The 56,280-nt window shown below is 72.4% G+C and carries 50 protein-coding genes and 2 tRNA genes (2 of these 52 only partly in view); 11 read left to right on the plus strand and 41 right to left on the minus strand.

All coding sequences use genetic code 11. The annotated features are described in order from the left end of the window. Positions 1 to 80, plus strand: partial view of an FAD-dependent oxidoreductase gene (locus ACZ7HT_RS01615; RefSeq protein WP_471158608.1) — the 3' end only. 1,294 nt of this gene lie to the left of the window's left edge; 80 of the gene's 1,374 nt are visible here — the last part of the coding sequence; its start codon lies off the left edge, out of view; it ends in the stop codon at positions 78 to 80. A 183-nt stretch (positions 81 to 263) separates the two neighbouring features. Here the strand turns inward: ACZ7HT_RS01615 and ACZ7HT_RS01620 are convergent, their stop codons facing one another. The 3 genes from ACZ7HT_RS01620 to ACZ7HT_RS01630 form a co-directional block, all read right to left on the minus strand. Next, a complete protein-coding gene (locus ACZ7HT_RS01620) occupies positions 264 to 920 on the minus strand; it encodes a response regulator (protein ID WP_471158610.1) in 657 nt (218 codons plus the stop codon). Next, the gene (locus tag ACZ7HT_RS01625; protein WP_471158612.1) at positions 917 to 2,059 is read right to left on the minus strand and encodes a sensor histidine kinase; all 1,143 of its coding nucleotides are present in this window, start codon (positions 2,057 to 2,059) and stop codon (positions 917 to 919) included. The genes ACZ7HT_RS01620 and ACZ7HT_RS01625 overlap by 4 nt, the downstream gene beginning before the upstream one ends. 89 nt (positions 2,060 to 2,148) lie before the next feature. Next, positions 2,149 to 4,200 carry an MMPL family transporter gene (locus ACZ7HT_RS01630; protein ID WP_471158614.1) on the minus strand — a complete coding sequence of 684 codons (2,052 nt, stop codon included), beginning with the start codon at positions 4,198 to 4,200 and terminating at the stop codon, positions 2,149 to 2,151. A gap of 331 nt (positions 4,201 to 4,531) precedes the next feature. On the opposite strand from ACZ7HT_RS01630, the gene ACZ7HT_RS01635 reads away from it, so the two are divergent. Beyond that, a complete protein-coding gene (locus tag ACZ7HT_RS01635) occupies positions 4,532 to 6,037 on the plus strand; it encodes a LuxR family transcriptional regulator (protein ID WP_471158616.1) in 1,506 nt (501 codons plus the stop codon). A gap of 145 nt (positions 6,038 to 6,182) precedes the next feature. Here ACZ7HT_RS01635 and ACZ7HT_RS01640 read toward each other — a convergent pair whose 3' ends face one another. The 3 genes from ACZ7HT_RS01640 to leuA form a co-directional block, all read right to left on the minus strand. Continuing rightward, positions 6,183 to 6,875 (minus strand): TerB family tellurite resistance protein, encoded by a 693-nt coding sequence (locus tag ACZ7HT_RS01640; protein ID WP_471158618.1) that lies wholly within the window; start codon positions 6,873 to 6,875, stop codon positions 6,183 to 6,185. Positions 6,876 to 7,007: 132 nt separating this feature from the next. Next, a complete protein-coding gene (locus tag ACZ7HT_RS01645) occupies positions 7,008 to 8,321 on the minus strand; it encodes a choice-of-anchor A family protein (protein WP_471158620.1) in 1,314 nt (437 codons plus the stop codon). Between the two features lie 233 nt (positions 8,322 to 8,554). Further along, complete coding sequence (leuA, locus tag ACZ7HT_RS01650; protein ID WP_471158622.1) at positions 8,555 to 10,318, minus strand: 2-isopropylmalate synthase; 1,764 nt, start codon at positions 10,316 to 10,318, stop codon at positions 8,555 to 8,557. A 293-nt stretch (positions 10,319 to 10,611) separates the two neighbouring features. On the opposite strand from leuA, the gene ACZ7HT_RS01655 reads away from it, so the two are divergent. Then, complete coding sequence (locus tag ACZ7HT_RS01655) at positions 10,612 to 11,658, plus strand: M4 family metallopeptidase (protein ID WP_471158624.1); 1,047 nt, start codon at positions 10,612 to 10,614, stop codon at positions 11,656 to 11,658. Between the two features lie 20 nt (positions 11,659 to 11,678). Continuing rightward, complete coding sequence (locus tag ACZ7HT_RS01660; RefSeq protein WP_471158626.1) at positions 11,679 to 11,930, plus strand: protealysin inhibitor emfourin; 252 nt, start codon at positions 11,679 to 11,681, stop codon at positions 11,928 to 11,930. Between the two features lie 3 nt (positions 11,931 to 11,933). On the opposite strand, the gene ACZ7HT_RS01665 is transcribed toward ACZ7HT_RS01660, so the two are convergent. The 7 genes from ACZ7HT_RS01665 to ACZ7HT_RS01695 all read right to left on the minus strand — a co-directional run bounded on the left by ACZ7HT_RS01665 (position 11,934) and on the right by ACZ7HT_RS01695 (position 18,921). Continuing rightward, a complete protein-coding gene (locus tag ACZ7HT_RS01665) occupies positions 11,934 to 13,265 on the minus strand; it encodes a TerD family protein (protein WP_471158628.1) in 1,332 nt (443 codons plus the stop codon). Positions 13,266 to 13,326: 61 nt separating this feature from the next. After that, a complete protein-coding gene (gene era, locus ACZ7HT_RS01670) occupies positions 13,327 to 14,277 on the minus strand; it encodes a GTPase Era (protein ID WP_123452163.1) in 951 nt (316 codons plus the stop codon). Between the two features lie 21 nt (positions 14,278 to 14,298). Next, on the minus strand, positions 14,299 to 15,246 hold the full coding sequence (locus ACZ7HT_RS01675; RefSeq protein ID WP_471158631.1) for a DUF916 domain-containing protein: 948 nt from the start codon (positions 15,244 to 15,246) through the stop codon (positions 14,299 to 14,301). 136 nt (positions 15,247 to 15,382) lie between these two features. After that, complete coding sequence (locus ACZ7HT_RS01680) at positions 15,383 to 16,717, minus strand: beta-xylosidase (RefSeq protein ID WP_471158632.1); 1,335 nt, start codon at positions 16,715 to 16,717, stop codon at positions 15,383 to 15,385. A 189-nt stretch (positions 16,718 to 16,906) separates the two neighbouring features. Further along, on the minus strand, positions 16,907 to 17,386 hold the full coding sequence (locus ACZ7HT_RS01685; protein ID WP_471158634.1) for a hypothetical protein: 480 nt from the start codon (positions 17,384 to 17,386) through the stop codon (positions 16,907 to 16,909). Positions 17,387 to 17,592: 206 nt separating this feature from the next. After that, positions 17,593 to 17,955 (minus strand): cytidine/deoxycytidylate deaminase family protein, encoded by a 363-nt coding sequence (locus tag ACZ7HT_RS01690; protein ID WP_116161070.1) that lies wholly within the window; start codon positions 17,953 to 17,955, stop codon positions 17,593 to 17,595. A 144-nt stretch (positions 17,956 to 18,099) separates the two neighbouring features. Next, positions 18,100 to 18,921 (minus strand): helix-turn-helix transcriptional regulator, encoded by an 822-nt coding sequence (locus ACZ7HT_RS01695; protein ID WP_471159030.1) that lies wholly within the window; start codon positions 18,919 to 18,921, stop codon positions 18,100 to 18,102. A gap of 177 nt (positions 18,922 to 19,098) precedes the next feature. Here ACZ7HT_RS01695 and ACZ7HT_RS01700 point away from each other — a divergent pair, with 177 nt between their 5' ends. Next, positions 19,099 to 20,529 carry an MFS transporter gene (locus tag ACZ7HT_RS01700; protein ID WP_471158637.1) on the plus strand — a complete coding sequence of 477 codons (1,431 nt, stop codon included), beginning with the start codon at positions 19,099 to 19,101 and terminating at the stop codon, positions 20,527 to 20,529. Positions 20,530 to 20,555: 26 nt separating this feature from the next. On the opposite strand, the gene ACZ7HT_RS01705 is transcribed toward ACZ7HT_RS01700, so the two are convergent. From ACZ7HT_RS01705 to ACZ7HT_RS01750, 10 genes are all read right to left on the minus strand, one after another. Further along, positions 20,556 to 20,909: an MmcQ/YjbR family DNA-binding protein gene (locus ACZ7HT_RS01705; RefSeq protein WP_471158639.1), complete on the minus strand. Its 354-nt coding sequence runs from the start codon at positions 20,907 to 20,909 to the stop codon at positions 20,556 to 20,558. After that, positions 20,906 to 22,213 (minus strand): hemolysin family protein, encoded by a 1,308-nt coding sequence (locus ACZ7HT_RS01710; protein WP_471158640.1) that lies wholly within the window; start codon positions 22,211 to 22,213, stop codon positions 20,906 to 20,908. Before ACZ7HT_RS01710 ends, ACZ7HT_RS01705 begins: the two co-directional genes overlap by 4 nt. 5 nt (positions 22,214 to 22,218) lie before the next feature. Further along, positions 22,219 to 22,716, minus strand: coding sequence for an rRNA maturation RNase YbeY (gene ybeY, locus ACZ7HT_RS01715; protein WP_041129173.1), 498 nt, complete (start codon positions 22,714 to 22,716; stop codon positions 22,219 to 22,221). Positions 22,717 to 22,738: 22 nt separating this feature from the next. After that, positions 22,739 to 23,764 (minus strand): PhoH family protein, encoded by a 1,026-nt coding sequence (locus tag ACZ7HT_RS01720; protein WP_471158643.1) that lies wholly within the window; start codon positions 23,762 to 23,764, stop codon positions 22,739 to 22,741. Positions 23,765 to 23,870: 106 nt separating this feature from the next. Beyond that, a complete protein-coding gene (locus tag ACZ7HT_RS01725) occupies positions 23,871 to 24,989 on the minus strand; it encodes a carbohydrate kinase family protein (protein ID WP_471158645.1) in 1,119 nt (372 codons plus the stop codon). A gap of 127 nt (positions 24,990 to 25,116) precedes the next feature. Then, on the minus strand, positions 25,117 to 26,124 hold the full coding sequence (locus ACZ7HT_RS01730; protein WP_471159032.1) for an adenosine deaminase: 1,008 nt from the start codon (positions 26,122 to 26,124) through the stop codon (positions 25,117 to 25,119). Positions 26,125 to 26,126: 2 nt separating this feature from the next. Continuing rightward, positions 26,127 to 27,032 carry a ribonuclease Z gene (locus ACZ7HT_RS01735; protein WP_471158646.1) on the minus strand — a complete coding sequence of 302 codons (906 nt, stop codon included), beginning with the start codon at positions 27,030 to 27,032 and terminating at the stop codon, positions 26,127 to 26,129. A 3-nt stretch (positions 27,033 to 27,035) separates the two neighbouring features. Continuing rightward, the gene (locus tag ACZ7HT_RS01740; RefSeq protein ID WP_471158648.1) at positions 27,036 to 27,395 is read right to left on the minus strand and encodes a histidine triad nucleotide-binding protein; all 360 of its coding nucleotides are present in this window, start codon (positions 27,393 to 27,395) and stop codon (positions 27,036 to 27,038) included. A gap of 109 nt (positions 27,396 to 27,504) precedes the next feature. Next, on the minus strand, positions 27,505 to 28,599 hold the full coding sequence (locus ACZ7HT_RS01745) for a tetratricopeptide repeat protein (protein ID WP_471158650.1): 1,095 nt from the start codon (positions 28,597 to 28,599) through the stop codon (positions 27,505 to 27,507). Further along, positions 28,596 to 29,927 carry an ATP-binding protein gene (locus ACZ7HT_RS01750; RefSeq protein WP_471158652.1) on the minus strand — a complete coding sequence of 444 codons (1,332 nt, stop codon included), beginning with the start codon at positions 29,925 to 29,927 and terminating at the stop codon, positions 28,596 to 28,598. Before ACZ7HT_RS01750 ends, ACZ7HT_RS01745 begins: the two co-directional genes overlap by 4 nt. 75 nt (positions 29,928 to 30,002) lie before the next feature. Here ACZ7HT_RS01750 and ACZ7HT_RS01755 point away from each other — a divergent pair, with 75 nt between their 5' ends. Continuing rightward, positions 30,003 to 30,356, plus strand: a complete 354-nt coding sequence (locus tag ACZ7HT_RS01755) for a hypothetical protein (RefSeq protein WP_471158654.1) — start codon at positions 30,003 to 30,005, stop codon at positions 30,354 to 30,356. On the opposite strand, the gene ACZ7HT_RS01760 is transcribed toward ACZ7HT_RS01755, so the two are convergent. The 4 genes from ACZ7HT_RS01760 to hrcA all read right to left on the minus strand — a co-directional run bounded on the left by ACZ7HT_RS01760 (position 30,353) and on the right by hrcA (position 34,418). Then, the gene (locus ACZ7HT_RS01760; protein WP_471158656.1) at positions 30,353 to 31,096 is read right to left on the minus strand and encodes a 16S rRNA (uracil(1498)-N(3))-methyltransferase; all 744 of its coding nucleotides are present in this window, start codon (positions 31,094 to 31,096) and stop codon (positions 30,353 to 30,355) included. The two genes, ACZ7HT_RS01755 and ACZ7HT_RS01760, sit on opposite strands and share 4 nt — an antisense overlap. Next, positions 31,093 to 32,175: a nitronate monooxygenase gene (locus tag ACZ7HT_RS01765; RefSeq protein ID WP_471158658.1), complete on the minus strand. Its 1,083-nt coding sequence runs from the start codon at positions 32,173 to 32,175 to the stop codon at positions 31,093 to 31,095. The genes ACZ7HT_RS01760 and ACZ7HT_RS01765 overlap by 4 nt, the downstream gene beginning before the upstream one ends. Before the next feature lie 83 nt (positions 32,176 to 32,258). Next, entirely contained in the window at positions 32,259 to 33,398 is a 1,140-nt protein-coding gene (gene dnaJ / locus ACZ7HT_RS01770) for a molecular chaperone DnaJ (protein WP_471158660.1), read from the minus strand. Beyond that, complete coding sequence (gene hrcA / locus ACZ7HT_RS01775; RefSeq protein WP_116161056.1) at positions 33,399 to 34,418, minus strand: heat-inducible transcriptional repressor HrcA; 1,020 nt, start codon at positions 34,416 to 34,418, stop codon at positions 33,399 to 33,401. A 148-nt stretch (positions 34,419 to 34,566) separates the two neighbouring features. On the opposite strand from hrcA, the gene ACZ7HT_RS01780 reads away from it, so the two are divergent. Next, positions 34,567 to 35,295, plus strand: coding sequence for an MBL fold metallo-hydrolase (locus ACZ7HT_RS01780; protein ID WP_471158662.1), 729 nt, complete (start codon positions 34,567 to 34,569; stop codon positions 35,293 to 35,295). Positions 35,296 to 35,424: 129 nt separating this feature from the next. After that, positions 35,425 to 36,228: a DUF3097 domain-containing protein gene (locus tag ACZ7HT_RS01785; RefSeq protein ID WP_471158664.1), complete on the plus strand. Its 804-nt coding sequence runs from the start codon at positions 35,425 to 35,427 to the stop codon at positions 36,226 to 36,228. A 44-nt stretch (positions 36,229 to 36,272) separates the two neighbouring features. Here the strand turns inward: ACZ7HT_RS01785 and hemW are convergent, their stop codons facing one another. From hemW to lepA, 3 genes are all read right to left on the minus strand, one after another. Then, a complete protein-coding gene (hemW, locus tag ACZ7HT_RS01790; protein ID WP_471158665.1) occupies positions 36,273 to 37,505 on the minus strand; it encodes a radical SAM family heme chaperone HemW in 1,233 nt (410 codons plus the stop codon). 48 nt (positions 37,506 to 37,553) lie between these two features. Further along, positions 37,554 to 39,431, minus strand: a complete 1,878-nt coding sequence (locus ACZ7HT_RS01795) for an AMP-dependent synthetase/ligase (RefSeq protein WP_471158667.1) — start codon at positions 39,429 to 39,431, stop codon at positions 37,554 to 37,556. 168 nt (positions 39,432 to 39,599) lie between these two features. After that, positions 39,600 to 41,468: a translation elongation factor 4 gene (lepA, locus tag ACZ7HT_RS01800; protein WP_471158669.1), complete on the minus strand. Its 1,869-nt coding sequence runs from the start codon at positions 41,466 to 41,468 to the stop codon at positions 39,600 to 39,602. A gap of 185 nt (positions 41,469 to 41,653) precedes the next feature. Between lepA and rpsT the strand changes: the two genes are divergently transcribed. Continuing rightward, the gene (gene rpsT, locus ACZ7HT_RS01805; protein WP_188270270.1) at positions 41,654 to 41,920 is read left to right on the plus strand and encodes a 30S ribosomal protein S20; all 267 of its coding nucleotides are present in this window, start codon (positions 41,654 to 41,656) and stop codon (positions 41,918 to 41,920) included. Between the two features lie 498 nt (positions 41,921 to 42,418). On the opposite strand, the gene holA is transcribed toward rpsT, so the two are convergent. Beyond that, a complete protein-coding gene (gene holA / locus ACZ7HT_RS01810; RefSeq protein WP_471158671.1) occupies positions 42,419 to 43,408 on the minus strand; it encodes a DNA polymerase III subunit delta in 990 nt (329 codons plus the stop codon). A 62-nt stretch (positions 43,409 to 43,470) separates the two neighbouring features. Between holA and ACZ7HT_RS01815 the strand changes: the two genes are divergently transcribed. After that, positions 43,471 to 43,713 carry a hypothetical protein gene (locus ACZ7HT_RS01815; RefSeq protein ID WP_086828707.1) on the plus strand — a complete coding sequence of 81 codons (243 nt, stop codon included), beginning with the start codon at positions 43,471 to 43,473 and terminating at the stop codon, positions 43,711 to 43,713. A gap of 22 nt (positions 43,714 to 43,735) precedes the next feature. On the opposite strand, the gene ACZ7HT_RS01820 is transcribed toward ACZ7HT_RS01815, so the two are convergent. From ACZ7HT_RS01820 to ACZ7HT_RS01855, 8 genes are all read right to left on the minus strand, one after another. Further along, the gene (locus ACZ7HT_RS01820) at positions 43,736 to 44,620 is read right to left on the minus strand and encodes a YceI family protein (protein ID WP_471158673.1); all 885 of its coding nucleotides are present in this window, start codon (positions 44,618 to 44,620) and stop codon (positions 43,736 to 43,738) included. Between the two features lie 259 nt (positions 44,621 to 44,879). After that, positions 44,880 to 47,432 carry a ComEC/Rec2 family competence protein gene (locus ACZ7HT_RS01825; protein ID WP_471158675.1) on the minus strand — a complete coding sequence of 851 codons (2,553 nt, stop codon included), beginning with the start codon at positions 47,430 to 47,432 and terminating at the stop codon, positions 44,880 to 44,882. Next, positions 47,429 to 48,193, minus strand: a complete 765-nt coding sequence (locus ACZ7HT_RS01830; protein ID WP_471158677.1) for a ComEA family DNA-binding protein — start codon at positions 48,191 to 48,193, stop codon at positions 47,429 to 47,431. Before ACZ7HT_RS01830 ends, ACZ7HT_RS01825 begins: the two co-directional genes overlap by 4 nt. Positions 48,194 to 48,605: 412 nt before the next feature. After that, the gene (locus ACZ7HT_RS01835; RefSeq protein WP_382661337.1) at positions 48,606 to 49,451 is read right to left on the minus strand and encodes a DegV family protein; all 846 of its coding nucleotides are present in this window, start codon (positions 49,449 to 49,451) and stop codon (positions 48,606 to 48,608) included. Positions 49,452 to 49,549: 98 nt separating this feature from the next. Continuing rightward, on the minus strand, positions 49,550 to 50,299 hold the full coding sequence (locus ACZ7HT_RS01840; protein WP_471158679.1) for a hypothetical protein: 750 nt from the start codon (positions 50,297 to 50,299) through the stop codon (positions 49,550 to 49,552). A gap of 123 nt (positions 50,300 to 50,422) precedes the next feature. Continuing rightward, positions 50,423 to 53,296: a leucine--tRNA ligase gene (gene leuS, locus ACZ7HT_RS01845; protein WP_471158681.1), complete on the minus strand. Its 2,874-nt coding sequence runs from the start codon at positions 53,294 to 53,296 to the stop codon at positions 50,423 to 50,425. Between the two features lie 271 nt (positions 53,297 to 53,567). Continuing rightward, a tRNA-Ala gene (locus ACZ7HT_RS01850) sits at positions 53,568 to 53,640 on the minus strand. 73 nt (positions 53,641 to 53,713) lie between these two features. Continuing rightward, a tRNA-Ala gene (locus ACZ7HT_RS01855) sits at positions 53,714 to 53,786 on the minus strand. A 122-nt stretch (positions 53,787 to 53,908) separates the two neighbouring features. Here ACZ7HT_RS01855 and ACZ7HT_RS01860 point away from each other — a divergent pair. After that, positions 53,909 to 55,129: a glycosyltransferase 87 family protein gene (locus ACZ7HT_RS01860; protein ID WP_471158683.1), complete on the plus strand. Its 1,221-nt coding sequence runs from the start codon at positions 53,909 to 53,911 to the stop codon at positions 55,127 to 55,129. Here ACZ7HT_RS01860 and ACZ7HT_RS01865 read toward each other — a convergent pair. Both ACZ7HT_RS01865 and ACZ7HT_RS01870 read right to left on the minus strand, forming a co-directional pair. Further along, entirely contained in the window at positions 55,108 to 55,341 is a 234-nt protein-coding gene (locus ACZ7HT_RS01865) for a hypothetical protein (protein WP_015033559.1), read from the minus strand. The two genes, ACZ7HT_RS01860 and ACZ7HT_RS01865, sit on opposite strands and share 22 nt — an antisense overlap. Before the next feature lie 137 nt (positions 55,342 to 55,478). Then, positions 55,479 to 56,280, minus strand: partial view of an MFS transporter gene (locus tag ACZ7HT_RS01870; protein WP_471158684.1) — the 3' portion only. The gene runs 632 nt beyond the window's last position; 802 of the gene's 1,434 nt are visible here — the last part of the coding sequence; the start codon falls outside the window, past its right edge; it ends in the stop codon at positions 55,479 to 55,481.

The raw sequence follows: 56,280 nt of genomic DNA on the forward strand, positions 1-56,280 counted from the left end.
GGGCGGAGCAGGGGCGTGAGCGGGTGAAGATCGTGGAGCGCGAGGACATGCTCCGCGCGTCGGGTGTCGAGCTGGGCTGAGGCTCGTCCCCTGGACCCGCACCGTCGGCTGCGCCGTACCTGTGTGCGGGTCCAGGTGTGTGCGGGTCCAGGCGCAGGAGCCTAGGCCCGGCAGGGGGCACCGTCCCGTGTGCCCACCCGTCCCGCCCTGCGGGACGATTGCCCACACGGCGGGTGGGCACCGCCCGGCCGGCTCGACCCGCCTCATCTCTCCGGGGACACCAGGCCCGTTTCGTACGCCACGATCACCAGTTGGGCTCGGTCTCTGGCCTCCAGCTTTCCCATGATGCGGCTGACATGGGTCTTCGCCGTTAGAGGGGAGAGGCCCAGGGTTTCCGCTATCTCCGTGTTGTTGAGGCCTCGGGCCACCAGGGTCAGGACCTGGCGTTCGCGGTCCGAGAGGCCTTCCGGGCCGCCCGTCACCGGGGTGCGCGGTGTCGCGAGGACCCTGGCTATCAGGCGGGACGTCGGGCCCGGGGACAGCAGGGACTCCCCCGCAGCCACCGTGCGGATCGCGGCGAGCAGTTCGGCCGGCCGGATGTCCTTGACCACGAAGCCCGACGCGCCCGCCCGCAGCGCCTCCACCACGTGCTCGTCCGTGTCGTACGTCGTGAGGACGAGGACCTTCACCCCGGCCAGGTCGTCGTCGGCGGCTATCAGCCGCGTCGCCCCGATCCCGTCCAGCTCGGGCATCCGGACGTCCATGACCACCAGGTCCGCCCGTGCCGAACGGGCCAGCTCCACCGCCTCCTTGCCGTTGGCCGCCTGGCCCACGACCTCCATGTCCGGCGCCGAGTCGACGAGCATCGCGAACGACGCCCGGACGAGCGTCTGGTCGTCCGCCAGCAGCACCCTGATCACACCGTCACCTCCCTCCCCGCGAGCGGCAGCGCCGCCGCGACCTCGAAGCCCCCGCCGTCGCGCGGGCCGGCGGTCAGTGTGCCGCCCACGCTCCTGGCTCTCTCCCGCATCCCGAGGATCCCGTACCCCGAGCCGCCCGTGCCGCCCGGGGCGGCGCCGTCGTCCGTGACCCGTACCGTCAGCACCTCCTGCGCGAGCCCGACATCGACCCGTACCGCCGCGTCCGGACCCCCGTGCCGGACGGCGTTCGTCAGCGACTCCTGCACGATCCGGTACGCGGCCGCGCCGACCGCCGCCGGGACCTTCGCCCCGCCCGTCCGCACGGTCAGGTCCGCGCCCGAGGACCGCACGAGATCGGGCAGCGAGGCCAGATCGGGCAGCGGGCCCTCCGGGTCGGCCCGCAGCACGTCCAGGGTCGTGCGGACCTCCGCGCGGGCGTCCCGGCAGGTCTCGGATATCCCGTCGAGCGCCTGCACGAGCGCCTCCCGGTCGAGCCTGTCCGGGTCCGCGACCAGGAGGTGCGCGGCGACCGAGGTCTGCACGCCGATCAGCGTGATCGAGTGCGCCAGGAGGTCGTGCAGGTCCCTGGCTATCCGCAGCCGCTCCTCGGCGACCTTCCGCTCCGCCTCGCGCTCCGACCGCTCCACCACGCTCGCCACGAGCTGCCGGTAGAGCCGGATGCTCGCGCCGAAGACGAGAATGGCGATCACCCAGCCGGAGTTCCTGAGCAGGTCCACCAGCCGGTGCGGGTTGACGCAGAGCTGCATGGTGAGCGTGATGCAGGTGACCGCGAGGCCCACCATCACCGTGCGCTTCACACGGCCGGTGGACGCGACCGTGTACAGCGCGGCCATCGAGGCCGGTATCGGCGCCAGATGCATGAAGTCCATCGCGTGGTACGGCACGACACAGGCCACCACGGCGATCAGCACCGGCATCGGCGCCTTGCGCCGCCAGGCCAGCGGAACGTGCGCGGCGAGCAGCAGCACCCAGCCGACGGCGTCCGGCCGCCGGCCGTCGTCGACGGCCAGGGCGAGGGCCACCGCGACCACCGCGAAGGCGGCGGCGAGGGTGGCGTCGCACCGTACCGGGTACGGCGCCGCCTGCGGGTCACGGGTCAAGGCCGCTGCGAAGTCCATGGTGTTCATCCTCTGTGAAGTCCATGGCGTTCATCCTCCCTGTGGGCAGGGGCTTCTGACAGTCCGGGAAGCCCCCCACCCGCCCCCGGTCAGACCCGTACGGGCTCAGGCTCCGACCCTGAGCCGGATGTTGACGCGGGCTGCGCGGCCAGCGGCCCCGGCCACCACACCTTCCGGCCGAGCAGGACGCTCGCGCTGGTGACGAGGTAGGTGCGGACCAGGAAGGTGTCGAGCAGGACGCCGACCGCGATCACGAAGCCGAGCTCCGCCAGCGGCACCATCGGCATGTCGACCAGGACCGCGAAGGTGGCGGCCAGGACGAGTCCCGCCGAGGCGATCACGCCGCCGGTCGTCCGCAGGGCGGTCAGGGCCGCGGCGGCCGCGGCCCTCCCGTTCAGGCACTCCTCGTGCATCCGGTGCATGAGGAAGATGCCGTAGTCGACGCCCAGGGCGACGAGGAAGACGAAGGAGAGCAGGGGCAGGCCCGGGTCGGTGCCCGCGTAGCCGAAGAGCGGTTCGAAGACGAGGGCGCCGATGCCGAGGGCCGCACCCCAGACGGCGACGACCGCGGCGACCAGGATCAGCGGCGCGACGAGGCTGCGCAGCAGCGCGATCAGCACGATCGTCACCACGAGGAGGACGAGCGGGACGACGATCCTCCGGTCGCGGGCCTCGGTGTCGGTCATGTCGAGCTGTTCGGCGCTGGGCCCGCCGACGTACACGCCGTCGCCGAGCGCGGAGCGCAGCTCCCGGATGGTCGCGGTCTCGGCGTCGGACTGCGGCGGGTGCGCGGCGACGACGGAGATCTCCGTCCAGCCGCCGCCGCTGCGGCCGCGCTCGGCCCGCACCACTCCCCCGGTCGCCCGCGCGCTGTCCAGCGCGCGCGTGGCGGCGGCGGTCGGCGCCACGACGGTGAGGGGCTGGGTGCTCATCTCCGGGTACGCGGCGGCCAGCGTCTTCATCGCGGCGACCGCTTCCGGGGTGGAGCTGAAGGAGTCCTCCCGCTTGATGACTCCGGGCATGGTCAGCGCGCCGAGGGCGAGGGCGGCCAGGGCGGCGGCGCCCGTGGCGAGGACGGCGAGCGGGCGCCGGCCGGCCGAGGAGCCCATCGCGGCGAAGAGCGAACGGCGTGCGGTCTTCGGCTCGCTGCCGTACGCCGGGATCAGCGGCCAGAACACCCTTCGGCCGAGGACGACGAGCAGGGCGGGCAGCAGCGTCGTCATCGCGACGAGCGCGCACAGGACGCCGACGGCGGCCGTGGGTCCCATGCCCCGGCTGCTGTTCATGTCGGCGGCGAGCAGGCAGAACATGCCGAGGGCGACGGTCCCGGAGGAGGCGAGGACGGCGGGCCCGCAGCCGCGCAGGGCGGCGGCCATCGCGTCGTACGGACGGGGGATCCGGCGCAGTTCCTCGCGGTAGCGGGAGACGAGGAGCAGCGCGTAGTCGGTGCCCGCGCCGAAGACGAGGATCGTCATGACGCTCGTGCTCTGGCCGGAGACGCTGATGTCGAAGCCCTGGTGGAGGACGTAGGTGACGGCCATCGAGAGGAAGTCGGCGACGCCGGCGACGACCAGCGGCACGAGCCAGAGGAACGGGCTGCGGTAGATGACGATCAGGAGGATCGCGACGACGGCGACGGTCGTGTAGAGCAGCGGGCCGTCGAGGGAGTCGTAGACCTCGCTCGCGTCGGTGGCGAGGGCACCGGGGCCGCCGACCTCGCCGCTCACGGTCTCGCGGACGTCGTGGACGAAGGCGTCCCTGGCCGTCTCGTCCGTACCGGGCTCGGTGCTGGACACGGCGTACAGGAGGGTGGCGCCGTCCTCGGAGGGCACGGGCCGCGGGGTCGAGAGGAGCGGGCGCTCGGCGGCGACCTGCCGCACCTCCCGGGCGGCGGTGGCCTCGTCGGCGGCGGTCAGTCCGCCCTCGCGGTGGTAGACGAGCACGAGGTCGGTGGAGTCCCCGCCGGGCAGCTGCTCGGTGATCTTCGCGACCTGCGTCGAGTCGGCGCTCGCCGGCAGGTAGTCGACGGCGCGGTTGCGCTGGACGTCGCCGAGCTTTCCGGCGAGGGGTGCGGCGAGGGCGATCACGATCACCCACAGGGCCAGCACCCCCCAGCCGACGATCCTCTGACGGCCCTCCATCACGGGCCTCCCTCCATCGGTCCTCTTCGGGTCGCTCCCAGACTCCCGGCGCCCGAGGGCGGATGCGTCGCGCTGACGAGGGAGCCGGGGGGTACTCCCGGGGGCGGTGAGCGGGGGTGATTACTCCCCGGGGAGTACGCGCGCGCCTACGGGAGGGGTACGTGCGGGGAGGTGCGAGAGCGGGTACGCGCGCGCCTACGGGAGGGGTACGTGCGGGGAGGTACGGGAGCGGGTACGCGCGCGCGTACGGGAGGGGTACGGCGGAGGTCGGCGGGCCCGGGGCCCCGCCCGCTCCTACGCTGGAAGGAACCCGGAAGGGAAGTGAGCCGCGATGGCCGTCCCCGTCGAGCAGGCCCCCGCCGTCGAGCGGGCCCGGTCAGCGGCGGCCCGGGAGTCCTGGGCCGAGGCGTACGTCCTGCTGCGCGAGGCCGACCGGCATCCCACGCGCGCCCTGACCGCCGACGACCTCGACGTCCTGGCCGACGCGGCCTGGTGGTCCGGGCACGTGGACGAGTCCGTGGCCGCGCGGCTGCGGGCCCACGCCGCGTACGTGGCGGGCGGCGACCACCGGGGCGCGGGCCGTGCCGCGTGGTGGCTGCACCATGAGTACGAGGGCCTCGGGCGGCCCGCGGCGGCAGCCGGCTGGCTGCACCGGGCGCACCACCATCTGGACGACCTGCCGCCCTGCCCGGAGCAGTGCTTCACCGCCTGGACGGACGCCGAGGAGGCCGGCGCGCGCGGTGACGGCGCGGCCGCCGGCGCGGCGGCCCGCCGCATGACCCGGCTGGCCGTCCGCTCCGGCAGCCCGGACCTCCTCGCGCTCAGTCGCCAGGCCGAGGCCTCGGTCCTGCTCGCCCAGGGCCGCCGTGACGAGGGGTTCGCGCGGCTCGACGACGCGATGCGCGCGGTGACGGCGGGCGAGCTGAGCGGCATGTTCACGGGCCTCCTGTACGGCCTGGCCATCGACCGGAGCATGCGGTCCGCGGACCTCGCCCGCGCCGTGGAATGGACGAACGCGGCGATGGAATGGTGCTCCCCGCCGTGGACGGGCCGTCGGCCCGCCGAGCCGCCGCCGCTGGGCGTCACGCCCTCCGGCGAGAACCCCTTCCGGGGCGTCTGCCGGGCCCAGCGGGTCGCGGTCCTCGACCTCCTCGGGGCGTGGGCGCTCGCGGAGGCGGAGGCGCGGCAGGCGTGCCGGGAGGTGTCGGTGGACCGCCTGGGGTCGGCGGCCGCCGCGTACTGCGCGGCCGGGGACGTCCAGCGGCGCCAGGGCCGCCTGGAGGAGGCCGCCGTCTCGTACGCGCACGCGTACGAGCTGGGCCGTATCCCGCAGCCGGGCCTCGCGCTGCTGCGCCTCGCGCAGGGCCGGGCCGCGGCGGCGGTGGCGGGCGTCGGCCTCGCGCTCGCCTGCGCCCCCCGGCACGACCTCCTCGGCCGGGCGCGGCTGCTCGCCGCCCGTACCGAGGTGGCCCTCGCGGTCCGTGACGTGCCGGGGGCGGCGGGCGCGGCGGCGGAACTGGAGGTGCTGGCCGGGGACGTACCGCTGCTGCGGGCCATGGCGGACACGGCGCGGGGCGCGGTGGCCCTGGCCGAGGGCCGTCCGGAGCCCGCGCTGCGGCTCCTGCGCCGGGGGCTCGCGGGCTGGGTGTCGCTGGGAGTGCCGTACGAGGCGGCACGGGTACGGGTGCTCGTCGCGGCGGTGGACCGGGCGGCGGCCCCTCGGGAGCTGTCCGCGGCGCGGGCGGTGTTCGAGCGACTGGGCGCGGCGGCGGACGTCCCGCCCGCCGTGGTCCGCTCGTGGGGCGGGTCCAGGCTCGGAACGCGGAGGCGCCGCTAAGCGCGCCGTCCCGTGTGCCCACCCTCCCCCAAGCTCTCGGCTTCGCTCGAGCAGGGGGGACCCCATCGCCCCAGCGGGACGATTGCCCACACGGACGCGGGGCGCGGGCCCAAACGGCAGCGGGCGGGGGCGTGCGCCCCGGTGGTTACGCCAGCGTTCGGGCCGAGGCCAGGAGGCGGACCGTGTCCTCCGGGGCCAGGGCCAGGGCGTTGCCGACCGTGCCGAGGACCTCCGTCTCGGACGGGCTGTACGCACCGTCCGCGAGGGCGATCCGGGCGGCCTGGAGGAGGATCGACTCCCGTCCGGCGGGCGCCAGGTGCGGGGTGAGCGGCTCCAGGGCCTCGTGGAGTTCGATCGAGAGGAGCGTCCCCTCGGGGTTCACCTCGGGCATGAAGCGCCCGGTGTCGGCCTCCAGGGCGTCGACGAGGTCGACGAGCTGGACGGCCGTGCACTCGGCGAAGCCGGCGGACCGGACCGCGCTGACGGCCCGGTCCAGGGCCTCGCGGGAGTCGGTGCCGCCGGCGGCGAGGACGGCCAGGGCGACGGTGTGCACGGCGTCGCGCAGCATCGCGGAGAAGCGGCTCGTCGTCGGGTGGTCGAGCGCCTCCGTACCGAAGTGCGTGTGGCAGGCCGCGCACTCGACGACGGGGCCGGTACAGCCCCGGGGCAGGACGGGGACACCCAGGACGGCGAACCTGCGGCGGCCGGTGCGCCGCCGGTAGTTCCGGTCGCCCCCGCACTCCTCGCAGAAGAACTCTCCGTCTCCGACGGTGTTCCAGGAGGTGCGGATTCCGCAGATGCCCACTTTCCCGCCACGTGAATTCCGGGCAGACCGCACACGCACCTCCTCAACGGCCCGGCTGCACTGCCGGCGTTGGCGTGATGTTAGCCACATCCTCGACGCGGCGTCAGCACCCCGTCAGGACTTCGCCCCGGAGATGGCCGAGACACGTCACCGTGCCGGGAGGCCTCAGGAAGCGCGGCGGCGGCGCTTCGCGAAGGCCAGGAAGCCTCCGCCGACGGCGACGGCGGCCAGGGCGGCGCCGATCGCTCCGGGGCCGATGGCCGAACCGGTCGTCGCGAGATCACCCTCCGGGGTGGCGGAGGGAGCCGGGGTCTTCTCACCGGGAGCGGTCGGGGACGGAGCCGCCGGGGTGGACGACGGGGCCGCAGGGGTCTCCGAGGTGCCCGGCGTCGCGCCGCCCTGGCTCGGGGTGGGCTCGGGGGTGGCCGGCGGGGTGGGGACGGGGGTGTCCGTCGGCGTGGGCGTTCCGGGCGTGACGACCGGGCCGGGCGTCGTCTCGCCGGGGAGGCAGCCGGTGAAGGTCATCTGGTGGGTCTCGGCGCCGGGGACGGTCGTCATGGACTCGGCGATCACGGAGCCGTTGACGTGGCCGGGACCCATGCCCTTGCCGCCCATCTCGACCTCGGCGTTCGGGGCGAGGATCGTGCCCGGCCAGGAGGTGTGGTTCTTCCTCACGCTCTCGGCCTGCGGGAAGTTCCACAGCAGCCGGGAGCGGATCTGGCGGTACTCGTCGCGCGGGACGGCGTAGTCGTCGACGACGGGGGCGCCGCCGTCGAGGTTCTTGTAGTAGACGCCGTAGGTGGCCGAGGTGCTCATGTCGTACGAGGTGCCGAGCACGTTCACCAGGGTCGAGGAGCCGACCGGGACGTCCAGGGTGATCGCGCGGACCTTCTCCAGGTCGGCGGCGTTCACGGCGAAGACGTTGAGCTTCTTGTCGGTGCCGGTGAGGAAGAGGCCGTCGCCGGCGGCGGCGACCGTGCCGTCGGGCTGCGTCGCGGCCCAGCCGGTGGACAGCGTCCGCAGCCGGGCGAACTCCTTCGCGAAGTCGACCGGGGACGCGCCTTCGGCGACCTTGTTCCCGTCGACGCCGAAGCCCTGGCCGGGCGTGGAGCGGTCGACGACCTTGCCCGCGACGCCGGTGCCGTTGTCCAGGACGACCTGGTTCGCGTACAGCGTGCCGCCGACGACGAGGCTGTGGCCGCCGGGCAGCTTCGCGAGGTCGGCGCCGGTGAGCTTGTGGCCGATGGAGAAGCCGGAGGGCTGCTTCGGGTCGCCGAAGGTCGCGTCGCCGCCGACCGCGACCGCGCCCTCGGAGTCCGAGTGGCGGACGGAGTCCTTCTCGACGAACTCGGCGTACAGACCGGCCGTGCCGAGCGGCTGCGACGCGCACTCCGTGGTGGTGGCGGAGGCGGTGGGGGCCCAGGCGAGGGCGGCACCGGTCACCGCGAGAACGGCGGCCACGGCGGCGGACGTGCGCATGCGAGCTCCAGGTCGGGAGTGCGGGGAGGGAGCGTCCGAGTGGACGAGCCGACCTTCCGCCAGACGCTGATGTGGCGTCAACTCACCTCATATGACGCCGATTCCGGCATGCCTGAGCAATCTTCCTTAAGCGAACCTGAAACCGTGACGCAGGTCACAGAACCAGCCGGAAAGACGAGCCGCCCCGCGCCCCTTCTCGGGGTGCGGGGCGGCTCGCGGACCGGGACCGGAGGTCAGCGCGCGGAGCGGTTGACCGCCGAGATGACCGCCTTCAGGGAGGCGCGGGTCGTGTTGGCGTCGATGCCGATGCCCCACAGGACCTGGCCGTCGATGGCGCACTCGATGTACGAGGCGGCCTGCGCGGAGGCGCCCTCGCTCATGGTGTGCTCCTGGTAGTCCAGCAGGCGGGCGTCGACGCCGATGGCCTGCAGCGCGGCGAAGAACGCGGAGATCGGACCGTTGCCGGAGCCGGTCAGGACGGTGTCGACGCCGTCGACGACGGCCTCGACGGTCAGCGTGTCCGTGCCGTCGGTGTCGGAGGTCGACTGGCCGGAGCGCAGCTGGATGCGGCCCCAGGCGTTCTCGGGGTTGGGCAGGTACTCGTCCTGGAAGACGGCCCAGATCGCGGCCGGCGTGACCTCGCCGCCCTCGGTGTCGGTCTTCTGCTGGATGATCTTCGAGAACTCGATCTGCATCCGGCGCGGCAGGTCCAGCTTGTGGTCGTTCTTCAGGACGTACGCGATGCCGCCCTTGCCGGACTGCGAGTTGACCCGGATGACGGCCTCGTAGGAGCGGCCGACGTCCTTCGGGTCGATCGGCAGGTACGGGACGGCCCACTCGATCTCGTCGACGGTCTTGCCCTGGGCGGCCGCGTCGGCCTCCATGGCGTCGAAGCCCTTCTTGATGGCGTCCTGGTGGGAGCCGGAGAAGGCCGTGTAGACCAGGTCGCCCGCGTAGGGGTGGCGCGGGTGGACCTCCATCTGGTTGCAGTACTCGGAGGTACGGCGGATCTCGTCGATCTGGGAGAAGTCGATCTGCGGGTCGACGCCCTGCGAGAACAGGTTCATGCCCAGCGTCACCAGGTCGACGTTGCCGGTCCGCTCGCCCTGGCCGAACAGGCAGCCCTCGATGCGGTCGGCGCCGGCCATGATCGCCAGCTCGGCCGCGGCCACGGCGGTGCCGCGGTCGTTGTGCGGGTGGACGGAGACGCAGATGTGCTCACGGCGGGTCAGGTTCCGGGACATCCACTCGAACCGGTCCGCGTGCGTGGAGGGCGTCGAACGCTCCACGGTGGCGGGCAGGTTGAGGATGATCTCGCGGCCCGGGCCGGGCTGCCAGACGTCACAGACCGCCTCGCAGACCTCCAGGGCGAAGTCCAGCTCGGTGTCAGTAAAGATCTCCGGGCTGTACTGGTAGCCGAAGGTGGTCTCCGGGCCCAGCAGCTTCTCCGCGTACTCCATCACCAGGCGCGTGCCGTCCACGGCGATCTGCTTGATCTGCTCCTTCGAGCCGCGGAAGACGACCCGGCGGAAGGTGGGCGCGGTGGCGTTGTACAGGTGGACGGTGGCGCGCTTGGCGCCCTTCAGGGACTCCACGGTCCGCTCGATCAGGTCCTCGCGGGCCTGGGTCAGGACGGAGATGGTGACGTCGTCCGGGATCGCGCCCTCTTCGATGATGGAGCGCACGAACGCGAAGTCGGTCTCGCCGGAGGACGGGAAGCCGACCTCGATCTCCTTGTAGCCCATGCGTACGAGCAGGTCGAACATCTCGCGCTTGCGGGCCGGGGACATCGGGTCGATCAGGGCCTGGTTGCCGTCGCGCAGGTCGGTGGACAGCCAGCGGGGCGCCTTGGTGATGCGCTTCTCGGGCCAGGTCCGGTCGGGGATGACCACGGCCTCGTACTGGCCGTACTTGTGGATCGGCATCCCGGACGGCTGCTGCGTGTGGGTCGCGTTGGTGATGGGCGTCGGGCGGCTGACGAAAGGCGACTGAGACATTGCGTAGGGCTCCTCGGGTCCAGCAAGAAGGACGGCCGACTGTCGAACGCAACACCAGGTCCCGCGGGGAGGGGGTCGGCCTACGACTACAGGCCCTCGCCGCGGCAGCTAAGGAGAAGCAGCCCGAAACGCATGATGTGCGTCACCATAGCCCAGGTCCGTGGAAGGCGGACGTCCTGTTTCAGTATGCGGGACGGCCGCCGCGTCAAGCCCGAATGGTGACCCATCACTCCATTTCGCCAATCCTCGTCCCACCTCGTGACAGTGGCATCACGCAGTGCCACATTCGAGGGATGAATCAGCACTCGTCTGCCTTCTGCACGATCGTCCCGCCGCACATCCTGGAGCGGCTCTCCGAGTCCGACGACCCGGCGATCGCCGAGGCCGCCCGGCGCACCCTCCTGGTGGACACGGCGCAGCGCGCGGCACGTACGCAGGGGCCCGCCGCCCCCGCCGGCGCCGAGCCCTCCGACACGCCGCAGCGCACGATCTACGACGTCGGGCACGGCACGGAGCTGCCCGGCACCCGGGTGCGCGGCGAGGGGGAGGCGGCGGTGAAGGACGCCACCGTCAACCGCGCCTACGCCGGGCTCGGCGCGACCTTCGAGCTGTTCGCCAAGGCCTACGGCCACCGCTCGATCGACGGCGCCGGCATGCCGCTCCTCGCGAGTGTCCACTTCGACGAGAAGTACGACAACGCGTTCTGGAACGGCGAGCAGATGGTGTTCGGCGACGGCGACGGCGAGCTGTTCCTCGACTTCACGATCCCCGTCGACGTCATCGGCCACGAGCTCGCGCACGGCTTCACCCAGCACTCCGCGAACCTCGCCTACTTCGGCCAGTCCGGGGCGCTCAACGAGTCGGTGTCCGACGTCTTCGGCACGCTCGTGAAGCAGTACGCGCTCGGTCAGTCGGCCGCTCAGGCCGACTGGCTGATCGGCGCCGGACTCCTCGGTCCCGCCATCGACAACGGGGTCGCGCTGCGCTCCATGAAGGAGCCCGGCACGGCCTACGACGACGACGTCCTCGGCAAGGACCCGCAGCCGGCGACCATGGCCGGCTACGTGCGCACCAGCTCCGACAACGGCGGGGTGCACATCAACTCCGGCATCCCCAACCACGCCTTCTACCTGCTGGCCACCGAGCTCGGCGGGAACGCCTGGGAGCGGGCGGGGCAGATCTGGTACGACGTGATGACCGGCGGCACGCTGACCGAGGAGGCCCGCTTCTCCGAGTTCGCGCGGGCCACCGTCGCGGCGGCGAAGGCGCGGTACGGCGACGGGGAGGAGATCCAGGCCGTTCTGAAGGCGTGGACGGCGGTGGGGGTGCCCGCCGAGTGACCGGCTGGTAGACAGGGCCCATGCGGATTCGAGTGCGGCGCACGGGTGGTTTCGCGGGCATCGAACGGTCGGCGGAGGTGGTGGTCTCGGACCCCGAGTGGGAGTCCCTGGCCGCCACCGTCCTCGCGGACGGCGACGGCGAGGTCAAGGGCGTGCCCGACGGCTTCTCGTACGAGATCACCGTCGACGGGCGCACGGTCCGGTGCTGCGACCCCCGGCTCACGGACGCCCAGAGGACCCTCGTGACGAGGGTCCTCAAGGAAGGCGCGTAAGCGCTAGCGAGCGCGGCGCCAGAACCTGCTCTGCTTCCGCGGCCGGACCTCCAGGGTCCAGTCCCCTTCGGAGGCTCCGACCGCCACCAGCAGGGGACCGGCCGACAGCGGCCGCGTGGACCTCGGGCGCCTGCTCGCCTCGTTGGCGAGCAGGTGGTGGTCGCGGCTCCCTGGCTCGTAGCCCCGCACCTGGAAGAGGGCGTGCCCGTCGTACGGGCGCAGCCGGGCGAAGAGCTCGGCGGCGGGGCCCGTGTGAAGCAGCACGTCGGCGCCCCGTCCCTCGGCGCGGCGGCCGAGTTCGTCCACGGCGCTCACCGGGCGGACCGCGACCGTCCACCTGCGGCCCACACCGTTGACGCGCAGGCGGAGCGGACTCCGGCCGCCGTACCGGAGCAGCGCCCGGCCCTGGAAGTCCTCCAGGGTCGTGTTGGCGAGCAGGTCGCCGTTCTCGCCGTCCTCGCCGATGGCGTGCACCGAGAAGTAGCCGTCGCCCCTCCGTTCGCAGTCGACCAGGACGAAGCCGGGCGGTACGGGCGCGTCGACGGTGACATCAGCCTTGCCCGAGCCGCTGCGGACGAACTCCGGGAAGTCCCCGCCGAAGAGCTCGATGTCCGATTGCGGGCCGATCCGTGCGGGGCCCTGTACGGGAACCTGCGCCGGAATCGGGGCTGAGGCGGCGGCCTCGGCCTCCCGGACCTTGGCCAGGAGCTCCTCGGGGATGACCTCCGGCGGGGCGCCGACGGAGGCGGGCTCGTCCGCGTCCCCTTCGATGGAGGCGGCCTCGTCGGCGGCCGGCCCCGGGTCTCTTCCTTCGATGCCGAAGTCCTCGGCGAGGCCGACGAGCCCGGAGTCGTATCCCTGGCCCACCGCACGGAACTTCCACGCCCCGTCGCGCCGGTAGAACTCGCCGAGGACGAACGCCGTCTCGGTGCTCGCGTCGTCGACCTCGTACAGCGCCAGCTGCTCGCCGGTACCGGCGCTGATCGTCCGTATGTGGAGCCCCGGCACCTGGCCGAACGTCCCGTCGTCGCTGGAGGCGGTGATCACGACGCGCTGGACGGCGGGCTCCACGCGCGTGGTGTCGATCTCCAGCCAGTCGGCGACCCGCGTCTCCTCGTCCCGCACCTGCCCGAGCAGGCGCACCGCGCCGGACGCGTGCGCGGGCTGGTTGTAGAAGACGAGGTCGCCGTCGCCGCTGACCCGGCCCGAGGCGTCGAGCAGCAGCGCGGAGGCGTCGACCTCCGGCACCCCGTCACCGGCGGCCCGCCGGACGACCGCGATCCGCCACACCTGCCCGGGGACCGGCAGGTTTCCCCCCTTGACGATCTCTGTCACGGCGCCATGCTGACACGCGCCCCCGGAGACTGCCTAGAAGATCGTCCAGAAGACCGCCTGCCTAGAAGCCGAGCTTCCTCAGCTGCTTGGGATCCCGCTGCCAGTCCTTCGCGACCTTCACGTGGAGGTCGAGGAAGACCGGCGTGCCGAGGAGCGCCTCGATGTGCTTGCGGGACTTCATGCCGACCTCCTTGAGGCGGCTGCCCTTGGGGCCGATGATGATGCCCTTCTGGCTGGGGCGCTCGATGTACACGTTCGCGTGGATGTCGAGCAGCGGCCGGTCCGCCGGGCGGTTCTCGCGCGGGATCATCTCCTCGACGACCACCGCGATCGAGTGCGGCAGCTCGTCCCGTACGCCTTCGAGCGCGGCTTCGCGGATCAGCTCCGCGACCATGACCTGCTCCGGCTCGTCCGTGAGGTCGCCCTCCGGGTAGAGCGGCGGGGACTCCGGCAGGAGCGGGATGAGCAGGTCCGCGACGAGCTGGACCTGCTTGTCGCCGACGGCCGAGACGGGGACGATCTGCGCCCACTCGATGCCGAGCTCACGCCCGAGCTGATCGATGGCGATGAGCTGCTCGGCGAGGGTCTTGGAGTCGACCAGGTCGGTCTTGGTGACGATCGCGACCTTGGGGGTCTTCTTGATCTCGGCGAGCTCCTTGGCGATGAACCGGTCGCCGGGGCCGAGCTTCTGGTCGGCGGGCAGGCAGAAGCCGATGACGTCGACCTCGGCCCAGGTGGTGCGCACGACGTCGTTGAGCCGCTCGCCGAGGAGGGTGCGCGGCTTGTGGAGGCCGGGGGTGTCGACCAGGATCAGCTGCGCGTCCGGGCGGTGCACGATGCCGCGGACGGTGTGCCGGGTGGTCTGCGGCCGGTTCGAGGTGATGGCCACCTTCTGGCCGACCAGAGCGTTCGTGAGGGTGGACTTGCCCGCGTTGGGGCGGCCGACGAAGCAGGCGAAGCCGGCCCGGTGGACGGCTTCGGTTTCTTGGTTGCGAGCGCTCATGGGGGCCATTGTCCCCGATGAGCGCCCGCCTCACGCACTCAGTGCCCGGCGGCGGCGTATCCGCAGGCCGTAGAGCCCGGCCGCGCCGCCCACGACGAGGGCCGAGGCGACGAGCCAGGGCAGGGCCAGGAAGGACACGGTGCCGGTCTCCTTCACGTCCTTCGCGGTGGCGGTGAGGGTGATGTCACCCCAGTCGAGCTGCGGGGAGCCGGTCCAGCGCTCGGTGAGCCGGATCTTCTGCCGGGGCAGCAGCTCGGCGGGGACCCTGGCCAGGTCGCGGTCGAGGAGGGTGCGTCCGAAGAGGCCCTGGGCCTTCAGGACGACCTTGGGGTTGAGGGTGACGTTGCCCCGGTTGTGCAGGGTGTACGAGACGAGGGCGCTGCTCGTACGGGTGCCGGGGACGAGCGGCCGGTCCTGGTCGAGGGCGACGTCCTCGACGGCGAGGGCGGGGACGGTCGGCCCGTTCACGCGGAGGTAGACGCGGGCGCCGATCGCGCGCTGGACGCCGACGGCGACGGAGCCCTTGCCGCCCGGGGCGATCCGCTCGTCGAGGGCGACGAGCGCCCCGGGGTGGTCGCCGGGGTCGGCATCGGCGGGGACGGTCAGGGTGAAGGGGACGGTGACGGCGGAGCGGGCCGGGACGGTGATCCGGGTCCGCTCGGGCTTGATCCAGGCGCCGGCCCCGGTCTGCTTCTCCCGCTGGGTGCGGACGGCGAAGCCGCCGTCCCGGTCGGTGTTGTAGGCGTCGGCGCCGTACAGCCGGAAGGTGAGCGGGGCGGCGGTCTTGTTGGCGACGGTGACGCGGTCGGTGAGCGTCGTGCCGGGGTCGGCGGAGAGGTAGAAGTACGGGCGGCCGCCGAGCCGGGAGGCGGCCGGGTAGACGGCCCACTCGCCGTTCTCGGCGGCCTGGGCGCCCGGCGTGAGGCCGAGCAGCACGAGGAGCGTGCTCAGGAGGAGGACGTACGGCTTCGTGCGCACGGGTGCGGGACCCCCCGGGGGTGCGGATCGGAGACGGGTGCGGATGGGTGACGGATCGGACTCGGGCGCCGATCGGACTGGCGCGGACAGGGAGACGGGAGCGGGCCGGACGGGTGCGCGCCCGGCCCGCGGGCGGTCAGGACAGGGTCAGCGTGAGCACGCCCGCGTAGGAGCCGGGCGCGGTGAACGCCGGGACGTCGAGGGAGAGGCCCGCGTCGACGGTGAACTCACCGCCCGTGAGGGTGCCGTTCGGCGTGGAGGCGAGGGTCGCGCCGCCGCTGCCGACGGGTCCCGCCGAGCCGGCCGCGCAGGCGCTGGGGCTGCCGGCCTTGGCGGTGCAGGCGGGGGTCCAGCTCAGGTTCCCGGCGCCGATGGAGCCGCCGGGGCCGGTGAAGTCGGTGACCTTGCCCGTCAGGGACCAGCCCGCGGGGCCGCCGCGGAAGTCCTTGACGGTCACCGTCTGCAGCGCGCCGGTGGCCGCGCCGCCCGCGCCGAAGTCGACGGAGGACAGCTGGACGGCGTCCCCGGCCTGGGTCATGGACAGCTCACCGGGGGTGACGGCCGCCGTGATCGTCTGGCTGTTCGGCGGCGCCGGGACGATGACCTTGTACGCGGCGGGACCCGCGCCCTTCTCGGCGTCCCAGGCCGCGCCCTCGTACGCCACGATCCCGGTGGTCGTCGGGTCGTTGACCTTCAGGCGCGCCGCGAAGCCGCCCTCGCTGTCGGTGGTGACGGTCATCCGGTCGGCGGTCTCCGCCGCTCCGGCGCGGCCGACGACGGTGACCTCGGTGAGCGGGGTGAACTTGGAGCCGGTGACGGTGACCCGGACGCCGGGGTCCCCGGACGCGTTGTCGAGCTGGAGCGTACGGGTGTTGGGGCTGGTCACGGGGCTCGCGACGACCGTCTCGGAGACCGGGGCGGGCGGGTTGAGCACCGTACAGGGGGTGTCCAGCTCCATGAGGTAGCTGGTGTGGATGTTGTAGTCACCGGGCGAGAGGGTGATCGAGCCGGCCTCGGTGGCCGTGAAGGTGCCCGTCATGGAGAAGGCCGGGAAGGAGCCCTTGGCGGGGACCGGCGGGTTCTTCTTGGGGCCGGTGACGGTGACCGTGCCGCTCTGGGCGCCGCCGAGGACCACCTTGCCGCTGGGCGTCAGGATGTCGGCCGGGAGCGCGAGGTCGACGGGGTTGGACGCGGCGGGCTTGGTGACCGTGTAGGTGACGGTCACGGTCTCGCCGACCTTGGGGCTGGGCTTGTCGACCGTGATCTGGGCGCTGGTGGTGCCCTCGATGGGCGGGATGTTGGCGATCGGCGGCGGGACGCAGCGGGTCTGGAAGTCCACCGTCTGCGAGGTGGTCGCCGCGCCGGCCGGAACCGCGAGCGCGCCTCCGCCGGCGACCGCGAGGGCGGCGACGCCGAGGACGGCGGTCCAGCGCCGTCTTCGGGACGCCGCCCGGGATCGGGTGAGTGCCATGGGTGTGCCCCCTCCTGAGGGATGAGTGGGCGCCATTGACGGCTGCGGGCGGAGAGAAGTCAATGGAATCGAATTCCATCGACTGATGACCCATCAGATACTGTCAAGATCAGCGGTTTCTTGACGTTTGCGCAGGTCACGACGGAGACCGGTGCCGCCCAGGGCGACACCGGTCCGGTTGGTGCGGGCTCAGCTGAAGACGAACGGACCCGGCGACTGCGAGGTCACCGCGTCACAGTTCACCGTGATCCCGAAGATCACCATCTTGAGGGCGACCCCGGCGAAGTACGAGTTGAGGCTGTCACCCGAGGCCACGGTCCCGCTCAGCGGGCCGATCTTGACGGACTGCCCGGCGGCCAGCGCGGGGTTCTTCTTCCCGGTGAAGACCCGGGTGCCGCCGCCGGCCTTGGCCATCGTCAGGGTGGAGCTGATCGTGTCGGCGCCGACCCCGACCGGCGTCGTGATGGCCGACGTGAGCGTGATGGTCGCCGCGGTGCCGCTCTGCGTGGCCGTGAGGTTGGCGGTGCCGCTGCCCCACGTGCCGCAGTCGTACGTCGCCGTCGCCGAGCCCGGCGACACGGCGCCGGCCGTCGGGGCGAAGGCGAGTCCGGCGGCGGCGAGCGCCCCCGTGAGGACCGCGACGGTCCCTAAGGTGCTTCTGCTTCTCATGGCGAGTTCGAACCCCTTCCGATACCGAACGCAGGGGTGCGGACACTGCGTGAGCGATGGAGATCTGACGGTCCGTCGGACGAACCGCTGCCATTGACGCGCAGACCGCCGGGGAAGGCAAGAGAAGGTGCGGTGATCCTTCACAAACACACAAAGCAGCGGGGGCCCGGCATGTCGCCGTGCCCCCGCTGTCCTGATCCCGTCGCTCAGCCGGCGGTGACGGCCACGCGCAGCTGCCCGTCCGGACCGGCGAGCAGCACCGGGGTCTCGGGGCCGCCGAGGTCCCGTACCGCCGCGCGGTCGTCGGCGGAGGCGGCCTCGGCGTTCGACACCACGGCCGCCGCCTCCAGGGACTGGGCGCCGCTGGCCACGGCCATCGCGACGGCGGTCTGCAGCGCGCTCAGCTTGAGCGACTCCAGCTCCACGGTGCCGGCCACATAGGTGCGGCCCGTCTCGTCGCGTACGGCCGCACCTTCGGGCACGCCGTTACGGGCGCGGGCGCTCCGCGCAAGGGTGATGATCTTGAGGTCCTCGGCGCCGAGGTCGCCGTGCTCGCTGCTGAGTGTCATGAGCCGAGCATAGGTCGGGGCCGGGGCGGGACCGGTGCGGGTCTCAGCCCGTGATCGATCCCGGTCTCAGCCCGCGACCAACACCACGACCTCCGGGGTCGACCCGCAGCTCGCAGCCCGCAGCCATGGGCATGACCTCAGGCCTCAGCCCGCCACCGGGTACATCGCCCCGCGGCGCCCCTCCGGTGACACCAGCCACTCCAGCTTCTCGGCCGTGTTCGCCTCCGGCAGCGGGGTGTGCATCACGATGACCAGGTCCGGGCGGGCCGGGACCCTCAGCTGGGTGGCCTCGACGACCAGCGTGCCGACCAGCGGGTGCTCCATCGCCTTGCGGTTCTGCCCGCCGGGCAGGATGTCCCGCCGCTCCCACAGCTCCGCGAACTCCGGGCTGGCCTCCTTGGCCTCCTCGACCACCGCCCGGAAGCCCTCGTCGTCCGGGCACTCGGAGCACGCCGAGCGGAACTGCGCGACGATCTTCGGCGCCAGCTCCTCCCAGCGCGTCGACCGCGCGCGGTACAGCGGGTCCGTGAAGAACGCGATCAGGCAGTTCTGCACGATCTCCTGGCGCATCCCGAGCACGATCGCCGCCGCGTCGTTCCACATCACGGTGTTCCAGTACTGGTCCATGATGTGCGCCGGGAAGGGCATCCACGCGTCGATGAGCCGCCGCAGGCCGTGGCACATGTCCCGGTCCTCCGGCGCCGCCTCCAGGGCCGGCGGGTTCAGCGCCGCCAGGACGTACAGATGGCGCCGCTCGGCGGGGCTCAGCCGCAGCACCCGCGCGACCGAGTCGAGGACCTGCGCGGAGACCGTGATGTCCCGGCCCTGCTCCAGCCACTGGTACCAGGAGACGCCGACGCCCGCGAGGACCGCGACCTCCTCCCGGCGCAGGCCCGGGGTGCGGCGGCGCGCGCCGCCGTCCGGCAGTCCCGCCTCGGCCGGGCTGACCCGGGCCCGACGGCTCATCAGGAACTCGCGCAGTTCCCCGAGTCGGTGCTGCTTCGCGCTGGTGCTCTCGAGAGCGACGGCCACGTGTGCTTCCTCCCCCTGGACGCAATGCGGTGGCTGGCGGTGCCTGGTGGTGCGACCAACAGGATAAGTTCCCGCTCCCCGGCGTTGTTCCCGTACGCCGAAGGTGGACGCATGGCAACGACGACCACCAAGCCCGAGTCCCCCACCGCCTCCGCCGTCTCCACCCCCTCCGCCGCCCCGGCCGCGCCCCCGGCCCTCAGCCGCCGCGACCGGCTCGTCCTCTTCGTCCTGTGCGCCGCCCAGTTCATGGTGGCGCTCGACTTCTCCGTCCTGAACGTCGCCCTGCCCGTCCTCGGCGCCGACCTCCGCTTCGACCCGTCGGCCCTCCAGTGGGCGGTCACCGCCTTCGCCCTGCCCTCCGGCGGCTTCCTGCTGCTCTTCGGCCGGATCGGCGACCTCTTCGGCCGCAAGAGGCTCTTCCTCTCCGGCCTGGTGCTCTTCGGCGCGGCCTCCCTGCTCGCCACCCTCGCCTGGAGCCCCGGCTCCTTCCTCGCCGGCCGCGCCCTCCAGGGCCTCGGCGCGGCGGCCATCGTGCCGACCGGCATGGCGCTGCTGACCACCGCCTTCCCCGAGGGCCCGCTGCGGGCCAGGGCGCTCGGCATCTCCGGCACCCTGATGTCCCTCGGCTTCACCATCGGCATGGTGCTCGGCGGCGTCATGACCGACACCCTCGGCTGGCGCTCCACGATGGCGCTGCTCGCCGTCTTCACCCTGATCGTGCTGCCGCTCGCGCCGGGTCTGCTGCCCGAGTCCCGCACCCCCGAGCGGCCCCGCCTGGACGTGCCCGGCGCGCTGACCGTCACCGGCGGTCTGCTCTCCCTGATCTACGCCCTGACGACGGCGGCCGAGCGCGGCTTCGGCGGCGTGGACGTCCCCGTGGCGCTCGCCCTCGGCGTGCTGCTCCTCGTGGCCTTCGGGGTGATCGAGGCCCGGCACCCGTCCCCGCTGGTCTCGCTGCCGGTGCTGCGCCGCCGTACGGTCGCCTTCGGCAACCTGGGCGGTCTGGTCACCTTCTCGATGATGTCGACGATCGTCTTCGTCCTGACCCTGTACCTGCAGGAGACCCTCGGTCTCTCGGCCTTCGCCTCGGGCATCGTCTTCGGCGTCCAGGGCGCGTTCTCGGTGCTCGCCGGCATGATCACCCCGAAGGTGATCGGCCGCTTCGGCGCCCACCGCACCCTGGTGGTCTCGCTCGCCGGGCAGGGCCTGCTGACCGCCGCGATCCTCGGGATCGGCCGGGAGTCGGGCGCGGTCGTGGCGACGGTCGCCGTCTCCCTGGCGTCGATGCTGCACCTCGGCGCGATCATCTCGTACGGCGTGACCGTCACCTCCGGCGTCCGCGACGAGGAGCAGGGGCTCGCGACCGGTCTGGTCACCACCACCCAGCAGGTCGGTCTCACCGTCGGCATCCCGCTGCTCGGGGTGCTCGCGACCACCGGCGAGGACCTCTTCTCCGGGGTCCGTACGGTCATCGCCCTCGACGCGGCGATCGTGGTGGGTGCGGCGGTGCTGGTCGCCCTCGGCCTGCGGCGCCGGTCCTGACCCCCGGTCCCGGCGCCGCCCGTGCGTCAGGGCCGGTCGAGGCGGAGCCGTACCGCCTTCGGAAGACCGGCGACGACGAGGTCGTACGAGTCCTCGACGAGCTCCCGGACCATGCGGTCCGGGAGCTCTCCCACGGTCACGGTGTTCCAGTGGCGCTTGTTCATGTGATAGCCGGGGGCGACCGCCGGGTGCTCCTCGCGGAGCCGTACGGCCTCGTCCGGCTCGCACTTGAGATTGACCCGCAGCGGCTCGGCGTCGAGCCACGAGAGCGCGAACATCTTCCCGGCGACCTTGAAGACGGAGACGTCCGGGCCGAACGGGAACTCCTCCGCCGCGTCGTTGAAGTCCAGGCAGAAGGCGCGCAGCTCGTCGGGGGTCATTCCGGTTTCTCCTCCGGTTCCAGCGGCTCCACGAGCGGTTCCACGAGCACGGTGACGATCTTGTTCCGGCGGCCGGCCGGCGATTCGGCCGTCAGCCGCAGCGAGCGACCGTCCGGCAGCTCCACGGCCGCCTTGGCGCCCGAGATCGGGACGCGGCCGAGCGCCTTGGCGAGCAGACCGCCGACGGTCTCCACGTCCTCGTCGTCGTACTCGTCGGGACCGAAGCCGTACAGCTCGCCGAGGTCGCCGATGTCGAGGCGGGCGGTGACCCGGTAGCGGTCGTCGCCGAGCTCCTCGACGGGCGGCAGCTCCCGGTCGTACTCGTCGGTGATCTCGCCGACGATCTCCTCCAGGATGTCCTCGATGGTGACGATGCCGGCCGTGCCGCCGTACTCGTCGATGACGACGGCGACGTGGTTGCGCTCCTGCTGCATCTCGCGCAGCAGGTCGCCGGCGTTCTTGGTGTCGGGCACGAAGGCGGCGGGCCGCATCGCGGTGGACACCAGGTCGGACTCGGAGTCCCGGTTGATGTGGGTCCTGCGGACCAGGTCCTTCAGGTAGACGATGCCGACGATGTCGTCCTCGTTCTCGCCGGTGACCGGGATCCGGGAGAAGCCGGAGCGCAGCGCGAGGGTGAGGGCCTGGCGGATCGTCTTGTACCGCTCGATGCAGATCAGGTCGGTCCGGGGCACCATCACCTCGCGGACGAGGGTGTCGCCCAGCTCGAAGACCGAGTGCACCATGCGGCGCTCCTCGTCCTCGATCAGCGACTCGGCCTCGGCGAGGTCGACCATGGCCCGCAGCTCGGCCTCGGAGGCGAAGGGGCCCTTGCGGAAGCCCTTGCCCGGGGTCAGCGCGTTGCCGATGAGGATGAGCAGCTGCGGGATCGGGCCCATGATCCGGGCCAGCGGAAGGAGTACGTACGCGGCGGCGGTCGCCGTGTTCAGCGGGTGCTGGCGGCCGATGGTGCGCGGCGAGACGCCGACGGCCACGTACGAGACGAGGACCATCACGACGATCGCGACGAGCAGCGCCTCCCAGGTCTCCGGGAAGGACTCCAGGCAGGCGTACGTGACGAGGACGCCGGCCGCCATCTCGCAGGCGACGCGGACGAGCAGCGCCACGTTGAGATAGCGGGTCGGGTCGGAGGCGACCTGGGCGAGCTTCTCGGCCCCGCGCCGCCCGGACCTGACGGCCTCGGCGGCGCGGAAGCTGGAGACGCGGGCGAGACCGGCCTCGGCGCAGGCGGCGAGCCAGGCGACGATGACCAGCGCGACCGCGCCGAGGATGAGCGAAGCGTTCATCGGGGTCAGGACACGGTCGGCGCCGGGGACGGGCCGGTGAGGCCCTTCTCCGCGCGCCAGCCGTCGACGATCGCCGCCTGGAGGCCGAACATCTCGGCCTTCTCGTCCGGCTCCTCGTGGTCGTACCCGAGCAGGTGCAGCACCCCGTGGACGGTGAGGAGCTGGAGCTCCTCGTCCATGGAGTGCTGCGTCGGCGCGTCCTTGCCCTGCTGGGTGGCGACCTCGGGGCAGAGCACGATGTCGCCGAGGAGGCCCTGCGGGGGCTCCTCGTCGTCCTTCGACGGCGGGCGCAGCTCGTCCATCGGGAAGGACATGACGTCCGTCGGCCCGGGCAGGTCCATCCACTGGATGTGGAGCTGCTCCATGGCCTCCGCGTCCACCACGATCACCGAGAGCTCGGAGAGCGGGTGGATGCGCATGCGCGCGAGCGCGTAGCGGGCGATGTCGAGGATCGCCTGCTCGTCGACCTCGGTGCCGGACTCGTTGTTGACGTCGATCGACATGTGCTGTTTCTGCTTCTCTCGCTTAATGTCGCAGCCCGTTGCGGCTGTCGTACTGCTCGTACGCGTCGACGATACGGCCGACGAGCTTGTGCCGGACGACATCCTGCGACGTGAGCATCGAGAAGTGCACGTCCGGGACGCCGTCGAGGATGTCGCGGACCTGCCGCAGACCGCTCTTCGTCCCGTTCGGCAGGTCGACCTGGGTGACGTCACCGGTGATGACGATCTTCGAGTCGAAGCCGAGGCGGGTGAGGAACATCTTCATCTGCTCGGGGTTCGTGTTCTGCGCCTCGTCGAGGATGATGAACGCGTCGTTGAGCGTGCGTCCGCGCATGTACGCCAGGGGCGCGACCTCGATCGTCCCGCTCGCCATGAGCTTGGGGATCGAGTCGGGGTCGAGCATGTCGTGCAGCGCGTCGTACAGCGGCCGCAGGTACGGGTCGATCTTCTCGTAGAGCGTGCCGGGCAGGAAACCGAGCCGCTCGCCCGCCTCGACGGCGGGCCGGGTCAGGATGATCCGGTTGACCTGCTTGGACTGCAGGGCCTGGACCGCCTTCGCCATGGCGAGATAGGTCTTGCCGGTGCCGGCGGGTCCGATGCCGAAGACGATCGTGTGCTTGTCGATCGCGTCGACGTACCGCTTCTGGTTGAGCGTCTTGGGTCGGATCGTGCGTCCCCGGCTGGAGAGGATGTTCTGCGTGAGCACCTCGGACGGGGTCTCGACCGCCGTCCCTCCCTCGCCGTTCTCCTCGCGCAGCATGGCGATCGAGCGTTCCACCGCGTCCTCCGTCATCGGCTGACCGGTGCGGAGCACCAGCATCATCTCGTCGAACAGGCGCTGTACCAGCGCGACTTCCTGCGCGTCACCGATCGCGCTGATCTGGTTGCCCCGCACATGGATGTCCGTCGTCGGGAACCCCTGCTCGATCACGCGCAGCAGGGCGTCACCGGAACCCAGCACCATGACCATCGGGTGCTTCGCGGGGATGGTGAACCGGGCTTCTGCCTGCCCCGGCACGGGGGCGTGGGATGTGGGTGTCTGCGTCATGGGCCGGCACTGTGGCCTGCACATACCTCCCGTTGCAGGGTTCTCGCTGCTCGACAACCTCTCGGCTACCAAGCCTACGACCAGCCGCCGACAAGACCGTAGGGGTTTACGGATGGGCGGCCCGGAACCCGATGGTCGGCACCGCCCTGCGCAGCGGCCACGGGCGGGCGGGGGCGGGCAGGAGCCGTTCCAGGAAGGCGTAGCGGCCGCGCAGCGCCTCGGGGTCCTGCCGGGCGTGCCCCTGGACGTGCTGCCACCAGGCGGCGATCTCGTGCCAGGTGGGGGCGGACAGCGAGCCGCCGAACTCCTGCACCGACAGGGCGGCGGTCAGGCCGGCGAAGGCGAGCCGGTCGGCGAGCGGCCAGTCGGCGAGGGTGCCGGTGACGAAACCGGCGACGAAGACGTCTCCGGCGCCGGTCGGGTCGAGCGCGGAGACCTGGATCGCGGGCACTTCGGCGGTCTCGCCGGTGCCGCCGTCGACGGCGTAGGCGCCCTCGGAACCGAGGGTGACGACGGCGTAGCGGACCTTGTCGGCGAGGGCGCGGGCGGCGGCCCGGGGGCAGTCGGTGCGGGTGTAGCGCATCGCCTCGGCGGCGTTGGGCAGGAAGGCCTCGCAGTGCTGGAGGTCGGTGAGCCCGGCGAGGTCCCAGCGACCGGTGTCGTCCCAGCCGACGTCGGCGAAGACCTTGGCGCCGCCGCGCGCGGCCTGGGCGACCCAGTCCTCGGAGCGGCCCGGGACGAGGGAGGCGACGGCCGCGCGCGCGTGCGGCGGATAGGCGGGCAGGGCGCCGTCGAGCGGCGGGGCCTCGTGGCCGTGGGAGACCATCGTGCGCTCGCCCTCGTAGGCCATGGAGACGGTGACGGGCGAGTGCCAGCCGGGCACGGTCCGCGACAGCGAGAGGTCGATCCCCTCGCCCTGCTCCAGGGCGTCCCAGCAGTACTCGCCGTAGTGGTCGTCGCCGAACGCGGCGGCGAGCGAGGTCCGGAGCCCGAGCCGGGCGAGGGCGGTGGCCATGTTGGCGACGCCGCCGGGGCTCGACCCCATCCCCCGGGCCCAGGACTCGGTGCCGCGCACGGGAGCGGAGTCGAGGCCGGTGAAGATGATGTCGAGGAACACGGTGCCGGTCAGGAAGACGTCGCAGGCCGGATCGGTGGGCTCGCGCAGGCACACCAACGGGTCGACCCCGGCGTCGTGTTGCGGCTGCTCTCCCCTTGCTGTGGTCACGGCAGACTCCCCGGTCGCGGTGCGGATCAGATCAGTGTGCCCGATGGGGGTGGGGTGACGGGTGGGACGCACAGGAAGGCGCGACTCCTACCCCCGAACCCGCGACTGAAACCTGCCGTGACCCGGATCACGCACCGAACACGTACGACTCCACCTCGTCGAGGTAGCGCGCCCTGCGCGGCTCGTCGTCCTCCAGGAACGAGGCCAGGAACGAGTTCCGCGCCAGCTCGCGGAGCTGGTCCTCCGAGAGGTCGAGGGCGTCCCGCACCCCGTCGACGTTGTCCCCCACGTATCCCCCGAAGTACGCCGGGTCGTCGGAGTTCACGGTCACGAGGAGACCCGCCGTCATCATCGCGCGGAGCGGATGGTCGGCGAGGGTGTCGATGACGCGGAGCCGGACGTTCGAGAAGGGGCACACCGTCAGCGGGATCCGCTCGCGGGCCAGCCGGTCGACGAGCTCCGGGTCCTCCATGCAGCGCAGGCCGTGGTCGACGCGCTCCACGCCGAGGACGTCCAGGGCTTCGCGGACGTAGGCGGCGGGGCCCTCCTCGCCCGCGTGGGCGACGCGGCGCAGGCCGAGCCGGGCGGCCTCCTCGTACACCTCGCGGAACTTGGCCGGCGGGTGGCCGACCTCCGCCGAGTCCAGGCCGACGCCGGTGATCCGGTGCAGGTACGGCTTCGCGGCATCAAGGGTCGCGAGCGCCGACTCGGCCGACTCGTCGCGCAGGAAGCACAGGATGAGCCGGGTGGAGATCCCGTACCGCTCCTCGGCGCGGTCGAGGGAGGCCCCGAGGCCCTCGATGACGGTGCCGATCGGGACACCGCGGGCGGTGTGCGCCTGCGGGTCGAAGAAGATCTCGGCGTGCCGGACGCCCTGGGCCGCGGCCCGCTCCAGGTACGCGTCGGCGAGTTCGGTGAAGTCCTCGGCGGTGCGCAGGACGGCCATCAGGCCGTAGTAGAGGTCCAGGAAGGACTGGAGGTCGCTGAAGCGGTAGGCCTCGCGGAGGGCATCGGTATCCGCGTACGGCAGGGTGATGCCGTTGCGGGCCGCGAGCGCGAAGGCGAGCTCGGGTTCGAGGGTGCCTTCGATGTGGAGGTGCAGTTCTGCCTTGGGGAGGGCGGAGGGGAGGGGCATGTTCACGTTCGTTTCGGTACGGGGACCCTCATGAGGTCCTTGGCGATGCTCAGCTCGCCGTCGAACCCCGCCGCCCGCGCCTGCTGTTCGAAGACGGCGGGGTCGGAGTAGCGCTGCGAGAAGTGGGTCAGGACGAGGTGCCGGACGCCCGCGTCGCGCGCGACGGCGGCGGCCTGTCCGGCCGTCAGATGACCGTGGTCGGCGGCGAGCCGGACGTCCTCGTCGAGGAAGGTCGACTCGATGACGAGCATGTCGGCGCCTTCGGCGAGCGCGTTCACCCCGTCGCAGAGCCGGGTGTCCATGACGAAGGCGAAGCGCTGCCCGCGCCGGACCTCGCTGACCTCGTCGAGCGGGACGCCGTTCAGACTGCCGTCGCGCTGGATCCGGCCGACGTCGGGGCCCTTGATGCCGTGCGCGGCGAGCTTCTCGGGCAGGAGCCGGCGCCCGTCGGGCTCGGTGATCCGGTAGCCGTAGGACTCGACGGGGTGGGAGAGCCGCCGGGCGTCCAGGGTGAAGGACTCCGTGACGGCGAGCGGCCCGTCGGCGGCCACGGGGGCCTCCGTGAGCCGCACGGTCTCGCGGTAGGCCGTGGCGTACCGCAGCCGCTCGAAGAAGTGCTGTCCGCTCGCCGGGTAGTGGGCGGTGACCGGGTGCGGGACCTGGTCGAGGTTGATCCGCTGGATCACCCCGGCCAGGCCGAGCGAGTGGTCGCCGTGGAAGTGCGTGACGCAGATCCGGTCGAGGTCGTGGGCGGCGACCCCGGCCCGCAGCATCTGCCGCTGGGTGCCCTCGCCGGGGTCGAAGAGGATGCCCCGGCCGTCCCAGCGCAGCACGTAGCCGTTGTGGTTGCGGTGCCGGGTCGGGACCTGGCTGGCGGTCCCGAGGACGACCAGTTCGCGTACGGACACGTCTTATCCGGGGGGCCAGTTGAGGCCGCGGCCGCCGAGCACGTGCGCGTGCGCGTGGAAGACGGTCTGGCCGGCGCCCGCACCGGTGTTGAAGACGATCCGGAAGCCGCTGCCGTCGATCTTCTCCTGCTCGGCGACCTCGCCCGCCTCGCGCAGTATGTCGGCGGCGACGGTCGGCGCGGCGGCGGCCAGCGACGCGGCGTCGGGGTAGTGGACGCGCGGGATGACGAGGATGTGCGTGGGCGCCTGCGGGTTGATGTCGCGGAACGCGACGGTGGTCTCCGTCTCGCGCACGATCGTCGCCGGCACCTCCCCCTCCGCGATCTTGCAGAACAGGCAGTCGCTCTGCGGCTCTCCGGCCATGTCCCGGTCCTCCTCGGTCTGATGACGATCACTGACCATGTACTGGCCGTGCCTTGACGATCAACTACCCGGCCATGCTATCCGCCGCCTCGGACAGCGAGCGGACGGATCAGTCCTTCGGAATGCGACGGTTCAGCGCCGAGCGACTCACCCAGTACGTGATGATCACACCCCAGAACAGGGGCGTCCCCAGGCCGCTCACCGTGCCCGAGTCGAAGGACCACAGGGCCAGCGAGGCGAGCGAGTAGAGGCCGAGGAGCCCGACGGCCCCGGCCATGAACAGCACGGGCCGGCAGTTCCGGGCCACGAGGAGCAGGGGCCGGCGCAGCCGGGGCGGCACCCTGCGGGCCATCCACACCCCCCACCCGGTCCAGGCGCCGAGGACCACGGCCGCGCCGACCAGGAGCGGGACGGCCGCGTCCGCCCAGGTCGCGCGGCCGGGGACCGCGATGCGGGCGACGGCGGAGGCCACGAAGCCGAGGAGGGCGACCCAGCGGGCCCCCGCGGCGGTGTTCCAGGCCATGGCCTCCAGGTTGTAGCGGGCCTTGCGGTCCTGGAGGTCGAGCGCGGCTGAGGCGACGAAGCCCTCGGCGGCCTGCGTCCAGGCACCGCGCCGGAACCAGCGGCGCCGCAGCCGCAGCAGCGAGAGGTTGTTGTGGGCCTCGCTGCTCTGCGGGTTGAGGCGCAGGGTCGTCTCGTACGCGCGCTGGGCGGTGGCGTGGTCGCCGCGCCGCTGGGCGGTGAGGCCGACCAGGAAGTGGGCGGCGTCCTCCTCGGGGGCGAGGCTGACGGCGGTCCGCGCGATCTCGTACGCCTCGACGGTACGCGCGGGCGTGCGCGCGTACTCGGCGTGCTCGGCGAGGGCGGTGCCGAGCGCGTAGTGGCTGCCCCAGTAGTTCGGGGCGAGCTCCACCGAGTGCCGCGCGGCGGCCTCGGCCTCCAGGAACCGCCGGTCGGCGAGGAGGATGTGGACCCGCATCAGCCAGGCCCCGAGCAGATCGGGATGGGCCCCGAGGGCCTGGTCGACGGCGGCGAGGGCGGCGGCCCGGTCGCCGGCCCGGTGGTGGCAGCGGGCGAGCAGGACGAGCGCCTCGGCGTCCTCCGGCTCGGTCGCCAGGTGCCGGGCGACGAGTTCACCGGCCTGCGCGTACCGCCCGGTCTCGTACAGCGCCTCGGCGCGCGCGAGCGCGGTGGACGCGGTCACAGCTTGCGCTTCCGCTTCAGGTGGGCGAGGAGGTCGTCGTACAGGCCGCCCTCGTTGGCGAACATGGCGACGTTCCGCGCCGCGGCGAACCACGGCTCCGTCGACGGCTTGATCTGCCGGGCGGCGCCGAGCAGGTCCTTGGTGGTGATCAGGCGCACGGAGCCGGTACGGGCGGAGTCGAGGAGCGCGGCCTCCGCGGCCGACTCGCAGACGTGGGCCAGGTCCGCGCCGGAGAAGTCCTCGGTGGCCTTGACGAGCTTGCCGAGGTCGACGGCCTCGATGGGCCGCTCCCTCAGGTGGTAACGGAGGATCGCCTCGCGGGCGGCCGCGTCCGGCGGCAGCACGAGCAGCGTGCGGTCGAGACGGCCCGGGCGGCGCAGCGCGATGTCCACGTCCCAGGGCACGTTGGTCGCGGCGAGCACGAACACGCCCTCGTTGCCGGCGCCGCTCGCGATGCCGTCGAGCTCGGTGAGGAGCTGGTTGACGACGTTGCGCAGGCCGCTGTGGTGGGTGCGCGAGCGCTTGGCGCCGAGGGCGTCCAGCTCGTCGAGGAAGACGACGCAGGGCGCCTGGCGGCGGGCGGTCTCGAAGATGTCGTGGACGTTCTTCTCGGAGGCCCCGATCCACATGTCGAGGACGTCGGAGAGCGAGACGGTGAGGAAGTTGGCGCCGAGCTCGCCCGCGACGGCCCGCGCGATGAACGTCTTGCCGCAGCCGGGAGGGCCGTACAGGAGCAGGCCGCCGCGCAGCGACTTGCCGTACAGCCTGCGCAGTTCGGGGTTGCGCATGGGCGCGAGGAAGGCGGCCTCCAGGCGCTCCTTGACCTCCTCCATGCCGCCGACGTCGGCGAGGCGTACGGCTCCGGGGGCGTCGACGTCCCAGGCGGCGGCGTCCCCGGCGGTCCCGTCGGCCCCCTCGGCCTGCGGGTCGTCGAGGAACCGGGGCCCGACGAGGTCCCGCACCTGCTGCTCGGCTGCGTCCCAGTCGAAGGAGGGGGGCTCCACGGGCGCGGGCGAAGGTTCGGTCGAAGGCTCGGGCGAGGGCTCGGGCTTCCGGGGCTCGACGGAAGGCTCGGGCTGCCGGGGCTCGACGGAAGGCTGGGGCTTCCTGGGCTCCACCGGAGCCATCCCCATCGCCCGCACCATCAGCGCACGTGCGTCCGCGTCGCCGGGCGCGTGCTGGAGGGCGACGGCCGCCTCCGCGACGGCCTCGTCGTTCCGCCCCTCGGAGAGGAGGAGTTCGGCGAAGTGGAGGCGCAGCGGCACGTCACCGGGGGCGGCGGCCACGGCGGCGCGCAGACTGCGGATGAGGGGGGAGTCGTCGGCCATGCGGGTCAGCCTAAGGAGCATCGGGGGGCCGCTGTCCACCGGGTGCGGCAGGGCGCGGGGCGTAGGGTGCGCGGCATGAGACGGGAAGGCGCGCCGCGCAGACTGACCGTGGACGGCACCGTGTGGCTGTGGAACGTCCGGCACCGGCACCCCGACTGCCGGACGGTGCTCTCGCTGCGCCGCGCCGAGCACCGCCACGCGCAGCTGCGTCTCGTCTTCCGGGACGGACCGGGCCGCATCGTGGCCGGGTACCCCTTCGGCCTGGGCGACGTGGCCTCGGCCGGCGGCGACATCCTGAACCTGAACCAGCCCGGGGTCGTGCGCCGCTTCCTTGAGGAGGCCGCGGCCCGCGGCCTCCTCCCCACCCTCCACGGCGTCCGCGAGGAGGACGCCTGGCCGCTCTACGACACCCTCACCGACACGGACTAGCTCCAGCGGCCGGTGCGCCCCAGGACGAGGGCCGTCGCCGCCGTGCCCGCCGTCGACGTGCGCAGGACGCTGCGGCCGAGGCGGTACGGCTTCGCCCCGGCGGCCTCGAAGGCGGCGAGCTCGTCCGGGGAGACCCCGCCCTCGGGGCCGACGATCAGCACGATCGAGCCCTTCGCCGGGAGTTCGGCGGTGGCGAGCGTCCCGCTGGGGTGCTCGCGGTCCTCGTGCAGGACGGCGGCGAAGTCGGCGTCCGCGAGGAGGGCGGCGAGCTGCTTGGTCGTCATCAGGTCGGCGACCTCGGGGAAGCGGGTGCGGCGCGACTGCTTGCCGGCCTCGCGCGCGGTGGACCGCCACTTGGCGAGCGCCTTGAGGCCCCGGTCGCCCTTCCACTGGGTGATGCAGCGGGAGGCGGCCCAGGGCACGATCGCGTCCACGCCGGTCTCCGTCATGGTCTCGACGGCGAGTTCGCCCCGGTCGCCCTTGGGGAGGGCCTGGACGACCGTGATGCGCGGCTCCTCCTCGGGGTCCTCGTGGACCTCGTCGACCCGCACGGTGAGCTCGTCCCTGCCCTCGGCGGAGACCACCACGCACTCGGCCCAGCGGCCCCGCCCGTCGGCGAGGACCAGCTCCTCCCCCGCGCGCAGCCGCTTCACGGAGACGGCGTGCCGCCCCTCGGGCCCGTCCAGGAGGAAACTCCCGGCACCGGGGACGGTGTCGACGACGAAGACGGGTGCGGTCATGAGGCACTCCTGTGAGCGAGCTCGGAGAGAGCGGTGTCGAGTTCGGCGGCCAGCACCTCGACCAGCTGCCCGGCAGGGAGTTCGCGGGCGAGGCGGTGGCCCTGGCCGGCCCACAGGGCCATGCCCTGGGCGTCGCCGGAGGTGGCGGCGGCCTTGCGGAGCGGGGCGGTGAGGTGGTGGATCTCGGGGTAGGCGGCGGGGGCGTACGGCCCGTGCTCGCGCATGAAGCGGTTGACGAGGCCGCGCGCCGGTCGCCCGGAGAAGGCCCGGGTGAGGGCGGTCCGGGTGAACAGCGGGTCCGTCAGGGCCTGCTTGTGCAGCGGGTGGGCGCCCGACTCGGGGCAGGGGAGGAAGGCGGTGCCGAGCTGGGCGGCGTCGGCCCCGGCGGCGAGGACGGCGGCGATCTGCGCGCCGCGCATGATCCCTCCGGCGGCGACGATCGGCAGCGCGACGGCCTCGCGGACCTGGGCGACGAGCGTGAGGAGCCCGGTGCCGGGGGCGCCTTCGTCGGCCGGGTCGTCGCGGTACGTGCCCTGGTGGCCGCCGGCCTCGACGCCCTGGACGCAGACGGCGTCGGCACCGGCCCGCTCGGCGGCGAGGGCCTCGTCGGCGGAGGTGACGGTGACGATCGTGTACGTACCGACGCGGTCGAAGGCGTGGAACGTCGCCTTCGCGGGGCAGCCGAAGGTGAAGGAGACGACGGGGACCGGGTCCTCCAGGAGGATGGCCAGCTTGGCGTCGTAGGCGTCGTCGCGGGAGTCGTCGGTCTCGCCGAGCGGGGTCTCGTACCAGGTGGCCTCGCCCGCGAGCTGGTGCCGGTAGACCTCGACGGCGGCGGGGTCGGCGGGCCGGCCGTCCTGCGGCATGAAGAGGTTGACACCGAAGGGGCGCGCGGTGAGGGTGCGGACCCGCTTGATCTCCTGGTACAGGCCTCCGGCCGTCTTGTACCCGCCGGCGAGGAAGCCGAGGGCCCCGGCCTCGCAGACGGCCCCGACGAGCTCGGGACCGGAGGCGCCACCGGCCATGGGGGCCTGCACGATCGGAAACCGAGAGAGATCGTTCAGTGCGGTGGGGGACATATGGGCATCGTGCCATGCCGCGGGGAGGGACATGGAAAGGGGCGGTATCCATGAATGGATACCGCCCCTTTCCACACACAGGCCTACCGCCCGTTGAAGGCGTCCTTCAAGCGCGAGAACAGACCCTGCTGTCCCGGCTGGAACTGCCCCGTGGGCCGTTCCTCGCCACGCAGCGTGGCCAGTTCGCGCAGGAGCCGCTCCTGCTCCGCGTCGAGCTTGCTCGGGGTCGTCACCTCGACGTGCACGATCAGGTCGCCCCGGCCGTTGCCCCGCAGGTGCGTGACGCCGCGCCCGTGCAGCGGGATCGACTGGCCGGACTGCGTGCCCGGGCGGATGTCGATCTCCTCGACGCCGTCGAGCGTCTGCAGCGGCACCTTGGTGCCGAGCGCGCCCGCCGTCATCGGGATGGTGACCGTGCAGTGCAGGTCGTCGCCGCGCCGCTGGAAGACCTCGTGCGGGGTCTCGTGGATCTCGACGTACAGATCGCCGGCGGGGCCGCCGCCGGGGCCGACCTCGCCCTCGCCCGCGAGCTGGATGCGGGTGCCGTTGTCGACACCGGCCGGGATCTTGACCGTGAGCGTGCGGCGGGACCGCACGCGGCCGTCGCCGGCGCACTCGGGGCACGGCGTCGGGACGACGGTGCCGAAGCCCTGGCACTGCGGGCAGGGGCGGGAGGTCATGACCTGGCCGAGGAAGGACCGGGTGACCTGGGAGACCTCACCGCGGCCGCGGCACATGTCACAGGTCTGCGCGGAGGTGCCGGGCGCGGCGCCCTCACCCGAACAGGTGGTGCAGACGACCGCCGTGTCGACCTGGATGTCCTTGGTGGTGCCGAAGGCCGCCTCGTTGAGGTCGATCTCCAGGCGGATCATGGCGTCCTGGCCGCGGCGGGTGCGCGAGCGCGGGCCGCGCTGCGAGGCCGTGCCGAAGAAGGCGTCCATGATGTCGGAGAAGTTGCCGAAGCCGCCGGCTCCGAAGCCGCCGCCCGCGCCACCGCCACCGGAGGCCGAGAGCGGGTCGCCACCGAGGTCGTAGACCTGCTTCTTCTGCGGGTCCGAGAGGACCTCGTAGGCGGCGTTGATCTCCTTGAAGCGTTCCTGCGTCTTGGGATCGGGATTGACGTCCGGGTGCAGCTCGCGCGCGAGCCTCCGGAACGCCTTCTTGATCTCGTCCTGGGACGCGTCGCGGCGCACGCCGAGTACGGCGTAGTAGTCCGTGGCCACTTACGACTCCGCCAGGATCTGTCCGACGTAACGTGCCACTGCGCGTACCGCTCCCATCGTTCCGGGGTAGTCCATGCGGGTCGGTCCGACCACGCCGAGTTTGGCGACTGCCTCGCCGCCCGAACCGTAGCCGACCGAGACGACGGACGTGGAGCTCAGCCCCTCGTGGGCGTTCTCGTGCCCGATGCGTACGGTCATGCCCGATTCCTTGGCCTCGCCCAGCAGCTTGAGGAGCACGACCTGCTCCTCAAGAGCTTCCAGGACAGGCCTGATCATCAGGGGGAAGTCGTGTCCGAAGCGGGTGAGATTGGCGGTGCCGCCGATCATCAGCCGCTCCTCGTGCTCCTCGACCAGGGTTTCGAGGAGGGTCGCGAGCACGGTCGAGACCGTGGCGCGGTCCTCGACCTCCTCGAAGGACTCGGGGAGGTCCTGCACCAGCTGCGGCACGTCGGCGAACCGGCGGCCGACGACCCGGCTGTTGAGCCGGGCCCTCAGGTCGGCGAGCGAGGTCTCGCCGAAGGGCGCGGGGCAGTCGACGACCCGCTGCTCGACCCGGCCGGTGTCCGTGATGAGGACGAGCATCAGGCGGGCGGGGGCCAGCGAGAGCAGTTCCACGTGCCGGACGGTCGAACGGGTCAGCGAGGGGTACTGGACGACGGCGACCTGGCGGGTCAGCTGGGCGAGCAGTCGTACGGTGCGCCCGACGACGTCGTCGAGGTCGACGGCTCCGTCGAGGAAGTTGTGGATGGCCCGCCGCTCGGGCGTCGACAGCGGCTTGACGCCGGCGAGCCGGTCGACGAAGAGCCGGTAGCCCTTGTCGGTGGGGATGCGCCCGGCGCTCGTATGAGGCTGAGCGATGTACCCCTCCTCCTCGAGCACGGCCATGTCGTTGCGGACGGTGGCCGGCGACACGCCGAGCTTGTGGCGCTCGGTGAGCGCCTTGGAGCCGACGGGCTCCTCCGTCCCGACGTAGTCCTGGACGATGGCGCGCAGGACCTCGAGTCTGCGTTCGCTGAGCATCGTGCGCACCTCCAGCTGTCGTCGTCGTTCCGGTTGCTCCGCTTTTGGCACTCACCCTGTCCGAGTGCCAGCGATCCCCCGGCCAGTGTACGGCGGCGGGCATCGCTCCTGGCAAGGAGGCGGCGCCCGCACCGGCTAGCGTCGCCCCATGGACGTGGATTGGGAAGCGTACGGATGGGAGCGGCTCGCGGACGGGGTGGGCCGGCGACGGCTGCCCGGCTGGGACGCCACGGTCGGGCTGATCCTGGGGACACGGGCGGTCCTGCTGTACGACACGGGGTCCTCGCTCACGGAGGGTGCCGAGCTGCGTGCGCAGATCGCGGCGCTCACGGGCGGCCGGAAGGTGACGCACATCGCACTCAGCCACCCGCACTTCGACCATGTGCTCGGCACGGCGGCCTTCGCGGGCGCGGAGGTCTTCGGCGCGGTGGGCTCGGACGACCTCCTGAGCGGAGCCAGGGCCCGGGAGGAGCTGCGCGAGGACGCGGTACGGCAAGGGCTCGACCCGCAGGCGGCCGCAGAGGCCGCCGACGTCCTCGTCGCCCCCCGTCATCTGGTCTCGGGCGAGTGGACGCTCGACCTGGGCGACCGTCAGGTCCTCCTGGCGAACGTCGGGCCCGGCCACACGGGCCACGACCTGGCACTCTGCGTCCCGGGAACGCAGGAGATCGTCTTCTGCGGCGACCTGGTGGAGGAGTCGGGCGAGCCGCAGGCGGGCCCGGACGCGATCCCGTCCCGCTGGCCGGACGCCCTGGACCGGCTGCTCGCCCTGGGCGGTGAGGAGGCGGCGTACGTACCGGGCCACGGGGCTGTGGTGGACGCCACGTTCCTCCGGGCACAGCGCGATGAACTGGCACGCCGCTTCGGGGTGTCGTAGCGTCGCCCGAATGCGCGGCTGCCACCCGGACCTGACGCCGTCTCGGCTGCATCCCTCGCATCCCCCGGGGGACGGCCCCCGGACCCCCGGCAGCATCCCCGAGACCGCGCCCTGGACAGGATCGAGCCCATGCGCAGCTACAACCCGGACCTGACCCCGCCCTGGAAGCGGTCCGCGCCCGTACCGGAGGTCCCGGCCGACCCCGACCTCGTGGTCGAGGAGGTGTCGACGGGCTTCTGCGGGGCGGTGATCCGCTGCGAGGCGGGCACGGTGACCCTGGAGGACCGGTTCGGCAAGCACCGGGTCTTCCCGCTGGAGCCGCGCGGCTTCCTCCTGGAGGGCAAGGTCGTCACTCTGGTGCGGCCGGTGTCGGCTGCGTCCCGCCCCACCCGTACGGCCTCCGGCTCCGTCGCGGTCCCGGGCGCACGCGCGCGCGTGGCACGGGCGGGGCGGATCTACGTGGAAGGCCGCCACGACGCGGAGCTCGTCGAACGGGTCTGGGGCGACGACCTGCGCATCGAGGGCGTGGTCGTGGAGTACCTGGAGGGTGTCGACGACCTGCCGTCGATCGTCGCGGAGTTCGCCCCGGGACCGGACGCCCGGCTCGGCGTCCTCGTCGACCACCTGGTCCCGGGCTCGAAGGAGTCGAGGATCGCCGCCCAGGTGACCTCGCCGCACGTCCTGGTCGTCGGCCACCCGTACATCGACGTCTGGGAGGCCGTGAAGCCGTCCTCCCTGGGCATCCCGGCCTGGCCTGCGGTCCCCCGCGGCCAGGACTGGAAGACGGGCGTCTGCCGCGCCCTCGGCTGGCCCTCGGACAACACGGGCGCGGTCTGGCAGGCGATCCTCAAGCGCGTGACGTCCTACAAGGACCTGCAGCCGGAGCTCCTGGGCCGCGTCGAAGAACTGATCGACTTCGTAACGGCACCGTAGCGCCCACAGGACGGACAGCGCCCACGCCCGTGTGGGCGCAGGCCCTAGTCCACCAGGTCCCGGACCACCGCGTCCGCCAGCAGCCGCCCCCGCAGCGTCAGCACCGCCCGCCCCGCCTCGTACGACCCGGCATCGAGCAGCCCGTCCTCCAGGGCCTTGCGGGACGCCGCCCGCCCCGCCGGCTTGAGGATCGACAGCTCGACGCCCTCCCGCAGCCGCAGCTCCAGCAGGATCCGCTCCACCCGCCGGTCCTCGTCGGACAGCAGCTCCCGCCCGGCGCCCGGCGACCGGCCCTCCGCGAGCGCCGCCGCGTACGCCCCGGGATGCTTCACGTTCCACCAGCGGACGCCCCCGACGTGCGAGTGCGCGCCCGGCCCGGCGCCCCACCAGTCGGCCCCGCGCCAGTACAGCTCGTTGTGGAGGCAGCGCCCGGCCTCGGAGGTGGCCCAGTTGGACACCTCGTACCACTCGAAACCGGCCCGGGACAGCACGTCCTCCGCGATCAGGTAGCGGTCGGCGTGCACGTCGTCGTCGGTCATGGGCACCTCACCGCGCCGGATGCGCCGGGCGAGCTGCGTGCCCTCCTCGACGATCAGGGCGTAGGCGCTGACGTGGTCGGGCCCGGCGCCGATCGCGGCCTCGAGGGAGGCGCGCCAGTCGTCGTCGGACTCGCCGGGCGTGCCGTAGATGAGGTCGAGGTTGACGTGCTCGAACCCGGCCGCCCGCGCCTCCCCGACGCACGCCTCGGGCCGCCCGGGGGTATGGGTCCGGTCGAGGATCTTCAGGACGTGCTGCCGGGCGCTCTGCATCCCGAAGGAGATCCGGTTGAACCCGCCGGCGCGCAGCTCGGCGAGGTAGGCGGGGTCGACGGAGTCCGGATTGGCCTCGGTCGTCACCTCGGCGTCGTCGGCGAGCCCGAACTCGTCCCGGACGGCCCCCAGCATCCGCACGAGGTCCCCGGCGGCGAGGAGCGTGGGCGTGCCGCCGCCGACGAAGACGGTCCGCACGGGCCGGGGGTCGTCCCCGAGGACCTTCCGGGCGAGCCGGATCTCCTCGACGACCTGGTCGGCGTAGTTGTCGCGGGAGGCGAGCACACCGCCCGTACCGCGCAGCTCGCTCGCCGTGTACGTGTTGAAGTCGCAGTAGCCGCAGCGCGTCGCGCAGTACGGCACGTGCAGGTAGAACCCGAGCGGCCGCTCCCCGGCCCCTTCGAGGGCGTGCGGGGGCAGCGCCCCGTCGTCGGGAACGGGCTCACCATCGGGCAGTACGGAAGGCATGAGCCCCATTGTCCCGTACTGCCCGGGGTAACAGCCCGGCCCCGCGGGTCAGGCCTCGCGCGAGCCCGCGTACATCTCCTCGATGAGGTCCTTGTACTCACGCTCGACGACCGGCCGCTTCAGCTTCAGGGACGGGGTGAGCTCGCCGTGCTCGATGTCGAGGTCGCGCGGGAGCAGACGGAACTTCTTGATCGTCTGCCAGCGCTGGAGGCCCTCGTTGAGGCGGTCGACGTAGCCCTGGATGAGCTTCTCGGTCCGCGGGTCGGCGACGACCTCCGCGTACGACTTGCCGCCGAGGCCGTGCTCGGCGGCCCAGCCGAGGAGGGAGGGCTCGTCGAGGGCGATGAGGGCGGTGCAGAAGTTCCGGTCGGCGCCGTGGACGAGGATGTTCGAGACGAACGGGCAGACGGCCTTGAACTGGCCCTCGACCTCGGCCGGCGCGATGTACTTGCCGCCGGACGTCTTGATCAGGTCCTTCTTGCGGTCGGTGATCCGGAGGTAGCCGTCGGCGGACAGCTCGCCGATGTCGCCGGTGTGGAACCAGCCGTCGGACTCCAGGACCTCGGCCGTCTTCTCCGGCAGGCCGTGGTAGCCCTCCATGATGCCGGGGCCGCGCAGAAGGATCTCGCCGTCGTCGGCGATCCGGACCTCGGTGCCGGGGAGCGGCTTGCCGACGGTGCCGGTGCGGTAGGCCTCGCCCGGGTTGACGAAGGAGGCGGCGGAGGACTCGGTGAGGCCGTATCCCTCCAGGATGTGGATGCCCGCGCCGGCGAAGAAGTAGCCGATCTCGGGGGCGAGGGCGGCGGAGCCGGAGACGCAGGCGCGCAGGTTGCCGCCGAAGGCCTCGCGGATCTTGCCGTAGACGAGGGCGTCGGCGACCTTGTGCTTCGCGGAGAGGCCGAAGGGCGCGGAGGCGGTGCCGGTGCGGCGGAAGTTGTCCTGGGTGGCCTTGGCGTACTCGCGGGCGATGCCGGCCGCCCACTGGAAGATCTTGTACTTGGCGCCGCCGCCCGCGCGCGCCTTGGCGGCGACCCCGTTGTAGACCTTCTCGAAGATGCGGGGCACGGCCGCCATGTAGGTCGGCTGGACGACCGGCAGGTTCTCGATGATCTTGTCGACGCGGCCGTCGACGGCGGTGACGTGACCGACCTCGATCTGGCCGGAGGTGAGGACCTTGCCGAAGACGTGGGCGAGCGGCAGCCACAGGTACTGGACGTCGTCCTGGGTGACGAGGCCGGTGGCGGCGATGGCCTTGGCCATGTACGACCAGTTGTCGTGCGGGAGGCGGACGCCCTTGGGGCGACCGGTGGTGCCGGAGGTGTAGATGACGGTGGCGAGCTGCGTGGAGGTGATCGCGGCCACCCGTTCCTTGACCGCCTCGGGGTGCTCCTCCAGGTAGGCCTTGCCGCGCTTCTCCAGGTCGTCGAGGGAGAGGACGAAGTCTCCGTCGCTCTCCACGCCCGTGGCGTCGATGACGACGACGTGGTGGAGGTCCGGCAGCTCGGCGCGGCGCTCGACGGCCTTGGCCAGCTGGGCCGCGTTCTCCGCGATGAGGACCTTGGACTCGGAGTCGGAGAGGATGAACGCCGACTCCTCGGCGTTGGTCTGCGGGTAGACCGTGGTGGTCGCGGCGCCCGCGCACATCACGCCGAGGTCGGCGAGGATCCACTCGACGCGGGTGGAGGAGGCGAGGGCGACGCGCTCCTCGCCCTGGACGCCGAGGTCGACGAGGCCGGCGGCGATCGCGTAGACCCGCTCGGCGGCCTGTCCCCAGCTGAGCGACTTCCAGTCGTCCGGGCCGGTGCCGGAGGCGGCGGGCACCGGGTAGCGGTAGGCCTCCGCGTCCGGGGTCCGCTCGACGCGCTCAAGGAAGAGGGTCGCCACGGAGGGCGGCCGGTTCTCGATCTGGGTCTGTGTGTCGCTCACGACGTCCTCCGGGCGGCGGCGGTGCCTTCTGGTGGTTCGTAACTAACTGGCGAGTAACCTTCGAGCCGGGATCAGAGTAGAGGCCGGAATGCTGCCACGTAAGGGCCTGTGGATAACGAACAGGCCCACGTGCGCGACGCACGTGGGCCCATTCGGTGCATAAGTCAGCTACTTCTTGCCCTTGCCGGAGGACTCGTCGCTCGACAGGACGGCGATGAAGGCCTCCTGCGGCACCTCCACCGAGCCGACCATCTTCATGCGCTTCTTGCCTTCCTTCTGCTTCTCCAGCAGCTTCCGCTTACGGGAGATGTCACCGCCGTAGCACTTGGCGAGGACGTCCTTCCGGATGGCGCGGATGGTCTCGCGGGCGATGACCCGGGAGCCGATGGCGGCCTGGATGGGCACCTCGAAGGCCTGCCGCGGGATGAGCTCGCGCAGCTTGGCGACGAGCCGGACGCCGTAGGCGTACGCGGCGTCCTTGTGGGTGACGGCCGAGAAGGCGTCCACCTTGTCGCCGTGCAGCAGGATGTCGACCTTGACCAGGCTGGAGGCCTGCTCGCCGGTGGGCTCGTAGTCGAGGGAGGCGTAACCGCGCGTCTTCGACTTCAGCTGGTCGAAGAAGTCGAAGACGATCTCGGCGAGGGGCAGGGTGTAGCGGATCTCGACCCGGTCCTCGGAGAGGTAGTCCATGCCGATCAGGGTGCCGCGACGGGTCTGGCAGAGCTCCATGATCGCGCCGATGAACTCGCTCGGGGCCAGGATCGTGGCGCGCACGACCGGCTCGAAGACGTCGCTGATCTTGCCTTCGGGGAACTCGCTCGGGTTGGTGACGGTGTGCTCGCTGCCGTCCTCCATCACGACGCGGTAGACCACGTTCGGCGCGGTGGCGATCAGGTCGAGCCCGAACTCGCGCTCCAGACGCTCACGGATCACGTCGAGGTGGAGGAGGCCGAGGAAGCCGACGCGGAAGCCGAAGCCGAGCGCGGCGGAGGTCTCCGGCTCGTAGACCAGCGCGGCGTCGTTGAGCTGCAGCTTGTCGAGGGCCTCGCGGAGGTCCGGGTACTCCGAGCCGTCCAGCGGGTAGAGGCCCGAGAAGACCATCGGCTTCGGGTCCTTGTAGCCGCCGAGGGGCTCGGTGGCGCCCTGGTTCAGGGAGGTGATCGTGTCACCGACCTTGGACTGACGGACGTCCTTCACACCGGTGATGATGTAGCCCACCTCGCCGACGCCGAGACCGTCGGACGAGGTCATCTCCGGCGACGAGACACCGATCTCGAGCAGCTCGTGCGTCGCGCCGGTCGACATCATCCGGATGCGCTCGCGCTTGTTGAGCTGGCCGTCGACGACACGGACGTACGTGACGACACCCCGGTACGAGTCGTACACGGAGTCGAAGATCATCGCGCGGGCGGGGGCGTCGGCGACGCCGACGGGCGCCGGAACGTCCCGGACCACTCGGTCGAGCAGCGCCTCGACACCCATGCCGGTCTTCGCGGAGACCTTGAGGACGTCCTCCGGCTGGCAGCCGATGAGGTTGGCCAGCTCCTCGGAGAACTTCTCCGGCTGGGCGGCCGGCAGGTCGATCTTGTTCAGGACGGGAACGATCGTGAGGTCGTTCTCCATCGCCAGGTAGAGGTTGGCGAGCGTCTGCGCCTCGATGCCCTGCGCGGCGTCGACGAGCAGGATCGTGCCCTCACAGGCGGCGAGCGACCGGGACACCTCGTACGTGAAGTCGACGTGTCCGGGGGTGTCGATCATGTTCAGGATGTGAGTCCTGCCCTCACCCTGCCCGTCGGTGGGCGCCCAGGGCAGCCGGACCGCCTGGGACTTGATCGTGATGCCGCGCTCCCGCTCGATGTCCATCCGGTCGAGATACTGGGCACGCATCTGCCGCTGGTCGACCACACCGGTCAGCTGGAGCATCCGGTCGGCAAGCGTGGACTTGCCGTGGTCGATGTGCGCGATGATGCAGAAGTTGCGGATCAGAGCCGGGTCGGTACGGCTCGGCTCGGGCACGTTGGTAGGAGTCGCGGGCACGCAGGGATCTCGTCTCGGGCGATGTTCAGAACGGATACGTAGAGACCATGGTCCCATGCCTGCCGCCCAGCGCCCGGTTTGGGCGGCTGCGAGGGTGGCTGATAGTGTGGACAGCTGTGTCTCGCATGCCCTCTCAGCTGCGGGGCGCATCCAGAAGGAACATCGAACCTGTAAAGGCTCTTTTCGTGGCGAACATCAAGTCCCAGATCAAGCGGAACAAGACGAACGAGAAGGCGCGCCTGCGCAACAAGGCCGTCAAGTCCTCGCTCAAGACCGCGATCCGCAAGGCCCGTGAGGCTGTCGCCGCCGGCGACCTCGAGAAGGCCACCGTTGCCACTCGTGCCGCCTCGCGTCAGCTCGACAAGGCTGTCTCGAAGGGTGTCATCCACAAGAACGCCGCCGCCAACAAGAAGTCGGCGCTGGCCACCAAGGTTGCCTCCCTCCAGGGCTGAGCTCTGATGTGACCGGCCGTACGGGACTCAGCGGGCCCTCTACCCCGCTCCCGCCCGGCCACCCGGACTCGCGCACGGACGCGTTCGCCACGCGGGCGCGAGCCCACCAGCCGTAACGCCGAAGGCCCCGCAACTTCCTTCCCCAGGAAGCCGCGGGGCCTTCGCCGCACCTGCCACCACGAGCCGGGGCACGGGTGCACGAGTGACCACCGGGCAACGGGGACCAGCGGCCAAAACAGCCGCTTGGACGACTGGGACCCGGCGGCGCGAGGCGCCCGCCTGGCCACCCTGGCCCAAGGGCACGACGCAGCCGCCCAGCTACCGGAACCGGCGGCGCGAAGCGCCCGCCCGGTTTACGGGGGTCCGGGGGCGGAGCCCCCGGAAGGGGTCGGCCTCAGCCCCCCACCAGCCCCGGCGGGGTTTCGGGAAGGGGTGGGGTGGGGGAACCGCTCCGGCGCCCGCCACGAGCCGCCCCCGCACCGAAGCGAACCGCCCGGCTCAGCCCCGCCGCAACCGCGCCGCCCGCGCCACCGCGACCACCGCCTTCTCCAGGGCGTACTCCGGGTCGTCGCCCCCGCCCTTCACCCCGGCGTCCGCCTCCGCGATCGCCCGCAGGGCCAGCGACACCCCGTCCGGGGTCCAGCCGCGCATCTGCTGCCGTACGCGGTCGATCTTCCAGGGCGGCATGCCCAGCTCTCGCGCCAGGTCGGCGGGCCGCCCGCCCCGCGCCGAGGAGAGCTTGCCGATCGCCCGTACCCCCTGGGCCAGCGCGCTGGTGATGAGCACGGGCGCGACCCCGGTCGAGAGCGACCAGCGCAGGGCCTCCAGGGCCTCCGCCGCCCGCCCCTCGACGGCGCGGTCCGCGACGTTGAAGGAGGAGGCCTCGGCGCGGCCCGTGTAGTACCGCCCGACGACGGCCTCGTCGATCGTCCCGTCGACGTCGGACGTGAGCTGCGAGACCGCGGACGCGAGCTCCCGCAGATCGCTGCCGATCGCGTCGACGAGCGTCTGGCAGGCCTCGGGCGTGGCTGACCGGCCCAGCCTCCGGAACTCCTGCCGGACGAACGTCAGCCGCTCCGCCGGCTTCGTCGTCTTCGGGCAGGCGACCTCCCGCGCCCCCGCCTTGCGCGCCGCGTCGAGCAGCCCCTTGCCCTTGGCGCCGCCGGCGTGGAGCAGGACGAGCGAGATGTCCTCGATCGGATCGTCCAGGTACGCCTTGACGTCCTTGATCGTGTCGGCGGAGAGGTCCTGCGCGTTCCGCACGACCAGCACCTTCCGCTCGGCGAAGAGCGAAGGACTGGTGAGCTCCGCCAGCGAACCGGGCTGGAGCTGGTCGGGGGTGAGGTCGCGCACGTCCGTGTCGGCGTCGGCGGCCCGCGCGGCCGCCACCACCTCCTGGACGGCGCGGTCGAGGAGCAGGTCCTCCTGCCCCACGGCGAGCGTCACGGGGCCGAGGAGGTCGTCGGGGGAAGTCTTTCTGGTGGCCATCGCGATCCAGCATCCCACGGGCCACTGACACCGCCGCCCGGCACGGGGTCGAGAATGGCGGGGTGAGTGAACGACACGTACTGGTACTCCCCGACCGCGACGCCGCCGAGGAGGTCGCGGGGGAGCTCCCCGACCGCTTCGGCCTGGCCGAGGAACCGCAGCTCGTGCGCGACGCCCTGGCCGGTGAGGACGACGCCGAGGACGCGCAGTGGCTGGTGGTCGTCGAGGACCCGGACGCCCGCCTCGACCCGGCGGCGCTGGACGCGCTGGCCGCCGAGTACGAGGGCTGGCTGGAGGCCCCCTAGGGGTCGGGACCGGGACCGGCCGTCAGCCCTTCTTGGGGACGATCTGGATGTCGAGGTCGATGCTGATGCTCGACCCGACGGCCGCGATGCCCCGCGCGAGCAGCGTCTGCCAGGTGAGGGTGAAGTCCTCCCGGTGCAGCTCGGTGGTGGCCCGGCAGGCGCCCCGGGTCTCGCCCTCCAGGCCGTTCCCGAGGCCCAGGTACTGGGTGTCCAGGGTCACCGTGCGGCTCACTCCGTGCAGGGTGAGCGCGCCGGTGACCGCCCAGCGGCTGCCGCCCCGGTGGACGAAGCGCTCGCTGTAGAACTCCAGCGTGGGGTAGGCGCCGACGTCGAGGAAGTCACCGGAGCGCAGATGGTCGTCGCGCATCTGCACCCCGGTGTCGATGGACGCGGCGTCGATGACGACGTGCATCGCGGAGTGCTCCATGCGCTCGGCGATCCGCACCGCGCCCGCGAAGCTGTTGAACCTTCCGTGGATCCGGGCGAGGCCGATGTGGCGTGCCGTGAAGCCGATCTGCGAGTGCGCGGGGTCGATCTCCCAGTCGCCCGGCTCGGGGAGCTGGGGCTGGGGCGCGACCTGGAGCAGGACGTCGCCGAGGCCCTGGTGCTCGCCCTCGGCGACGACGGCACCGCCGTGGTAGGGCGTATAGCCCTCGGAGGTGACGGCGACGCGGTACTCGCCGGCCGGCACGGTCGCGAGGACGGTCCCGTACGGATCGGTCTCGCCGGCCAGGATCTTGCGGCCCGCCGTGTCACTGACGACGAACTCGGCCTGCCGGACGGGTTCGTGCACGGGGTCCAGCACCCGGCAGCTCAGCACGCCGGCGGAGGAGGGGACGGCGAGACCGGCGAGCGGGCCGCCGCGCGCGGCTCCCGTCGCACGCTTCCCGAAGAGACGATCGAACATTCTTCACGCACCCCCGTGCGACTCGTTCACTATGCAACAAAGTTGCATTCGATCACTGCTGAGGCGTTCGAGGCAAACGGGAGGAGTGACCGGAAGTGTTACCGAGGGTCCGAATTGGAGATTCCGCTTAGCGCGGCCGACCGGCCCCACGCCGCGCTCGACGCCAGGCACCGCCGCATCCCCCACGCGGGCAGTTCCCGCAGCCCCGGCACCGGCGAGGACAGCAGTCACTCACCGGCTCCCGGCATCTCCCAGAGCCTCACCCTCCTCCCGGCACGGCCACAAGCCCGGCCCCCGCCCCCACCACCGCGACCGCCCCGTCCTGATCGGTCCGCAGCACCCGCGCGCCGCCCGCCCGCAGCCCCTCCAGCGTCCGGGGCGAGGGATGCCCGTACGGGTTGTCACGCCCCGCCGACACCAGCGCGAGCCTCGGTCGCACCGCCTGTATCAGGCCCGGGTCCTGGTGCGCTGAACCGTGATGGGCGACCTTGAGCACGTCCACCGGCCCGAGACCCGGATGCAACCGCACCAGCGCCCGCTGGGCCGGCGGTTCGAGGTCCCCCAGGAGCAGCAGCCTCAGCCCTCCGGCGGTACGGACGAGCAACGTGACACTGGCGTCGTTGGGCCCGCCGTCGAACACCTCCGGGACCGCGGACGCTCCGGCACCGGCCCACGGCCAGAGCACCCGCCACTCCAGGCCCCCGATCCTCCGCCGCTCCCCCGGTCCCGCACGCACCAGCGGCACCCCGGCGGCGGCCGCGGTCCGCCGCACGAACGCGGCCTGGCCAGGCGGCTCTTCGAGCCCCGTGATCTGGATCGCACCCACCGACCTTCCCCGCAGCACTCCGGGAAGCCCGGCCACATGGTCCGCGTGGAAGTGGGTGAGCACCAGCAACGGCACCCTCCGCACCCCGAGTTCACGCAGACAGCGGTCCACAAGCACCGGGTCCGGTCCCGCGTCCACCACGACGGCGGAGTCCCCGCCCGCCGCGAGCACCGCCGCGTCCCCCTGCCCCACCTGGCACATCGCGAACACCCAGCCGGGCGGCGGCCACCCCGTCGTCCACCGGGCGAGCGGCGCCGGCCGCACCACCACGAGCAGGAGCACCCCGCCGACGATCACACCGACCGCACCCCGGTACGGCAGCCTCCGCGCCCCGAGGACCAGCAGGACCGTGAGCAGCGCCAGGGCGAGCCCTCCCCACCAGCCGCCCGGCCAGGCCAGCTCGGCCCCCGGCAGTGCGGCGCCCGTACGGGCCACCCGCGCGAGCCACCCGGCCGGCCATCCCGCCACCCACGCCAGCCCCTCCGCGGCCGGCATCCAGACCGCCGCAAGGGCGAGCGTCGCGAACCCGCACACCGTCGCCGGCGCCACCGCGAGTTCGGCGAAGAGGTTCGCCGGGACGGCGACCAGACTCACCCGGGCGGCGAACACCACCACGACCGGCGCGCACACCGCCTGCGCCGCCAGGGCCGCACCCAGCGCCTCCGCCAGTCGGCCGGGCACCCGGCGCCGCCGCAGCGCCTCGCTCCACCGCGGGGCGATCGTCAGCAGCGCCCCGGTCGCCAGGACCGAGAGCAGGAAGCCGTAGCTCCGGGCGAGCCAGGGGTCGTAGAGCACGAGGACGAGCACGGCGGCGGCCAGCGCGGGGATCAGCGATCTCCTGCGTCCCGTACCGATCGCGAGCAGCGCGACCAGACCGCAGGCCGCGGCACGCAGCACGCTCGGGTCCGGCCGGCAGACGATCACGAACGCGAGCGTCAGCCCTCCCCCGGCCAGTGCCGTGACCCGCAGCGACAACCCGATCCGTGGCGCGAGCCCGCCCCGCTCCACCTGGTGCGCCCGCCCCGGCCTCCCGATGAGCAGGAGCAGGACGACCGTCAGATTGCTGCCGGACACCGCCAGAAGGTGGGTGAGATCGGTCGCCTCGAACGCGTCCCGCAACTCGGGTCCGACCCGGGAGGTGTCCCCGACGACCAGTCCCGGCAGCAGAGCCCGCGCGTCGGGATCGAGCTTGTCGGTCGCCCTCCGCAGCCCGGCGCGCAGGTCCCCCGCCGTCCGTTGCAGGGTGCTCGGCGGGCCGACGATCCGCGGTGGTCCGGCTCCGTCGACCTTGACTACCGCCGCGAAGGGTTCCCCCGGTCGCAGCGGCGGCGCGAGCCGGGCGCCGACCCGGAGCCGGGTGGTGGGGAGGAGCCGCAGCCACTCCTCCCGCCCCCTTCCCGACGGCACGATCAGCAGGACCGGCGTGCGGGTCCGGTGGACCGAACCGTCCGACCGCTCGACCCGGGTCACCTCGCCGTCCAGGACGATCGAGACCGGGGCCATCGCGTTGCCCCGGACCTTGGGCCGGGTGAGCCGGGCGTCGGAGGTCACCGCCACCTCAAGCCGCGCCAGCGCGTACTCCCGCGCCAGCTCCGGGACGGGCCCCCGCCGCAGATCCGCCGCGTGCAGCCCCGCCGAGGCGGCTCCGGCCGCCGCACAGAGCAGGACCCCGGCCCAGGCGGTCGCCCGTAATCGCCACCCGGGTGTGGCCCCTGGTCCGGCGGATCGCCACCCTGCTGTGGCCCCTGGTAGCGCGGATCGCCACTCTGGTGCGGCTCCTGGTGCGGCGGCTCCGGAACCGTCGTCCCGGCCACGGCGCCGCCGGACCGACGCCCGCACCAGCAGAAGCACGGCCCCCACCAGGCACACCGCGACACCGGCCACCGTCCACCACCCGGTGACGCCCACGGCACAGGCCGCCGCCGCCCAGGCAGCCGCCGCGAGGGGGACGAGACGGAGATCGGGCGGCCCCTCGTCGTCCTTCATGGCCGGACCAGCGGTTCGAGATCGGCGAACCGACGCTCGCCGATGCCGTCGACCTCCCGCAGCTCCCCGACCGACCGGAAGCCGCCGTGCTCCGTCCGGTGGTCGACGATGTGCTGCGCGAGCACGGGTCCCACACCGGGGAGGCCGTCCAGCTGTTCCGCCGTGGCCGAGTTGAGGCTCACCGGCACCCCCGGGCCCCCGCTCCCGGCGCCACCGGGACCGGAGCCGGAACCGGGACCCGCCCCGCCCACCTGCGTCCCCGGCAGACCGATCAGAACCTGCTCGCCGTCGAACAGGACGCGGGCCCGGTTCACCCCGGTGAGGTCCGCGCCGGGCTCCGCTCCGCCCGCCGCCCGCAGGGCATCCGCCACACGCGAGCCGGCCGGCAGGGTCAGCACCCCGGGCCTGCGCACCTTGCCGCCGATGTCGACGACGACCCGCGCCCCGGAGGCCCCGGCCCCCGGCACCGGCCCGGGCCCGGCACCCGGCGCCTCGCCCGAACCGGGCTTGGCAGCGGGCACGGCGGGCAGGGGAGCAGCGGCCCGGACGAGTTCGGGAGCGCGCACCGGCTCCGGCCGCCCGGTCCAGAAGTACCCGGCCGCGAGGCCCGCGGCCAGGAGCAGCACCAACGTCAGCGCGGCCAGCGCCCTCGGTTCGAGCCCGCACCTGGTCTGCACCCACACCGGGGCCCGGTCGCGGAGGAGCGCGGCCACCCGCTCCCGTACCCCCGGCGGGGAACCCCGCTCCGGCGCCTCCGGCACTTCACGGACATCCGGTGCCTCCCGAATCTCCGGCGAAGGCACCGGAATCGGCACCGGCACCGGTGGTGTCGCCGCCGGGAACAGTGCGTCCGCCCGACGCCGCACGGCACCCCCGGGCAGGGCGGGAGCCCGCCCGACCCGGTCTCGTGTCCTGGCCCGCCCGGCCGGGGAGCCCCGCCCTCCCGGGCGGCTGCGCCCGTCCGATCCGGGCGCCCGTCCGGGCCCGCTCGTCGGAGCACCCGCCCTGCCCGAGGTCCTGGAGGTGGTCGCTGCGATACGTGTACGAAGAGTCATGTCCGTGACGGTAGAGATCACGGAAGGCCCGTGCGGAGCGCAGCCGTCTTCCGTGGACAGACGCTCCGCTGTGGAAAACTCCCTCACCCGTGTGGGGGACGGAGGGAACCCGGCTGCCTCAGCGCGGCGAGACGACGACCGCGAGGAGACCCGGGCCCGTGTGGGCGCCGATGACCGCTCCCACCTCGCTGACCTGGAGTTCCTCGATTCCCGGGACGCGCTCCCTGAGCCGGTCCGCGAGCGCGGCGGCCCGCTCCGGTGCGGAGAGGTGGTGCACGGCGATATCGACGGAGCCGGAGCCGGCCCGGTCCACGGCGATCTCCTCCAGGCGCGCGATGGCCTTCGAGGCCGTCCGTACCTTCTCCCGCAGTTCGATCCGCCCGGCGTCGAGTTCGAGGAGCGGCTTCACCGCGAGCGCCGAGCCGAGCAGCGCCTGGGCGGTCCCGATGCGGCCGCCCCTGCGCAGATAGTCCAGGGTGTCGACGTAGAAGTAGGCGGAGGTCCCCGCGGCACGCTTCTCGGCCGCCGCGACCGCCTCGTCGAGGGAACCGCCGGCCTCGGCGACCTCCGCCGCGGCGAGTGCGCAGAAGCCCAGGGCCATGCCCATCATGCGGGTGTCCACCACCCGTACGGGCACGGGGGCGTCCTTGGCCGCGAGCACGGCGGCGTCGTAGGTCCCGGAGACCTCGGCGGACAGATGGAGCGAGACGATGCCCTTCGCGCCCGCCTCCGCGGCCTCGCGGTAGGCCTCGGCGAAGACCTCGGGGCTCGGCCGCGAGGTGGTGACGGGCCGGCGCTTCTGCAGGGCCTCGGCAAGGGCCTTCGCCGAGATCTCGGTGCCCTCCTCGAGGGCGCGGTCGCCGATGACGACGGTCAGCGGGACCGTGGTGATGGCGTGCCGCTCCCTCGTCTGGCGTGGCAGGTAGGCCGTGGAATCGGTGACGATCGCGACATGCCGGGACATGAGCGGGAGGTTACCCGCCGGGGCCACCGCACGGCAGCCCGGCCCCCCTTCTCACCGGGACGCCCACCCGCACCCCGGCCTGCCTTCGCCGAAAGCCATCACGTCGTGGTCTCCGGGCGGGCCGACTTCTCCCACGGGTAGGCGGTGCGCCGGGGATCGGGTGCCGTGATCGCGGAGCGCTCTCCACCGGCCCCGGGGGCCGTCTCGCGGCCGGGACCGGCGGGCTTCCCCCGGCCGTCGGCCGTCGCCGCGTCCGCCGCCCCGGGTCCGGCATCCCGGGTCGCTCCCGGCGCGGCCTCCGGGCGCGTCCAGTGGCGCAGGGCGCCCGCCTCGACGTCGATCTGGGCGCTGAGCGTCGACAGGTCGTCCTCGGCGAACTTCACCGCCCGGTCCCGGGCGGCGCGGCGCAGCGCGTCGGCCGAGCCGGTGATCCGCTCGGTCCGCGCGGCGAGCTCGGGCAGCTGTCCGGCCACCCACGCCCGGTCGGGCTCGCGCTCCATGCGCTTGAGGTCCGCGTCCAGCTCGTGTCCGTGGGCGCTGAGCCGGTGGAACAGGTCGAGCGACTCCTTCAGCGAGGCGTCCTCGCCGACGCCCGCCTGCAGCGCCTCCTGGGTGGCGCGCATCGAGGTGCGCAGCGACAGCCGCAGCCGGGCGAGCTCGGCAGCGGCCCCGGCCTGACCGAAGCTCTTGGCCCGCAGCGTGGTCTCCTCGACCGTGCGCCGGGCCTGGTCGATGGTGCGGTCGACCCCGCGCGCGGCGGCCTTCGCGACCTTCACGGTGACGAACACCCCGAGCGCCACGAAGGACAAGAAGAGCAGGGCCATGATCGTGATAATCGTGGCTTCCATGTGCGCCCCTCCGGCGTCCGTCGAATCCCCACGGCTGTGGTTCCTCCACGTTAAACGGAACGGGCAGGCCGCGGGTTCCATCGGAACCCCCAACCTGCCCGTAGGGGAAACCCCTATGTGCCGTTAGCCGGCGACGATGTTCACCAGCTTCGGCGCGCGGACGATCACCTTGCGGATCTCCGCGCCGCCCAGCGCCGCGACCACGTGCGGGTCTGCCAGCGCCAGCGTCTCCAGCTCCGCGTCCGTGATCGACGGGGAGACCTCCAGGCGGGCCTTGACCTTGCCCTTGATCTGCACGACGCAGGTCACGGTCTCGTCGACGACGTACGCCGGGTCGGCGACCGGGAAGTCCTGGTGGACGACCGAGGCGGTGTGGCCCAGCTTGCGCCACAGCTCCTCGGCGATGTGCGGGGCCAGCGGGGCGACCAGCAGCACCAGCTGCTCGGCGACCGGCCGGGAGATCGCGCCACCGGACTTGGTCAGGTGGTTGTTCAGCTCGGTGATCTTGGCGATGGCAGTGTTGAAGCGCATCGCGGCCATGTCCTGCGCGACGCCGTCGATCGCCTTGTGCAGGGCACGCAGCGTGTCCTCGTCGGGCGCGGTGTCGACGACGGTGACCTCGCCGGTCGCCTCGTCGACGATGTTGCGCCACAGCCGCTGCAGCAGCCGGTACTGGCCGACCACCGCGCGCGTGTCCCAGGGGCGCGACACGTCCAGGGGGCCCATCGCCATCTCGTACAGGCGCAGGGTGTCGGCGCCGTACTCGGAGCAGATCTCGTCCGGCGTGACCGCGTTCTTCAGGGACTTGCCCATCTTGCCCAGGACGCGGCTGACCTTCTCGCCCTGGTAGTAGAACGCGCCGTCCCGCTCCTCGACCTCGGCGGCCGGCACGGCGATCCCGCGCGCGTCCCGGTAGACGAAGGCCTGGATCATGCCCTGGTTGTACAGCTTGTGGAACGGCTCGGCCGAGGAGACGTGGCCCAGGTCGAACAGCATCTTCGACCAGAAGCGCGCGTACAGCAGGTGCAGCACGGCGTGCTCGGCGCCGCCGACGTACAGGTCGACGCCGCCGGTCGGCATGCCCTCGCGGGGGCCCATCCAGTACTGCTCGACGGCGGGGTCGACCAGCTTCTCGGAGTTGTGCGGGTCCAGGTAGCGCAGCTCGTACCAGCAGGAGCCGGCCCAGTTGGGCATGGTGTTGGTCTCGCGCCGGTAGCGGCGCGGGCCGTTGCCGTCGCCCAGGTCCAGGGTGACGTTGACCCAGTCCTCGTTGCGGGACAGCGGGGTCTCCGGCTGGGTGTCCGCGTCGTCGGGGTCGAAGGTGCGCGGCGAGTAGTCCTCTACCTCCGGCAGCTCCAGGGGCAGCATCGACTCGGGCAGCGAGTGGGCGACGCCGTCCTCGTCGTAGACGATCGGGAAGGGCTCGCCCCAGTACCGCTGGCGGCTGAACAGCCAGTCGCGCAGACGGAAGTTGACGGTGCCTTCGCCGATGCCGCGGTCGGACAGCCAGGAGGTGATCTTCGCCTTGGCGTCGACGACGCCCAGGCCGTCCAGCGAGATCTCGTCGTTGGCCGAGTTGACCAGCTTCGCCTCGTACGAGGAGAAGGCGTCGTCCCAGGTCGACGGGTCGGTGCCGCGATCGTCACTGGGCTCGACGACGCAGCGCATCGCCAGCTCGAAGGCGCGCGCGAAGGCGAAGTCGCGGCTGTCGTGCGCGGGGACGGCCATGATCGCGCCGGTGCCGTAGCCCATCAGGACGTAGTCGGCGATGAAGACGGGGACCTGCTGTCCGCTGACCGGGTTGGTCGCGTACGCGCCGGTGAAGACGCCGGTCTTGTCCTTGGCCTCGGCCTGGCGCTCGACGTCGGACTTCGAGGCGGCCTGCTTGCGGTAGGCGTCGACGGCCTCGGAGGGGGTGGCGTGACCGCCGGTCCACACCTCGTGGGTGCCCTCGGGCCAGATGGCCGGGACGATCTTCTCGACCAGGTCGTGCTCGGGCGCCAGGACCATGTAGGTGGCGCCGAACAGGGTGTCCTGGCGGGTGGTGAAGACCGTGATGGCTCCGGTGTCGCCGACCTGGAAGTCGACGCGGGCGCCCTCGGAGCGGCCGATCCAGTTCCGCTGCTGCAGCTTGATGGCCTCGGGCCAGTCCAGCGCGTCCAGGTCGTCGAGCAGGCGGTCCGCGTAGGCGGTGATCCGCATGTTCCACTGGCGCAGCTTGGCCTTGAAGACCGGGAAGTTGCCGCGCTCGGAGCGGCCGTCGGCGGTGACCTCCTCGTTGGCCAGGACGGTGCCCAGGCCGGGGCACCAGTTGACCGGCGCGTCGGAGGCGTACGCCAGGCGGTACTCGCCCAGGACCTCGGAGCGCTCGACGGCGGTCAGCTCGCTCCACGCGCGCGTGCCGGGGACCTCACGGGTGCCGTTCTCGAACTGCTCGATCAGCTCGGCGATCGGACGGGCCTTCTTGGCCTCGTCGTCGTACCAGGAGTTGAAGATCTGCAGGAAGATCCACTGGGTCCACTTGTAGTACTCCGGGTCGATCGTGGCGAACGACCGGCGCTTGTCGTGGCCCAGGCCCAGCCGGCGCAGCTGGACCTTCATGTTCTCCATGTTGGCCTCGGTGGACACACGCGGGTGCGTGCCCGTCTGCACGGCGTACTGCTCGGCCGGCAGGCCGAAGGCGTCGAAGCCCAGGGTGTGCAGCACGTTGTGGCCGGTCATGCGCGCGTGGCGGGCGAAGACGTCCGTGGCGATGTAGCCCAGCGGGTGGCCGACGTGCAGGCCCGCACCCGAGGGGTACGGGAACATGTCCATGATGAACTTCTTGGGCAGGGCGGCGACCGCGGGGTCGCCCGCCAGGTCACCGGTGGGGTTCGGCGCCTCGTAGGTGCCCTCGGCGTCCCAGAAGTCCTGCCAGCGTGCCTCGATGTCGGCGGCCATGGCTGCCGTGTAGCGATGAGGGGCCGCCGTCTCGGCGGCCGTCGTGATCTCGGTCATGGTCCTTGATGCTCCATCGATCGTCTCTGCCCCACTGCCACGAATGCCCGAAATGAAAAATCCCCTCGCACAGGAGGGGATGCCGCGCCGACTCCGACGGGATGCTCTGTCACCCGTCGGGACTGGTCAGCGCGGCTCGGTAAGCAGGAGGCGTACGGCACGCATGGCGCCAGGGTACCGCAGGGCCCGCGCGGGCCGCACCGGCGTTCCGCGGAGCGGAAGAACGCGAAGAAGCGGGTCACCCTGATCAGGGTGACCCGCTTCTTTTTTGTGGAGCTAAGGAGAATTGAACTCCTGACCTCCTGCATGCCATGCAGGCGCTCTACCAACTGAGCTATAGCCCCGCGTACGGGAATGTTTCATTTCACCGCAGAACCGGCGCGAGCCATCCGGTCCGGATGGCTCGGTTCCGATCTGTGGAGCTAAGGAGAATTGAACTCCTGACCTCCTGCATGCCATGCAGGCGCTCTACCAACTGAGCTATAGCCCCTTGATGCGTCATCCCGGCTTCGATCTCGACCGCGGCGACGAACAGAACATTAACGGCCCGCGCGGCAGATCTCCAAATCGGTTTCTCCGTCCCGTCCGGGCCCCCGGGTAGGGTCGCCGGTTGTGTCCGTCTCCGTGCTCTCCCGAACCCGCGCCCGCCCGTGGCCCCTGGCCACCGCCGCGGCGGTCTGCCTGCTCTCCTTCACGGCCTTCTGGGTGGCGCAGCGCGTCGCCCACGTGAACATGCTCGACGTCATGGTCTACCGGGCGGAGGGCGAGACGGTCCGGGCCGGCGGCGACCTGTACGCGATGCGCGCGACCTCCGCGAACCTCGGCATGACCTACCCGCCGTTCGCGGCGCTGCTGTTCGTCCCGCTGACCCTGGTGGGAGTTCCGCTGATGCGGACGCTGACGACGGCGGGGAACCTGCTCCTGGTGGTCGCGCTGGTGCAGCTGTCGCTCCAGCTGATCCGCCCCTCGCTGTCGCGCACGGACCTGTGGCGCACGACGCTGTGGGTCGCCTCCGTCGTGGTCTGGTGCGAGCCGGTGTGGACGACCCTGCGGTACGGCCAGATCAACCTGCTCATAGCCGTGGCGGTGCTCTGGGACCTCACGCGCCGCGAGGGCAGCCGCTGGGCCGGCCTGGGCATCGGCCTGGCGACCGCGGTGAAGCTCACACCGGGGCTCTTCGTGGTCCTGCTGCTCGCCGCGGGTCTGCTGCTGTGGCGCCGGGACCGGGGCATGAACCAGTGGCTGCGCACGGCGCTGACGGCGACCGGGGTGTTCCTCGGGACGACGCTGGCCGTGGCCGTCGCCCTGCCCGCGGACTCGAAGCGGTTCTGGACGGAGACCCTGTTCGAGACCGGCCGGGTCGGCTTCGCCGAGGAGACCGCCAACCAGTCGATCCGCGGGGTCCTGGCCCGGCTGATGCACACGGACGACCCGGGCATGTGGTGGGCGGTGACCGCGGCCGTCCTGGGCGGCGCGGCGATGGTGCTCGCGGTACGGGCGGCCGTGCGCGGCGACAAGGCGGTGGCCGTGGTCGTCTGCGCGTTCACGGCGCTGATGATCAGCCCGATCTCGTGGTCCCACCACTGGGTCTGGTGCGTGCCCCTGCTGATCCTGCTCGCGGACCGCGCCACGCGCGCGTGGCCGGTGACGGGGGCGGTGGCGCTGGCCTTCGCCTCGTTCGCGCTGTGGTGGGTCCCGCACGACCCGGGCCGTCCCGAACTGGACCAGAACGCGGGGCAGATGCTGCTGTCGGCGATCTATCCGCTGACGGCGACGGCGCTGCTCGTGGGATACGCGTGGACGCTGCGGCGTCAGGCCGTGGCGAACGAGTAGAACCGCTTGAGGGTGCAGTGCTCGTCGAGGAGCCGGCCGTAGATCGGCTCCCCCTCGAGCTCACGGTACGTCTCGATGGGGTCGCCTTTTATGATCAGCGCCCGCGCGCACTCCTCGCACCAGTACTGGAACCCGGGATTGACGGGGTCCATGTCGCGCACGATGGGCGTACCGCTGCCGCACCAGTCGCACTTCCGCCTGTGTGCACCCATCAATCAGCTCCAGCTGTGGCCGCAGGCCGTGCACCCATAGGACACCCTGCCGTTGTCGCCGAGCACTTGGGTCACCCTCCCGTCCGGATCCTCGTCCCCCTCCGGCCGTCCGATTCTGCCATGGCCTCGCAAGCGGGTCAGCGTGATCGTCGCGGCAGTCCCGCCACGGCGCCCGTCACGGACGCGGCGGCCAGGGCGAGGGCGGTCGCCCACAGCGCGTCCGCGGACTGCTGAGCTCCGGAACTCGCGTATCGGCTGAGGAAGAGGGTGCCGAACGTGGCGACGCCGACGAGCTGCCCGAGCTGCGTGACGGTGGCGAGCAGTCCGCTGGCGTCGGCCGCGTCCTCGGGACGTACGGTGGCCAGCGCCCCGGTCAGGGCCGGGCTGAAGGCCAGCGAGATCCCCGCGCCGACCGCGCCCAGGGCCGGGTAGAGCCCCCAGCCGCCGGTGCCGCCGTCCCGGAGCAGCCCGCCGACGGCGAGGAGTGCCGCGGCCGCGAGCAGGAATCCGGCGGGGACCAGCGCGCGGTGCAGTCGGGCGGGCCAGCGCCGCCAGGTCAGTCCGACGGCCCCGAAGACGGCGGCGGCGGGGCCGAAGGTGAGTCCGGCGCGCAGGGCGCTGTGGCCGAGCCCGCCCTGCAGGTGCAGGGTGAAGGTGAACAGGAAACCGGCGTTGACGCCCATCGCCACGGTGATCCAGAGGACGGCCCGCCCCATTCCCGGGATGCGCAGCACGCGCGGGGCGATCAGCGGGGCGCCGCCGCGCCGGGCGAGCCGGGACTCGTGGACACCGAAGACGGCGGCGAGCACCAGGGAGCCGGCGAGGGAAAGCCAGGTCCACAGCGGCCAGTCCTGCTCCTGGCCGAGGACCAGGGGCACGGTCAGCAGGGACACGGCGGCGGCGAGCAGGAGCAGACCGGGCAGGTCGAGGGCACGCGCA

It is taken from the genome of Streptomyces sp. NPDC037410 (assembly GCF_055602235.1).

Bases quoted from the DNA above. Each gene is read 5' to 3' on its own strand.
- ACZ7HT_RS01710 (WP_471158640.1), bottom strand. From the start codon at position 22,213: ATGAACGCTTCGCTCATCCTCGGCGCGGTCGCGCTGGTCATCGTCGCC.
- ACZ7HT_RS01740 (WP_471158648.1), bottom strand. From the start codon at position 27,395: ATGGCCGGAGAGCCGCAGAGCGACTGCCTGTTCTGCAAGATCGCGGAG.
- ACZ7HT_RS01785 (WP_471158664.1), top strand. From the start codon at position 35,425: ATGCGCAGCTACAACCCGGACCTGACCCCGCCCTGGAAGCGGTCCGCG.
- hemW (WP_471158665.1), bottom strand. From the start codon at position 37,505: ATGCCTTCCGTACTGCCCGATGGTGAGCCCGTTCCCGACGACGGGGCG.
- ACZ7HT_RS01840 (WP_471158679.1), bottom strand. From the start codon at position 50,299: ATGGAAGCCACGATTATCACGATCATGGCCCTGCTCTTCTTGTCCTTC.
- ACZ7HT_RS01700 (WP_471158637.1), top strand. From the start codon at position 19,099: ATGGCAACGACGACCACCAAGCCCGAGTCCCCCACCGCCTCCGCCGTC.
- ACZ7HT_RS01655 (WP_471158624.1), top strand. From the start codon at position 10,612: ATGAATCAGCACTCGTCTGCCTTCTGCACGATCGTCCCGCCGCACATC.
- ACZ7HT_RS01765 (WP_471158658.1), bottom strand. From the start codon at position 32,175: ATGTCCCCCACCGCACTGAACGATCTCTCTCGGTTTCCGATCGTGCAG.
- era (WP_123452163.1), bottom strand. From the start codon at position 14,277: ATGGCCCCCATGAGCGCTCGCAACCAAGAAACCGAAGCCGTCCACCGG.
- ACZ7HT_RS01705 (WP_471158639.1), bottom strand. From the start codon at position 20,909: ATGACCCCCGACGAGCTGCGCGCCTTCTGCCTGGACTTCAACGACGCG.
- ACZ7HT_RS01730 (WP_471159032.1), bottom strand. From the start codon at position 26,124: ATGCCCCTCCCCTCCGCCCTCCCCAAGGCAGAACTGCACCTCCACATC.
- ACZ7HT_RS01820 (WP_471158673.1), bottom strand. From the start codon at position 44,620: ATGTTCGATCGTCTCTTCGGGAAGCGTGCGACGGGAGCCGCGCGCGGC.
- ACZ7HT_RS01750 (WP_471158652.1), bottom strand. From the start codon at position 29,927: ATGGCCGACGACTCCCCCCTCATCCGCAGTCTGCGCGCCGCCGTGGCC.
- ACZ7HT_RS01835 (WP_382661337.1), bottom strand. From the start codon at position 49,451: ATGTCCCGGCATGTCGCGATCGTCACCGATTCCACGGCCTACCTGCCA.
- ACZ7HT_RS01690 (WP_116161070.1), bottom strand. From the start codon at position 17,955: ATGACACTCAGCAGCGAGCACGGCGACCTCGGCGCCGAGGACCTCAAG.
- ACZ7HT_RS01635 (WP_471158616.1), top strand. From the start codon at position 4,532: ATGGCCGTCCCCGTCGAGCAGGCCCCCGCCGTCGAGCGGGCCCGGTCA.
- ACZ7HT_RS01865 (WP_015033559.1), bottom strand. From the start codon at position 55,341: ATGGGTGCACACAGGCGGAAGTGCGACTGGTGCGGCAGCGGTACGCCC.
- hrcA (WP_116161056.1), bottom strand. From the start codon at position 34,418: ATGCTCAGCGAACGCAGACTCGAGGTCCTGCGCGCCATCGTCCAGGAC.
- ACZ7HT_RS01825 (WP_471158675.1), bottom strand. From the start codon at position 47,432: ATGAAGGACGACGAGGGGCCGCCCGATCTCCGTCTCGTCCCCCTCGCG.
- ACZ7HT_RS01760 (WP_471158656.1), bottom strand. From the start codon at position 31,096: ATGACCGCACCCGTCTTCGTCGTCGACACCGTCCCCGGTGCCGGGAGT.
- ACZ7HT_RS01630 (WP_471158614.1), bottom strand. From the start codon at position 4,200: ATGGAGGGCCGTCAGAGGATCGTCGGCTGGGGGGTGCTGGCCCTGTGG.
- ACZ7HT_RS01685 (WP_471158634.1), bottom strand. From the start codon at position 17,386: ATGAGAAGCAGAAGCACCTTAGGGACCGTCGCGGTCCTCACGGGGGCG.
- ACZ7HT_RS01645 (WP_471158620.1), bottom strand. From the start codon at position 8,321: ATGCGCACGTCCGCCGCCGTGGCCGCCGTTCTCGCGGTGACCGGTGCC.
- ACZ7HT_RS01660 (WP_471158626.1), top strand. From the start codon at position 11,679: ATGCGGATTCGAGTGCGGCGCACGGGTGGTTTCGCGGGCATCGAACGG.
- ACZ7HT_RS01625 (WP_471158612.1), bottom strand. From the start codon at position 2,059: ATGGACTTCGCAGCGGCCTTGACCCGTGACCCGCAGGCGGCGCCGTAC.
- ACZ7HT_RS01695 (WP_471159030.1), bottom strand. From the start codon at position 18,921: ATGAGCCGTCGGGCCCGGGTCAGCCCGGCCGAGGCGGGACTGCCGGAC.
- ACZ7HT_RS01780 (WP_471158662.1), top strand. From the start codon at position 34,567: ATGGACGTGGATTGGGAAGCGTACGGATGGGAGCGGCTCGCGGACGGG.
- holA (WP_471158671.1), bottom strand. From the start codon at position 43,408: ATGGCCACCAGAAAGACTTCCCCCGACGACCTCCTCGGCCCCGTGACG.
- ACZ7HT_RS01720 (WP_471158643.1), bottom strand. From the start codon at position 23,764: ATGACGCAGACACCCACATCCCACGCCCCCGTGCCGGGGCAGGCAGAA.
- ACZ7HT_RS01680 (WP_471158632.1), bottom strand. From the start codon at position 16,717: ATGGCACTCACCCGATCCCGGGCGGCGTCCCGAAGACGGCGCTGGACC.
- ACZ7HT_RS01755 (WP_471158654.1), top strand. From the start codon at position 30,003: ATGAGACGGGAAGGCGCGCCGCGCAGACTGACCGTGGACGGCACCGTG.
- ybeY (WP_041129173.1), bottom strand. From the start codon at position 22,716: ATGTCGATCGACGTCAACAACGAGTCCGGCACCGAGGTCGACGAGCAG.
- leuA (WP_471158622.1), bottom strand. From the start codon at position 10,318: ATGTCTCAGTCGCCTTTCGTCAGCCGCCCGACGCCCATCACCAACGCG.
- leuS (WP_471158681.1), bottom strand. From the start codon at position 53,296: ATGACCGAGATCACGACGGCCGCCGAGACGGCGGCCCCTCATCGCTAC.